61 protein-coding genes are annotated in these 54,957 nt (G+C 49.3%); 27 read left to right on the forward strand and 34 right to left on the reverse strand.

What is annotated here, in order from left to right; translation table 11 throughout:
- Positions 1–46: 46 nt before the first annotated feature.
- The 3 genes from efp to HMPREF2560_RS06630 are packed head-to-tail and all read right to left on the reverse strand — an operon-like array spanning position 47 to position 2,117.
- On the reverse strand, positions 47–607 hold the full coding sequence (efp, locus tag HMPREF2560_RS06620; RefSeq protein ID WP_070608205.1) for an elongation factor P: 561 nt from the start codon (positions 605–607) through the stop codon (positions 47–49).
- A 42-nt stretch (positions 608–649) separates the two neighbouring features.
- Positions 650–1,807: an elongation factor P maturation arginine rhamnosyltransferase EarP gene (gene earP / locus HMPREF2560_RS06625; protein ID WP_070608206.1), complete on the reverse strand. Its 1,158-nt coding sequence runs from the start codon at positions 1,805–1,807 to the stop codon at positions 650–652.
- Positions 1,808–1,838: 31 nt separating this feature from the next.
- The gene (locus HMPREF2560_RS06630; RefSeq protein WP_070608207.1) at positions 1,839–2,117 is read right to left on the reverse strand and encodes a hypothetical protein; all 279 of its coding nucleotides are present in this window, start codon (positions 2,115–2,117) and stop codon (positions 1,839–1,841) included.
- Positions 2,118–2,219: 102 nt separating this feature from the next.
- Here HMPREF2560_RS06630 and nadE point away from each other — a divergent pair, with 102 nt between their 5' ends.
- Positions 2,220–3,008 (forward strand): NAD(+) synthase, encoded by a 789-nt coding sequence (gene nadE / locus HMPREF2560_RS06635; RefSeq protein ID WP_070608208.1) that lies wholly within the window; start codon positions 2,220–2,222, stop codon positions 3,006–3,008.
- Positions 3,009–3,076: 68 nt separating this feature from the next.
- On the opposite strand, the gene HMPREF2560_RS06640 is transcribed toward nadE, so the two are convergent.
- Entirely contained in the window at positions 3,077–3,277 is a 201-nt protein-coding gene (locus HMPREF2560_RS06640; RefSeq protein WP_070587794.1) for a protein MIGRI, read from the reverse strand.
- Between the two features lie 116 nt (positions 3,278–3,393).
- Between HMPREF2560_RS06640 and HMPREF2560_RS06645 the strand changes: the two genes are divergently transcribed.
- Positions 3,394–4,533 (forward strand): homoserine O-succinyltransferase MetX, encoded by a 1,140-nt coding sequence (locus HMPREF2560_RS06645; RefSeq protein ID WP_070829567.1) that lies wholly within the window; start codon positions 3,394–3,396, stop codon positions 4,531–4,533.
- Positions 4,530–5,111 (forward strand): methionine biosynthesis protein MetW, encoded by a 582-nt coding sequence (gene metW / locus HMPREF2560_RS06650; protein ID WP_049329691.1) that lies wholly within the window; start codon positions 4,530–4,532, stop codon positions 5,109–5,111. The genes HMPREF2560_RS06645 and metW overlap by 4 nt, the downstream gene beginning before the upstream one ends.
- A gap of 94 nt (positions 5,112–5,205) precedes the next feature.
- Here metW and HMPREF2560_RS06655 read toward each other — a convergent pair whose 3' ends face one another.
- Together HMPREF2560_RS06655 and HMPREF2560_RS06660 are read right to left on the reverse strand one after the other, a co-directional pair.
- A complete protein-coding gene (locus HMPREF2560_RS06655; protein WP_070829569.1) occupies positions 5,206–5,670 on the reverse strand; it encodes a low molecular weight protein-tyrosine-phosphatase in 465 nt (154 codons plus the stop codon).
- An 86-nt stretch (positions 5,671–5,756) separates the two neighbouring features.
- Positions 5,757–6,857 (reverse strand): conjugal transfer protein, encoded by a 1,101-nt coding sequence (locus HMPREF2560_RS06660; RefSeq protein ID WP_070608210.1) that lies wholly within the window; start codon positions 6,855–6,857, stop codon positions 5,757–5,759.
- Positions 6,858–7,062: 205 nt separating this feature from the next.
- Here HMPREF2560_RS06660 and gloA point away from each other — a divergent pair, with 205 nt between their 5' ends.
- On the forward strand, positions 7,063–7,476 hold the full coding sequence (gloA, locus tag HMPREF2560_RS06665; RefSeq protein ID WP_003685011.1) for a lactoylglutathione lyase: 414 nt from the start codon (positions 7,063–7,065) through the stop codon (positions 7,474–7,476).
- Between the two features lie 52 nt (positions 7,477–7,528).
- Here the strand turns inward: gloA and HMPREF2560_RS06670 are convergent, their stop codons facing one another.
- The gene (locus HMPREF2560_RS06670) at positions 7,529–8,278 is read right to left on the reverse strand and encodes a lysophospholipid acyltransferase family protein (RefSeq protein WP_070608211.1); all 750 of its coding nucleotides are present in this window, start codon (positions 8,276–8,278) and stop codon (positions 7,529–7,531) included.
- A gap of 59 nt (positions 8,279–8,337) precedes the next feature.
- Positions 8,338–9,093 carry a GNAT family N-acetyltransferase gene (locus HMPREF2560_RS06675; RefSeq protein ID WP_070608212.1) on the reverse strand — a complete coding sequence of 252 codons (756 nt, stop codon included), beginning with the start codon at positions 9,091–9,093 and terminating at the stop codon, positions 8,338–8,340.
- Between the two features lie 177 nt (positions 9,094–9,270).
- On the opposite strand from HMPREF2560_RS06675, the gene HMPREF2560_RS06680 reads away from it, so the two are divergent.
- From HMPREF2560_RS06680 to HMPREF2560_RS06690, 3 genes are all read left to right on the forward strand, one after another.
- Positions 9,271–10,203, forward strand: a complete 933-nt coding sequence (locus HMPREF2560_RS06680) for an AEC family transporter (protein WP_070608213.1) — start codon at positions 9,271–9,273, stop codon at positions 10,201–10,203.
- A 182-nt stretch (positions 10,204–10,385) separates the two neighbouring features.
- Complete coding sequence (gene dnrN / locus HMPREF2560_RS06685) at positions 10,386–10,859, forward strand: iron-sulfur cluster repair protein DnrN (protein ID WP_070608214.1); 474 nt, start codon at positions 10,386–10,388, stop codon at positions 10,857–10,859.
- Between the two features lie 157 nt (positions 10,860–11,016).
- Positions 11,017–11,742: a DUF8095 domain-containing protein gene (locus HMPREF2560_RS06690; protein WP_070608215.1), complete on the forward strand. Its 726-nt coding sequence runs from the start codon at positions 11,017–11,019 to the stop codon at positions 11,740–11,742.
- 42 nt (positions 11,743–11,784) lie between these two features.
- Here HMPREF2560_RS06690 and HMPREF2560_RS06695 read toward each other — a convergent pair whose 3' ends face one another.
- The gene (locus HMPREF2560_RS06695) at positions 11,785–12,750 is read right to left on the reverse strand and encodes a tRNA dihydrouridine synthase (RefSeq protein ID WP_070608216.1); all 966 of its coding nucleotides are present in this window, start codon (positions 12,748–12,750) and stop codon (positions 11,785–11,787) included.
- A gap of 83 nt (positions 12,751–12,833) precedes the next feature.
- Here HMPREF2560_RS06695 and HMPREF2560_RS06700 point away from each other — a divergent pair, with 83 nt between their 5' ends.
- Positions 12,834–14,408, forward strand: a complete 1,575-nt coding sequence (locus HMPREF2560_RS06700; protein WP_070608217.1) for a glycosyltransferase family 2 protein — start codon at positions 12,834–12,836, stop codon at positions 14,406–14,408.
- Positions 14,409–14,633: 225 nt separating this feature from the next.
- A complete protein-coding gene (locus HMPREF2560_RS06705) occupies positions 14,634–15,962 on the forward strand; it encodes an anaerobic C4-dicarboxylate transporter family protein (protein WP_070608218.1) in 1,329 nt (442 codons plus the stop codon).
- Between the two features lie 70 nt (positions 15,963–16,032).
- Here HMPREF2560_RS06705 and HMPREF2560_RS06710 read toward each other — a convergent pair whose 3' ends face one another.
- On the reverse strand, positions 16,033–16,458 hold the full coding sequence (locus tag HMPREF2560_RS06710) for a DUF4124 domain-containing protein (RefSeq protein WP_070608219.1): 426 nt from the start codon (positions 16,456–16,458) through the stop codon (positions 16,033–16,035).
- Between the two features lie 189 nt (positions 16,459–16,647).
- Between HMPREF2560_RS06710 and guaB the strand changes: the two genes are divergently transcribed.
- Positions 16,648–18,111 carry an IMP dehydrogenase gene (gene guaB, locus HMPREF2560_RS06715; protein ID WP_049333375.1) on the forward strand — a complete coding sequence of 488 codons (1,464 nt, stop codon included), beginning with the start codon at positions 16,648–16,650 and terminating at the stop codon, positions 18,109–18,111.
- Positions 18,112–18,405: 294 nt separating this feature from the next.
- A complete protein-coding gene (gene waaF, locus HMPREF2560_RS06720; RefSeq protein WP_070873794.1) occupies positions 18,406–19,425 on the forward strand; it encodes a lipopolysaccharide heptosyltransferase II in 1,020 nt (339 codons plus the stop codon).
- Positions 19,426–19,568: 143 nt separating this feature from the next.
- On the opposite strand, the gene HMPREF2560_RS06725 is transcribed toward waaF, so the two are convergent.
- The 3 genes from HMPREF2560_RS06725 to rlmJ form a co-directional block, all read right to left on the reverse strand.
- A complete protein-coding gene (locus tag HMPREF2560_RS06725; RefSeq protein ID WP_070826165.1) occupies positions 19,569–20,543 on the reverse strand; it encodes a class 1 fructose-bisphosphatase in 975 nt (324 codons plus the stop codon).
- A gap of 67 nt (positions 20,544–20,610) precedes the next feature.
- Positions 20,611–20,964 (reverse strand): hypothetical protein, encoded by a 354-nt coding sequence (locus tag HMPREF2560_RS06730; RefSeq protein WP_070826166.1) that lies wholly within the window; start codon positions 20,962–20,964, stop codon positions 20,611–20,613.
- A gap of 130 nt (positions 20,965–21,094) precedes the next feature.
- Positions 21,095–21,940 (reverse strand): 23S rRNA (adenine(2030)-N(6))-methyltransferase RlmJ, encoded by an 846-nt coding sequence (gene rlmJ / locus HMPREF2560_RS06735; RefSeq protein WP_070608223.1) that lies wholly within the window; start codon positions 21,938–21,940, stop codon positions 21,095–21,097.
- Positions 21,941–22,065: 125 nt separating this feature from the next.
- On the opposite strand from rlmJ, the gene HMPREF2560_RS06740 reads away from it, so the two are divergent.
- Complete coding sequence (locus HMPREF2560_RS06740) at positions 22,066–22,680, forward strand: riboflavin synthase (RefSeq protein ID WP_003683409.1); 615 nt, start codon at positions 22,066–22,068, stop codon at positions 22,678–22,680.
- A gap of 17 nt (positions 22,681–22,697) precedes the next feature.
- Positions 22,698–23,564: an ATP-binding protein gene (locus tag HMPREF2560_RS06745; protein WP_036472369.1), complete on the forward strand. Its 867-nt coding sequence runs from the start codon at positions 22,698–22,700 to the stop codon at positions 23,562–23,564.
- A gap of 65 nt (positions 23,565–23,629) precedes the next feature.
- Here HMPREF2560_RS06745 and HMPREF2560_RS06750 read toward each other — a convergent pair whose 3' ends face one another.
- Complete coding sequence (locus HMPREF2560_RS06750; RefSeq protein ID WP_070608224.1) at positions 23,630–24,058, reverse strand: Spy/CpxP family protein refolding chaperone; 429 nt, start codon at positions 24,056–24,058, stop codon at positions 23,630–23,632.
- 277 nt (positions 24,059–24,335) lie between these two features.
- Here HMPREF2560_RS06750 and rpe point away from each other — a divergent pair, with 277 nt between their 5' ends.
- Positions 24,336–25,016, forward strand: coding sequence for a ribulose-phosphate 3-epimerase (rpe, locus tag HMPREF2560_RS06755; RefSeq protein WP_070608225.1), 681 nt, complete (start codon positions 24,336–24,338; stop codon positions 25,014–25,016).
- Positions 25,017–25,121: 105 nt separating this feature from the next.
- Here rpe and HMPREF2560_RS06760 read toward each other — a convergent pair whose 3' ends face one another.
- Complete coding sequence (locus tag HMPREF2560_RS06760) at positions 25,122–26,504, reverse strand: phosphomannomutase/phosphoglucomutase (protein WP_070608226.1); 1,383 nt, start codon at positions 26,502–26,504, stop codon at positions 25,122–25,124.
- A gap of 121 nt (positions 26,505–26,625) precedes the next feature.
- Positions 26,626–27,465: a KPN_02809 family neutral zinc metallopeptidase gene (locus tag HMPREF2560_RS06765; RefSeq protein ID WP_070608227.1), complete on the reverse strand. Its 840-nt coding sequence runs from the start codon at positions 27,463–27,465 to the stop codon at positions 26,626–26,628.
- A 186-nt stretch (positions 27,466–27,651) separates the two neighbouring features.
- Here HMPREF2560_RS06765 and HMPREF2560_RS06770 point away from each other — a divergent pair, with 186 nt between their 5' ends.
- Positions 27,652–28,149: a YbhB/YbcL family Raf kinase inhibitor-like protein gene (locus tag HMPREF2560_RS06770; protein ID WP_002232090.1), complete on the forward strand. Its 498-nt coding sequence runs from the start codon at positions 27,652–27,654 to the stop codon at positions 28,147–28,149.
- A 76-nt stretch (positions 28,150–28,225) separates the two neighbouring features.
- Here the strand turns inward: HMPREF2560_RS06770 and HMPREF2560_RS06775 are convergent, their stop codons facing one another.
- From HMPREF2560_RS06775 to HMPREF2560_RS06785, 3 genes are all read right to left on the reverse strand, one after another.
- A complete protein-coding gene (locus HMPREF2560_RS06775; protein ID WP_004519830.1) occupies positions 28,226–28,735 on the reverse strand; it encodes a peptidylprolyl isomerase in 510 nt (169 codons plus the stop codon).
- Between the two features lie 118 nt (positions 28,736–28,853).
- Positions 28,854–30,269, reverse strand: coding sequence for an SLC13 family permease (locus HMPREF2560_RS06780; protein ID WP_070608228.1), 1,416 nt, complete (start codon positions 30,267–30,269; stop codon positions 28,854–28,856).
- 265 nt (positions 30,270–30,534) lie between these two features.
- Positions 30,535–31,707 carry a sugar transporter gene (locus HMPREF2560_RS06785; RefSeq protein ID WP_070608229.1) on the reverse strand — a complete coding sequence of 391 codons (1,173 nt, stop codon included), beginning with the start codon at positions 31,705–31,707 and terminating at the stop codon, positions 30,535–30,537.
- Positions 31,708–31,851: 144 nt separating this feature from the next.
- Here HMPREF2560_RS06785 and HMPREF2560_RS06790 point away from each other — a divergent pair, with 144 nt between their 5' ends.
- From HMPREF2560_RS06790 to HMPREF2560_RS06815, 6 genes are all read left to right on the forward strand, one after another.
- On the forward strand, positions 31,852–32,061 hold the full coding sequence (locus tag HMPREF2560_RS06790; RefSeq protein WP_049344680.1) for a heavy-metal-associated domain-containing protein: 210 nt from the start codon (positions 31,852–31,854) through the stop codon (positions 32,059–32,061).
- A gap of 150 nt (positions 32,062–32,211) precedes the next feature.
- Entirely contained in the window at positions 32,212–34,374 is a 2,163-nt protein-coding gene (locus HMPREF2560_RS06795) for a heavy metal translocating P-type ATPase (RefSeq protein ID WP_070608230.1), read from the forward strand.
- A gap of 74 nt (positions 34,375–34,448) precedes the next feature.
- On the forward strand, positions 34,449–34,808 hold the full coding sequence (locus tag HMPREF2560_RS06800; RefSeq protein ID WP_063068181.1) for a hypothetical protein: 360 nt from the start codon (positions 34,449–34,451) through the stop codon (positions 34,806–34,808).
- A gap of 131 nt (positions 34,809–34,939) precedes the next feature.
- Positions 34,940–35,197: a hypothetical protein gene (locus HMPREF2560_RS06805; RefSeq protein WP_070608231.1), complete on the forward strand. Its 258-nt coding sequence runs from the start codon at positions 34,940–34,942 to the stop codon at positions 35,195–35,197.
- A gap of 123 nt (positions 35,198–35,320) precedes the next feature.
- Complete coding sequence (locus HMPREF2560_RS06810; RefSeq protein WP_070608232.1) at positions 35,321–35,887, forward strand: SGNH/GDSL hydrolase family protein; 567 nt, start codon at positions 35,321–35,323, stop codon at positions 35,885–35,887.
- 119 nt (positions 35,888–36,006) lie between these two features.
- Entirely contained in the window at positions 36,007–36,321 is a 315-nt protein-coding gene (locus HMPREF2560_RS06815; RefSeq protein WP_063068178.1) for a CsbD family protein, read from the forward strand.
- 64 nt (positions 36,322–36,385) lie between these two features.
- Here HMPREF2560_RS06815 and trpD read toward each other — a convergent pair whose 3' ends face one another.
- Positions 36,386–37,414, reverse strand: a complete 1,029-nt coding sequence (gene trpD / locus HMPREF2560_RS06820) for an anthranilate phosphoribosyltransferase (protein ID WP_070608233.1) — start codon at positions 37,412–37,414, stop codon at positions 36,386–36,388.
- Between the two features lie 88 nt (positions 37,415–37,502).
- Positions 37,503–38,093 carry an aminodeoxychorismate/anthranilate synthase component II gene (locus tag HMPREF2560_RS06825; RefSeq protein WP_070608234.1) on the reverse strand — a complete coding sequence of 197 codons (591 nt, stop codon included), beginning with the start codon at positions 38,091–38,093 and terminating at the stop codon, positions 37,503–37,505.
- Between the two features lie 175 nt (positions 38,094–38,268).
- Here HMPREF2560_RS06825 and HMPREF2560_RS06830 point away from each other — a divergent pair, with 175 nt between their 5' ends.
- The 3 genes from HMPREF2560_RS06830 to kdsA all read left to right on the forward strand — a co-directional run bounded on the left by HMPREF2560_RS06830 (position 38,269) and on the right by kdsA (position 41,189).
- A complete protein-coding gene (locus HMPREF2560_RS06830) occupies positions 38,269–39,810 on the forward strand; it encodes a YdgA family protein (protein ID WP_070608235.1) in 1,542 nt (513 codons plus the stop codon).
- Between the two features lie 78 nt (positions 39,811–39,888).
- A complete protein-coding gene (gene panD / locus HMPREF2560_RS06835) occupies positions 39,889–40,272 on the forward strand; it encodes an aspartate 1-decarboxylase (protein ID WP_003678944.1) in 384 nt (127 codons plus the stop codon).
- Positions 40,273–40,346: 74 nt separating this feature from the next.
- Positions 40,347–41,189 carry a 3-deoxy-8-phosphooctulonate synthase gene (gene kdsA / locus HMPREF2560_RS06840; protein ID WP_036472435.1) on the forward strand — a complete coding sequence of 281 codons (843 nt, stop codon included), beginning with the start codon at positions 40,347–40,349 and terminating at the stop codon, positions 41,187–41,189.
- A 57-nt stretch (positions 41,190–41,246) separates the two neighbouring features.
- On the opposite strand, the gene mutL is transcribed toward kdsA, so the two are convergent.
- The 6 genes from mutL to HMPREF2560_RS06870 form a co-directional block, all read right to left on the reverse strand.
- Complete coding sequence (gene mutL, locus HMPREF2560_RS06845) at positions 41,247–43,223, reverse strand: DNA mismatch repair endonuclease MutL (protein WP_070608236.1); 1,977 nt, start codon at positions 43,221–43,223, stop codon at positions 41,247–41,249.
- Between the two features lie 36 nt (positions 43,224–43,259).
- Positions 43,260–43,742 (reverse strand): GNAT family N-acetyltransferase, encoded by a 483-nt coding sequence (locus tag HMPREF2560_RS06850; RefSeq protein ID WP_003683615.1) that lies wholly within the window; start codon positions 43,740–43,742, stop codon positions 43,260–43,262.
- A 72-nt stretch (positions 43,743–43,814) separates the two neighbouring features.
- The gene (locus HMPREF2560_RS06855; RefSeq protein ID WP_070608237.1) at positions 43,815–44,951 is read right to left on the reverse strand and encodes a 5-(carboxyamino)imidazole ribonucleotide synthase; all 1,137 of its coding nucleotides are present in this window, start codon (positions 44,949–44,951) and stop codon (positions 43,815–43,817) included.
- A gap of 2 nt (positions 44,952–44,953) precedes the next feature.
- The gene (locus HMPREF2560_RS06860) at positions 44,954–45,712 is read right to left on the reverse strand and encodes an abortive infection system antitoxin AbiGi family protein (RefSeq protein WP_070608238.1); all 759 of its coding nucleotides are present in this window, start codon (positions 45,710–45,712) and stop codon (positions 44,954–44,956) included.
- Positions 45,713–45,750: 38 nt separating this feature from the next.
- On the reverse strand, positions 45,751–47,226 hold the full coding sequence (gene trpE / locus HMPREF2560_RS06865) for an anthranilate synthase component I (protein WP_070608239.1): 1,476 nt from the start codon (positions 47,224–47,226) through the stop codon (positions 45,751–45,753).
- Between the two features lie 135 nt (positions 47,227–47,361).
- The gene (locus HMPREF2560_RS06870) at positions 47,362–47,739 is read right to left on the reverse strand and encodes a hypothetical protein (protein WP_070608240.1); all 378 of its coding nucleotides are present in this window, start codon (positions 47,737–47,739) and stop codon (positions 47,362–47,364) included.
- Between the two features lie 136 nt (positions 47,740–47,875).
- On the opposite strand from HMPREF2560_RS06870, the gene HMPREF2560_RS06875 reads away from it, so the two are divergent.
- Positions 47,876–48,496 carry a Smr/MutS family protein gene (locus HMPREF2560_RS06875; protein ID WP_070608241.1) on the forward strand — a complete coding sequence of 207 codons (621 nt, stop codon included), beginning with the start codon at positions 47,876–47,878 and terminating at the stop codon, positions 48,494–48,496.
- Between the two features lie 51 nt (positions 48,497–48,547).
- Here the strand turns inward: HMPREF2560_RS06875 and HMPREF2560_RS06880 are convergent, their stop codons facing one another.
- The 6 genes from HMPREF2560_RS06880 to dnaB all read right to left on the reverse strand — a co-directional run bounded on the left by HMPREF2560_RS06880 (position 48,548) and on the right by dnaB (position 53,413).
- Complete coding sequence (locus HMPREF2560_RS06880) at positions 48,548–49,036, reverse strand: PilX family type IV pilin (protein WP_070608242.1); 489 nt, start codon at positions 49,034–49,036, stop codon at positions 48,548–48,550.
- Between the two features lie 4 nt (positions 49,037–49,040).
- On the reverse strand, positions 49,041–49,586 hold the full coding sequence (locus HMPREF2560_RS06885; protein ID WP_070608243.1) for a pilus assembly PilX family protein: 546 nt from the start codon (positions 49,584–49,586) through the stop codon (positions 49,041–49,043).
- On the reverse strand, positions 49,565–50,500 hold the full coding sequence (locus HMPREF2560_RS06890) for a PilW family protein (protein WP_070608244.1): 936 nt from the start codon (positions 50,498–50,500) through the stop codon (positions 49,565–49,567). Before HMPREF2560_RS06890 ends, HMPREF2560_RS06885 begins: the two co-directional genes overlap by 22 nt.
- Positions 50,501–50,502: 2 nt before the next feature.
- Positions 50,503–51,168: a type IV pilus modification protein PilV gene (gene pilV / locus HMPREF2560_RS06895; protein WP_210385472.1), complete on the reverse strand. Its 666-nt coding sequence runs from the start codon at positions 51,166–51,168 to the stop codon at positions 50,503–50,505.
- Between the two features lie 15 nt (positions 51,169–51,183).
- Positions 51,184–51,849, reverse strand: a complete 666-nt coding sequence (locus HMPREF2560_RS06900; protein ID WP_070608360.1) for a GspH/FimT family pseudopilin — start codon at positions 51,847–51,849, stop codon at positions 51,184–51,186.
- A 157-nt stretch (positions 51,850–52,006) separates the two neighbouring features.
- The gene (gene dnaB / locus HMPREF2560_RS06905; RefSeq protein WP_070873795.1) at positions 52,007–53,413 is read right to left on the reverse strand and encodes a replicative DNA helicase; all 1,407 of its coding nucleotides are present in this window, start codon (positions 53,411–53,413) and stop codon (positions 52,007–52,009) included.
- A gap of 154 nt (positions 53,414–53,567) precedes the next feature.
- Between dnaB and HMPREF2560_RS06910 the strand changes: the two genes are divergently transcribed.
- Together HMPREF2560_RS06910 and HMPREF2560_RS06915 are read left to right on the forward strand one after the other, a co-directional pair.
- Positions 53,568–54,149, forward strand: coding sequence for a superoxide dismutase (locus HMPREF2560_RS06910; protein ID WP_070608247.1), 582 nt, complete (start codon positions 53,568–53,570; stop codon positions 54,147–54,149).
- A gap of 30 nt (positions 54,150–54,179) precedes the next feature.
- The gene (locus tag HMPREF2560_RS06915) at positions 54,180–54,461 is read left to right on the forward strand and encodes a histidine phosphatase family protein (protein ID WP_283116597.1); all 282 of its coding nucleotides are present in this window, start codon (positions 54,180–54,182) and stop codon (positions 54,459–54,461) included.
- 55 nt (positions 54,462–54,516) lie between these two features.
- On the opposite strand, the gene HMPREF2560_RS06920 is transcribed toward HMPREF2560_RS06915, so the two are convergent.
- Positions 54,517–54,957 (reverse strand): NAD(P)H-dependent oxidoreductase (locus HMPREF2560_RS06920; protein WP_070734797.1); only part of this gene is annotated, 441 nt, incomplete at its 5' end.

Genomic DNA, 54,957 nt, shown 5'->3' on the forward strand with positions numbered 1-54,957 from the left:
AAAGGCCGTCTGAATATTCAGACGGCCTTTTTGTGTTACGGGCTGATTAAGCACGTTTGCGGAATTCGCCGGTACGGGTATCGATTTCGACTTTGTCGCCGTTTTCGATGTAAGACATCACTTGGATTTCAGTGCCGCCGACCAGACGCGCGGTTTTCATCACTTTACCGGAGGTATCGCCTTTAACGGCAGGCTCGGTGTATTCAACTTCGCGAACGATGATGGTAGGCAATTCTACGGAGATTGGGTTGCCTTCGTAGAAAGTGACTTCACATACGTCTTCCATGCCGTCAACGATGAATTTCAACGCGTCGCCGATGTTGTCGGCTTCGATTTCGTATTGGTTGAATTCTTCGTCCATGAAGACGTACATTGGGTCGGCAAAGTAGCTGTAAGTACAGTTTTTGCGGGCCAAGATTACGACGTCGAATTTGTCGTCGGCTTTGTAAATGCTTTCAGAAGCGGCACCGGTCAGCAGGTTTTTCAGTTTCATGCTGACTTTGGCGGAAGAGCGGCCGCCTTTGATGTATTCGGTTTTTTGAACGACCATAGGATCGTTGCCGACCATGAATACGTTGCCGGCGCGCAGTTCTTGTGCTGTTTTCATTGTAGTTTTCCAATCAAATCGGTTGTAATAAAACGCGCTATTTTAGCGTATTTTTTTGTGCTTTGAAATAAAGGCGGCAAGTTTTTCGATGGCACTTTTTTGGGTAAAAAGTCCGTCCCGCCATTTTGCCGCGCTTTGCCGCCATTCGTTTTGGTGTGCCGTCAGGGTTTGCCATGCTTGCAGGCGCTGGTTGTCGCTGAGTGCTTTACCGTTGTTGAGTTCGTCGGAAAGGAGACAGTGTGCCGTGGCGACAACATCCGGATAAACCTGATGCGCTTTGTCCCAAAACGCGTGCAGTTTGTTGAGATGGATATTTTCTTCTTGCGGATAGATGTACCAAAAGAAAGGCTTTCCGGCGAGCTGAGCGCGAACAAAGCTGTCTTCACCGCGTATGACGGCGCCGTCGGCAAGGTTGAGCAGTTTGTCGAAATCCTGTTGGGGGACAAAAGGGATTTTGATCAGGGTAATGTGTTCGCTCTGATACATATCGCCGTCTTCAAGCAGGGCATTTTGCGGCACTAGGCCGCTGTTTTTCAGGCTGGCGATAATTTGTGTACCTGCAAGCAGCAGGGTAATGGGTTGGCCGGCCTGTTGCCACATGGTCAGCCATTTTGCCCAAATATCGCTTTGATAGCCGAAAAGCAGCCATTCGGGCGTGTTTTTTGTGGAAAGTTTGAGTTGTCGGCGCAAGGCTTCCGTATCAAAGCGGGCAGATTCGGCGTAATCGCGTTCGCGCAGCAGGCCGCCGCTTTTTTCGCTGAAACCCATAAACCAAAAATATTTCTGTATGCCGCCGGCTTGGGGTGAGGGCATTAAGTGCAACCTCTCGTTGCTGTCTTCCGCGCTGAGGTATTCCCAGTTGAGCCAAAGCGGTTGGTGTCGGCGGATGATGGATTGAACGTTGTCGGGCAGTTCGCAGGCGAAGGTTTCGATGACGATGTCGGGGGTAGGGGCTGTATCGGTATCTTCGGCATGGTCGGCTTGCCAAGCGTGAATGCTGATGCCTTGATGGATATTGGGAATCGAGGCTAAGTCAGGGCAGAGTGCCTGAAGGGATGGGAAATCGTCTGTCCATAAATGCACTTGCCAGCCGAGTTCCCGTTGCAAAACACGCGCCAGCCGCCATGAAACGCCGATGTCGCCGAAGTTGTCGATGACGTTGCAGAAAATCCAGCAGGTATAAGGTGGGGTGGTGTTCATGGAAAAATATGCCCAAGGCCGTCTGAAAACATCAGAATGCGCCGAAATAGTGGAACAAATAAACAATCAGCAAAACAATCGGGATAAACATCCAAATGCTTTGCCGTTTCAATTCAGGCTCTTGTTTGAGGTGGTGTTTGATGACGTCAAAGAGGACGAATTTAAATAGGAACGTGGCTTCGCAGGCAAGGATGATGCCGTTGATGAGGTGTTGCGTTTTGTCTTCGGGCGGGTTGAGGGCAAACCATAAAAGGGTGGTGAGCGGAATCAGGCAGACAACGAGCCAGCGCAGAAGGATGGGTTTGGACATGGTGTGTGTGCAAGAAATAAAAAGGGCATTATACCCTGTCGTCTTTCAGACAAGTGCAAATCAGGCTATCATTCGTTTTATTTGAAGCGAACATTTATCCCTATGCAAACCCAAGCCATCATCCGCCATATTGTTCAATGGCTCAAAGATTACGCCGAGCAGGCGCATGCCAAAGGTTTTGTCGTCGGCGTATCCGGCGGCATCGATTCTGCCGTGGTTTCCACCCTTGCAGCGCAAACCGGTTTGTCGGTTTTGTTGTTGGAAATGCCGATTCGTCAGAAATCCGACCAAGTCAACCGCGCGCAAGAACACATGGGCCGTCTGAAACAGCGTTATCCCAATGTAAAAGCGCAAAGTGTCGATTTGACCCAAACTTTTGATACTTTTGCCGATACCGTTGATGTCAGCGAAACCGAATTTCCCAACAAACAGCTGGCACTTGCCAATGCACGCAGCCGCCTGCGCATGACGACGCTTTATTATTACGGCCAGCTGCATGGTTTGCTGGTGGCGGGGACAGGCAACAAAATTGAAGATTTCGGCGTCGGTTTTTTCACCAAATACGGCGACGGCGGCGTGGACATCAGCCCGATTGCCGATTTGACCAAAACTCAAGTGTACGCGTTGGCAGCCGAGTTGGACGTATCGGAAGACATTCAAAAAGCTGTACCGACAGACGGCCTTTGGGATACCGAGCGTACCGATGAAGAGCAAATGGGCGCATCTTATCCCGAACTCGAATGGGCGATGAGCGTGTACGGCAGCCACAAGCCTGAAGATTTTGAAGGCAGACAGCGCGAAGTTTTGGCAATCTATACACGATTGCACAAAGCCATGCAGCACAAAGTCAATCCGATTCCGGTTTGCAAGATTCCGGAAGAATTGTTTTAAGTTTGAATATCAAAAGGCCGTCTGAAAACGCTGGATTAAGGTTTTCAGACGGCCTTTTATATTTTATTTCAATAAGAATTGGGAATATGCTTGAAAAACAGCATCATCAAATACCAAAACAGCGTAGCCGTCGCCGCGCCCAGTAATACCCACGCGCTGATTTTGGCGATTTCCCGAATGGTGCGCTTTTGTTTGCGGCTGAACAGACGGTTCACAATCAATGCCGCGATGGCGCAAAAGAAAAAAAATCGTAAAAGCCTGCCTATCATTCTACATCCTCTCAAAAATATTGCCTTTAATTAAGGCAGGCCGTCTGAAGCCTCATGCACAAAACACAAACGAAACGTTATAATACCCCTTTTGCCGCTTCACTTGGAAATTACAAATGACAACAAATGCCTCAGTGGGCATTGTAACGCCCCAGAAAATCCCGTTTGACACACCGCTTGCTCTGGAAAACGGCAAAACCTTACCCCGTTTCGACCTGATGATTGAAACCTACGGCACACTCAATGCCGACAAAAGCAATGCCGTCCTGATCTGCCACGCCCTGTCAGGCAATCATCACGTTGCCGGCAAGCACAGTGCGGAGGATAAATACGCCGGCTGGTGGGACAATATGGTTGGCCCCGGCAAACCCATCGATACCGAACGCTTTTTCGTTGTCGGTTTGAATAACTTGGGCGGCTGCGACGGCAGTACCGGCCCTTTGTCCGAAAACCCTGAAACCGGCCACGAATATGGCGCGGATTTTCCGGTGGTAACCGTCAAAGACTGGGTGAAGTCCCAATCCATGCTTGCCGATTATCTCGGCATTCAAAAATGGGCGGCCATTGTCGGCGGCAGTTTGGGCGGTATGCAGGCATTGCAATGGACGATTTCTTTGCCTAAACGCGTTGCCCACGCGCTCGTTATCGCTTCCGCGCCTAAACTCTCCACTCAAAACATCGCGTTTAACGATGTTGCCCGTCAAGCCATTTTGACCGATCCCGATTTTCATGAGGGAAATTACCGCAGCCATCATACCGTTCCTTCACGCGGTTTGCGTATTGCGCGCATGATGGGACACATCACCTATCTTGCTGAAGACGGCTTGGGTAAAAAATTCGGCCGCGATTTAAAATCAGACGGCTATCAGTATGGTTACGGCGTTGAATTTGAAGTGGAATCTTATCTTCGCTATCAAGGCGACAAGTTTGTCGGCCGTTTTGATGCCAATACTTATCTGCTGATGACCAAGGCACTCGACTACTTCGACCCGGCCGCCGATTACGGCCACAACCTCACACGCGCCGTAGAGAATGTGCAGGCCAAATTTTTTGTCGCCAGCTTTAGTACCGACTGGCGCTTCTCGCCGCAACGTTCGCATGAATTGGTCAAGGCGTTAATCGCCGCGCAAAAATCCGTGCAATACATTGAAGTCAAATCCAATCACGGCCACGATGCCTTCTTGATGGAAGACGAAGCCTATATCCGTGCGGTTGCTGCTTACATGAACAACGTTTACAAGGACTGCCAAAAATGAATCTGCGCGACGATTTGCAACTCATTTACGATTGGATACCCGAAGGCAGCCGCGTACTCGATTTAGGCTGCGGTGACGGCGAGCTGTTGGCCGCGTTGGTGGAACATAAAAATTGCACCGGCTACGGTGTTGAAATCGATACCGACAGCGTGATTGCCGCCATATCCCGCGGTGTGAACGTCATTCAGGCCGATTTGGAAGAAGGTTTGGTGGCTTTTGGCGATCAAAGTTTTGATGTGATTGTCTTGAGCCAAACCATTCAGGCGATGCAGAACACGGAAAAAATCTTGCGCTGCCTGATGCGCGTAGCTAAACAGGCGATTGTCAGCTTCCCTAACTTCGGCTATTGGCGCAACCGCTTCCAAATTGCCATTGGCGGCCATATGCCGGTTTCCGAGCGGATGCCGTATCATTGGTACGATACGCCCAATATCCATTGGTGTACCCTCAAAGACTTTGATTTGCTGTGTGCCAAAAACAAAATCCGCGTGCTTGAGCGTGCGGTCATGACGGGCAACCGACAGGTCAAACATCTGCCGAATTTATTAGGCAGTCTGGCGTTTTATCGCGTAGGTTGATTGCGGTCATAGATAAAGGTCGTCTGAACAGGTAATCACGAAAGCATGGCTTTTGAGATACTTGTTCAGACGGCCTTTTATTGTTCAAGCCGATTTAAGCCTGTTTCAGTTTTTCCAACAAGGCCAAACTGCCGGCATCGACCAGACGGTAGGTTTCGTCAAAGTCGCCTGTGTACCACGGATCGGGAACGTGGTTGTAACCTGAATCGGGGATAAGGTCGGTCAGTTTGAAGATTTTACCGGGGTGGAAGCCGAGCTGCTTTTCGGTTTCTCTGAGGTTGTTGTCGTCCATCACGATGATGTAGTCGAAATGATCGGCATCGCTGGGTTTGATTTTGCTGCTGGTAAAGCCTGACGGGTCGATGCCGTGTTGCTTGAGCGTGCGGCGCGTGCCTTCGTGCATGTTTTCGCCGTCGTGCCAGCCTGATGTGCCTGCGCTGGCTGTAATGACGGCATTGCCCATGCCTGCTTCGCGTGCACGGTGGCGCAGGACGTATTCGGCCATGGGGGAGCGGCAGATGTTGCCGAGGCAGACGAAAAGGATTTTGTGGGTTTTCATGTTTGTGAAAATGAGCGGTAAGGTTTGAAAATCAATGCAACACGCTAAACCGTTTTCAGACGGCCTTGGCGTGTTGCATTTTCAATTTAGTTTACATTGCTGAAGAAAGGATTATGACCTTCCAGTTTCAACGCTTGGGCATAAGTAGGGATGTTCTCGTTTTCGCCCAATGGGTTGTGCAGCAGGTAGAGGTGCTCGATTCGGCATTCGGCCATCAGGTCGAGGAAGTTTTGCTGAACGATGGCGATATTGTCGGTTGAGGCCAGCTCCCAAGTGAAGGTCTGCGGAACGATTTCAAACGCGCTGTCGGTCGCGTTGAAGCTAAACTGGAGCTTGCCGTCCGCCTTGGCTGCGGCAACAACGCCGACGCGCGGGCTTTGCATACGGATGGCGCGGATGGCGTTGGTGGCAAAAACGTCCATGGCCATGCGTTGGCGGGTGTGGCTGCCGTCGGTAAGCGCGTCAAGCGGCGTATTGGGCGAGAGCGGGTTGGTAAAGAGGGTAACGCCGTCAAGGGCGAGATGCTCTTGCCAAACCTGCATCAATGGCAGGCCTGCCTGTTGCAGGTTGAGGCCCAAGGCCGTCTGAATGTCTTTATTGCCGTAGCCCAGCGCGTAAACAACATGGACGGATTGACCTTCGGGCAGCGTCAATGGTTTGTATTCGAATTTTTGCAGGAATGCGCCTGCCGCTTCATCATTTTGCTTGGCTTGGAACCAGTCGCCCGGGGTAACGCTGCTCAAGTCGGTAGATTGGACGAGGTAGGGCAGCCATTGCGTGTTTTGCGTAAGGGCGCGCAGATTAGGGTAGTTTTGCAGGCAGGCGAAGAGGGCTTCGGTAGGCAGCGTGAGCGGCAGGGTTTGTTCTTTTTTGCAACCGGCGACCAAAACGACAGGCAGGGCAAACCATTGGGCTTCGTTATCGTTTTCTGCCTTCAAGACTTCGCCCACGCTTTGAATCAGGCTGGTGTAAGTGCCGACGTCAGGGGCCATGGTCATTGCCAATGAAAGGTTGATGTAATGGTTTTGGCTGAGCATGGTGCGGATTTCGGTTTGCAGTTGGCCGGCCGAAAGCTTGCGTGATGCGGAGGAGGAGTTGTGCGCCAGCTGATAGGCATTGAGCAGAAGGTAGTTTTTGATAGGGCTCTGCGGATAAGGGCGGGTATCTGGAAGAACAAAGGTTTTCATGACGGTTTGAAGTGTTGTGTTGTAAGTGTGGCGATTATAGCAATTTAGTCAGTCGGTGTGCTTGTTAATACATGAAATTCAAATGGCGATAGAGGATACGCTTCATTTCTACACGGTGTATGTATCGGCATTTTCTAAGATGAGGGGGCAAATGCCCGATGTGTTATAATCCATGACCAAACATAATTCAGAAAGGAACAAAATCATGCGCTTGCTTCATACTATGCTGCGTGTCGGCAATCTCGAACGCTCTTTGGATTTCTATCAAAACGTATTGAATATGCAACTGCTGCGCCGCCGCGATTATCCTGAAGGCCGTTTTACTTTGGCTTTTGTTGGTTATGGTGATGAGGCGGACCATACTGTTTTGGAACTGACCCACAACTGGGATACCGAGTCTTATGACTTGGGCGATGCTTACGGCCATATCGCGATTGAAGTCGATGATGCTTATGCGGCGTGTGAGCGTGTCAAAGAAATGGGCGGTAAAGTGGTACGCGAAGCCGGTCCGATGAAACACGGCACGACTGTGATTGCGTTTGTTGAAGATCCAGATGGCTACAAAATTGAATTTATTCAAAAGAAAAGCGGTAGCGATTCGGTGCAATATTCATCTTAAGACATAAGATAATGGAAAAGGCCGTCTGAACATTCAGACGGCCTTTTTTTGATCAGCCCAACTGTTTTTGCTTTTCGCTCAACAGGGCGTGTACGTGAAGCGCGGTAGCATAGCGGTCTTCTCCCGCTTCAATCGGATCGAGGAAATGCAGCTCGACCATGCTGGAAGGTTGGCTGATGACCATGCAGATGGATTGCCAGAGGCTGATGTCGCCGTAGTAGGCAGTGTGCGGATTGGGGCTGCTGCCGTCCGGATTCGGATAGCGGCAGAGTGCCGGAATAATCGGTACGCCTGCATCATAGGCCGTCTGAAAAAAGCTGGGTTTGAACGGCAGGATTTCACGGCCTTCGGTACTGGTGCCTTCGGGGAAAATGGCGACGGTATCGCCGTTTTTCAGTGCTTCGGTCACACCTACAATTTTGGCGGAATTGCCTTTGATGCCGCGGTTGCGCGAGACGTAAACCGTTTGCGCTTTCGTGGCGAGATAACCGACCACCGGCCATTTGGCTACATCGTCTTTAGCCACAAAACGGCCGGGGAATGCGCCGTTGACCGCCATAATGTCCAACCATGAAATATGGTTGCTGATAATCAGCTGACCGCGATCTTCTTGCGGCGGCGTGCCGAAAGTTTGCAGTTTCATGCCGCAGGAAGCGAGCACGCGCAGCGACCATAATTGGATTGCGCGCAGTTTGCGTTTGCTGCTGTAAAAGGGAAACAGAAAAAACATTTCGGCCATGCCGTACAAAAGGCAGCCGGCAATACAGAGAAGACGGAAGATAAAACGGATTTTGGCAGTCATTGTGTGTGTTTTTTTTATAAAGATTAGGCAGGCCGTCTGAAGTTTCAGACGGCCTTTTATTATGAATCGGTTTTAGGGGCAAAACGCTGCAAGTAGCGGTCGGAAAGGTGGCTGATGTCCATCATGATCAGAACATCCGCGCAGTTGAATGCTTCATCGACGCAAGGCTCGCCGCAGAACCACGCGCCTGCTTTGAGATAGCCTTTGATCAGTGCAGGTACAGGCGGATTTTCAGACGGCGTGATGCTGTCCCATTTGAGCGGGTTGAGCGGTTTGACACACCATTGTGCCGGAGCGAGGTATTTGTCTTTCAAAGCATGATACAGGCCCGCCGCATCGTTGCCGCCGTCGCGCATTTCGATACTGCCGCAACCAATCATAAAGCGCAGGTTTTCGTCTTTCATGAATTTGACCAAACCGGTCCACAACAGCATGACCAAACCGCCGTTGCGGTAGTCCGGGTGGGTGCAGGCACGGCCAAGTTCTACGGTTTGCGGCAGGATGTCTTTCAAAGGCTCAAGGTCGAATTCATGCTCGCTGTACCAGCCGCCGACTTTTTTTGCGGTTTCTTCTGTAATCAGGCGGTAGCAGCCGATTACCTCGCCGGTTGCATCGTCGAAGGCGAGCAGGTGGTGGCAATGTTCATCATAAGGATCGACATCGCGGCCGTCATCGCTTTCGATTTCCGCACCCAATTCTTGGGCAAAAACCTGATAGCGCAATCTTTGGGCGGCTTCGATTTCAGCTTGGGTTTCTGCAAGGCGTACGCTCAGGCCGATTTTGGGGCCCGTTTGATTGAAACGGCTAGGGGACATGATGTTTCCTGTTTGAAGAAAATGGCTGATTATAGCGGATATATGGACAGATTTATATTGATTTGCTTTGCGGTAGGGCAAATTATGTCGGGTTGTTGGAAAAAGGCTTCAGGCCGTCTGAATTTGGCATGCCAAGCAGTACAAGCGTAAAATCAACGTTTTTGCCGCTTTTTTATTATGGAAACCTCTTTCCTGCTTGCCGGAAAAATTACCGAGCTGACGCTGATTGTTTTGATGGGCGTGGCTTTGGTGAAAGCCGGGCTGTTGAAATCGGAAAACAGCTACACGCTCTCCGTTATCGCGCTTTACTTGATCAGCCCGTCTGTCATGATTCATGCCTTTCAGATGGACAATACGCCGCAGATTATCGAAGGGCTGAAGCTTTCCGTCACGCTGGCGGTGTTTTTCCATGTGGTATTGATTGTTTTAGGCAGGGTGTTTAAACACTTGTTCAAACTCGATGCGCTCGAACACGCGGCAACGGTGTACAGCAATTCGGGCAACCTGATTATCCCTTTGGTGATGTCGGTCTTTGGTGCGGAATGGGTGATTTACACCAGCGGTTTTATCATGGTGCAGACGTTTTTATTTTGGACGCATCTGCGCCTGTTGATTTGCGGCCGAGGCAATGTGGCTTGGAAAACCATTTTTACCAATATCAACATCTTATCCATGCTGGTCGGGCTGCTGATGTTTGCCTTTCAAATCAAGCTGCCGCATATTGTCGATAATACTTTGGCGACGGTGGGCGGCATGATTGGCCCGGTTGCTATGTTGGTGGCGGGCATGCTTTTGGCTTCTCTGCCGTTGCGCTCGATTATGTGGACGCCAAGGCTTTATCTTGTTGCTTTTTTAAGGCTGATTTTGATTCCGGTATTATTGCTTTTTGCCGTCAAAGTCTGCGGTTTTGCCCATCATGATGCGCATGCGGATACGGTTGTTTTGATCAGCTTTTTGGCAACGACTTCGCCTGCCGCCGCGACAGTTACTCAAATGGCGGTTGTTTACGGCAAAAATGCCCAAAAAGCCAGCGCGATTTATGGGCTGACAACCTTGCTTTGTGTGGTAACCATGCCGGTAATGATTGCGTTATATCGTTGGATTATTTAAGAAAAGGGCAGGCCGTCTGAAACTTTGACTTTATGTTTCAGACGGCCTGTTTGGTATTTTAATTTTGAAAATAACTTTTATTATCAATTAATTAAGCAGTTAAAAAACTATACAAAGCCGTTTGCAGCGTGTATCCTTATATCTAACATTCATCCAATATAAATCTTTAAAGGAACACAGCCATGACCGACTTTACCCTTTGGGAAACCGCGCCTTTCAATTCTACGATTGACCATATCCTGCAACGTTATCACAACGTTCATCGTGCCCAGTTTGAAGAGTTGGTTCCGCTGGCGCAAAAAGTGGCGCAGGTTCATGCAGATACTTTCCCTGCCGAAGTGCCTGATTTGTTGGCCTATATGCAAAACGAGCTGTTGATGCACATGATGAAAGAGGAGCGCATGTTGTTCCCGATGATTAATCAGGGTGTGGGTCGCGGCGCGGCCATGCCCATCAGCGTGATGATGCATGAACACGAAGACCACGATCAGGCCATCGCGCGTTTGGAAGAATTGACCAATAATTTTGAGCTTCCCGAAGGCGCTTGCGGCAGCTGGACCCGTTTGTACGCATTGGCCAAAGAGATGGTGGACGATTTGAAAGACCACATCCACTTGGAAAATGAGATTTTGTTCCCCCGCGTTTTAGCTTCTTAAGAATTGATGTTAATCAAGGCCGTCTGAATGTTCAGACGGCCTGTTCTTTAATCCCTTGCTAAGTTAGTACAATAGTTCTAAAATTTTAATAAAGAAACAAAAATAAGCAGTAAAGGCACACATCCGTTTTTTTGTTTACTTGAGAAGGAGTTTATGAATGAAACATTCTAAAGTTTTACTATTGGGTATTCTGTTTGCTGCTGTGACTGCATACGCCCAAACGACGGACGGTAGCTGGAGTGCTCTGCAGGATACGAAAACAGGTGTGCAGTCGCGACCTTATTATGAATTTGGCAATGTGGTTCAGAAGATTTCTTTTAAGAAAACCGGTAATCCGGAAAATGGTTTGAAAAAGCCTGTCTTGACGGTGTATCGCCAAGGCAAGCTGTTGGGCGAAGCATATAATTTGGAAGCCTATCATGGCACCCCCTTGTTGCCAACCCTGTTTTTGGTAAACGGCAAGTCATTAAATATCAATGACGGCAACGATAGAAAACAATTGGCTTCTGCGAAGAGAATCGATTTTTACGATTTCGGGCGTAGCCGGATCGGCCATGCAGTCTTTACCGCGCCTAACGGCATCTGTCAGGATATGAAACACGGCAAAGGCGTTTCCTACAAGCTGGTTACCAACTATATTGATTTTCCGGATTATCCTGCGCCTGAAAATATCTTGATTATTACTGCGCAAGGCAAATATGAGCAAGACGGCTTCATGTTGGATTCTACCGAGTCAAGGGTGACCAGTGCCAATAAAGAATTTGCCAGAAAATATGGTGAAGCCCTGAAATCTAAGAATGGCCCTGAGACCAGACAGGTAAACATGGCTAATGCAGCCAGTGCGGAAAAAGGCAGACTGTTGGCTGATTATGTATGTAGGTGATGAAATCAAAGGCCGTCTGAAATTCAGACGGCCTTTTTTTAATCATGAATGCATCTCTTGTTCAAACGACAGCAGAATCTGTTTCACTTCATCCACTTCTTTGACAGCGCGGATACGGTCGAACAATACCTGCGCCTGTTCAAACTCTTTTTTCATCATGCCCAGCCACTGTTTCAAACGGGCAACCGGATATTTGTTGTTGGCTTCTTTGGCAAGGCACAAGTCGAAGAATTGGACTATCCATGAGGAGACTTCGGCAAAGTCGGTGTCTTTCACTGTTTCGCCGTTTTCATATTGTTTGATTTGCCGAGCCAAGTCGGGACGGATAACCGCGCCGCGCCCGAGCATCACGCTGTCGCAGCCGCTGACGGTTTTAATATCGAGATAGTCTTGAAGGCTGAACACATCGCCGTTGGCGGTAACAGGAATACTGGCCGCATCGCGGATTTTGCGCACCCATTCCCAATGTGCCGGCGGTTCGTAGCCTTCGACTTTGGTGCGTGCATGGACGGTTAACGCGCATGCGCCGCCGTTTTCAATAGCGGAAGCGCATTCCAATGCCAGACTTTTGTCTTCATAACCGAGCCGCATCTTGGCAGTTAGCGGAATGTGTTGTGGCAGGCGTTGGCGCAGGGTGTGGACGATGTGGTAAATCAAGTCCGGCTCTTTGAGCAAGACCGCACCGCCTTTGTGTTTATTGACCGTCGGCGCGGGGCAGCCGAAGTTGAGGTCGATTTTGTCCGCACCGAAACGCACGGCTTCCAAAGCATTGACGGCCATGTTTTCCGCATCGCTGCCTAAAAGCTGGACAGTACAGGGCGTGCCGGCCGGCGTGCGGTTGGCATGGGCGATTTCGGGAACATATTTAAGCCAAGTGGCGCGTGAGTGGACTGTGTGCGTAATGCGGATAAATTCGCTGACGCATTCGTCAAATCCGCCAATACGCGTCAACAGGTCGCGCATCACATCGTCCACCAGCCCCTGCATGGGGGCAAGAATAAGCTGCATGAGTCAGGCCGTCTGAAAAAAGGAGGACATATTGTAGCGGTATATCGGTTAAAATACAGCTTCCTTTTTCAGACGGCCTTTTTATGATGCACACAATTCCGGCAACCGCCGCCATGTTGGTAAAAAATTCAGAACGTTATCTTTCAGAAGTTTTGAGTGCGCTGAAAGACTTTGACGAAGTCCTGCTATTGGACAACGGCTCGACCGACCGTACTTTTGAAATTGCCAAGGGCTTTCCGAATGTCAGCTATTACAAGCATGACTTTATCGGATTTGGCCCGATGAAAAATCTGGCGGCCAGACTGGCGCAAAACGATTGGATTTTCAGCATAGACAGCGATGAAGTGGCGGATGAGGCTTTAATCGAATCCATTCGTGCGGCCGTTTTGGAAAATGAGAAGGAACATATCTTTTCGCTTTCCCGCCTGAACCATTACCACGGCAGACTGATTAAGGGCTGCGGCTGGTATCCGGATATTATTCCGCGCCTTTATCATCGCAGATTTACCCGTTTTTCCGACCGTCAGGTGCATGAGTCTTTGGTGTTGCCACAGGAAGCCAAGGTTAAACAACTTGATGGCCGTCTGAAACATTATTCTTTTGAAAACGCCGAAGGGCTGATTCAAAAAATGCAGCAGTACAGTTCGCTGTATGCGGAAGAAAACCGCTTTAAGAAAGACAGTTCGCCGTTTAAGGCTTTGCTACATGGCGGCGTATCGTTTGTGAAAAATTACCTGCTCAAACGCGGTTTTGCCTATGGGGCGGACGGGCTGACGATTTCGGTGTCCAACGCGCAAGGTTCGTATTACAAATATGTCAAACTTTACGAGCGCAACCGCACGATAACCGTCTCCCTCATCATCACTACCTACAATCGTCCCGATGCTCTGGAGCTGGTGTTGAAATCGGCTTTATCGCAAACCCGTCTGCCGGATGAGATTATTGTCGCGGATGACGGCTCAAGGCAGGAAACCGCCGAAGTGGTTGATTTTATCCGCCGCAGAACAAGCATTCCTGTCAAGCATTCATGGCAGCCGGATAGAGGCTTTCGTGCCGCCGAATCGCGCAACCGTGCGTTGGCGCAGGCGAAAGGCGATTATATTGTGTTGATTGACGGCGATATGGTCTTGGATCCGTCTTTTATCGCCGATCATTTGAAGATTGCCCGCAAAGGCCGTCTGATACAGGGTTCCCGCGTGATTTTGACTGAGGATAAAACGCAGGATATTTTGGACGAAGGCGATTTGCCTGCTTTGTCCGTGTTCAGCTCGGGAATAGAAAAACGGCTATCCGCCCTGCGCTGCCGTTGTTTGGCCAAACTGGCAGGCCGAAAAGGCAACCGCAAACACAAAGGCATCAAAACCTGCAATATGGGCTTTTTCCGCAGCGATGCGCTGGCCGTCAACGGGTTTGACAATAGCTTTGTCGGTTGGGGCAGGGAAGACAGCGAATTTGTTGCCCGTTGCTATCATAATGGGATGAAACGCCATAATTTGAAATTTGCCGGTATTGCGTACCACCTCTGGCACAATGAGGCGGAACGCGATTCCTTGCCGCAAAATGATGCCTTGTTGGAGGCAACCTTGTCGGAACGCAAAATCCGCTGTGTCCATGGCGTATCTGATTTTATAAAAGATGAAGAAGTAGCCGGAAAATAGCCTTATCATTTCATCTGAATCATAGAGGCCGTCTGAAAATCTTCAGACGGCCTTTTTTTGTGCTTTTAATGAGTCTATTGGTTAAATGAGAATATTATTTATTTGATGTAGATCAGTATGTATAATTAGGTAAAGTATGGTTAGGGAAGAGGGTTTGCTCTATAATCCAACCGTTTGTAATTTTATTTCGGCGAAGGCCGGATTTTGGGAGTTGTGATGTCAACTATGTTTTTTATCCAGTTTGCCGTTGTGCTGCTGTGTATCCTGATTGGCGCGCAGGTTGGCGGTATTGGTTTGGGCGTGCTCGGCGGTATCGGCTTGGCCGTATTGTCTTTTGGTTTCCATCTTCAGCCGACCAGCCCGCCGATTGATGTGATGCTGATGATTATGGCGGTAGTGTCTGCCGCGGCGGCCATGCAGGCCAGCGGCGGTTTGGACTATATGATTAAGATTGCCACGCGCGTGCTGCACCGCAATCCGAAATACATCACTTTTATCGCGCCGGCGGTAACATACACCTTTACCGTGTTGGCAGGTACAGGCCATGTGGCTTACTCGGTCTTGCCCGTGATTGCCGAAGTCAGCCGTCGCAATGGCATCCGTCCTTCCCGTCCTTTGACAATGGCGGTTATCGCTTCCCAATTTGCGATTGTCGCCAGCCCGATTGCCGCTGCCGTTGTTGCCTGCGTCTCCATGCTTGAGCCGCAGCACATCACGATGGCGGACGTGTTGAAAGTCACCGTTCCGTCCACGATTTTGGGTATCGGTTTGGCTTGCGTGTTCGTAAACAAACTAGGCAAAGAGTTGAAAGACGATCCGCATTATCAGGCTTTGTTGAAAGACCCGAACTATGTGAAAGAATACATCGATGTGGAGGAGCAAAAAACCGATGTCACCATTTCGCCGAAAGCCAAATTGTCGGTCGGTATTTTCTTGACTGCGGCATTGCTGGTGGTTGTGATGGGTGCGCTGCCTGAGTTGCGTCCGGCTTTTGAACACGATGGTGCGATCAAGCCTATGGGCATGGCACATACGATTGAAATCGTGATGCTGTCTGCTTCTGCGCTGATTATTTTGGCGTGTAAACCCAATGGCGATGCGATTACCCGAGGTTCGGTATTCCATGCCGGTATGCGTGCCGTGATTGCAGTGTTTGGTGTTGCTTGGTTGGGCGATACCTTGATGAACGGCCACTTGGCAGAAGTGGAATCGACCGTCAGTCATTTGGTTGAATCTGCACCATGGACCTTTGCCTTTGCCTTGTTTATCTTGTCGGTATTGGTCAACAGCCAAGGCGCGACAGTGGCAACGCTGTTCCCAATCGCTATCAAACTGGGTATTCCTGCGCCCATCATCATCGGCACATTTGTCGCGGTAAACGGCTATTTCTTCATTCCGAACTACGGCCCGATTATCGCTTCCATCGACTTTGACGTAACCGGTTCAACCAGAATCGGCAAATTTATCTTCAACCACAGCTTCATGATTCCGGGCTTGTTGAGCATGGCATTTAGTCTGGCGTTCGGTTTGTTGTTGGTTCAACTGTATTATTGATGGACTGAACGATGAAGGCCGTCTGAAATTTAATTTCAGACGGCCTTTTTTGATATTGTTATTTGAGAGCTTAATTGCAGTATTTATTGACGTCGTTTTGGTATTGTTTAATCAGGCTGTCGCGATTGGCCAAGCGTGCGCTTTCGGCGACTTGGCGGTTGATTTTGGCGATTTTGCAGTTTTCCAGCTTATTTTGGCGGTTTTGCTCTTCGATTTTTTTATTGCGTTCTTCAATTTGTTTGTTTTGTTCCGCAACCTGTTCGTTGGGTTGCTCAGCAACCGGCTCAGATGCCGCCGAAGCAGGTGCAACGGCAGGTTTGACATTGTGCGTGCGGATGTTGACCACGCCGGAACGCTTCGGTTGCAGGCGGTTTGGCGTATCGGAATAGCTGTTGCCCGATGCGCCTTTCCAAGTGTACACCTCGGCCGCGCCGGTCAGGGCGGCGGAAGAGAGAAGGGCTGTTATCAGACAGGTTTTGAGTACGGAAGATTTCATGGGTTTCCCTTATGTAAATGATGTTCTCATGCGGCTTATTTTACTTGAAACTGCAATGCGTTGGCATATTTTTGTACGCTAAATCAAATCATGTAAAAAAATAACGTTAAAACGTGTATTGCCAATGTTAGCATCAAGCCGGTGTGATATAATGCCGTGCATCTTGCACAAACTGAAAGACCGAGCATCATGCGTATTGTAGAAAAAGCCTATACTTTCGACGACGTTTTGTTGGTTCCAGCGCACTCAAACGTGCTGCCTCGAGATGTCAAACTTCAAACCAAACTCACCCGCGATATCACGCTCAACCTCCCTCTACTTTCTGCTGCAATGGATACCGTTACCGAAGCGCGTCTGGCCATTTCTATGGCTCAAGAAGGCGGCATCGGCATCATCCATAAAAACATGACGCCGGAGTTGCAAGCGCGTGCCGTTTCCAAAGTGAAGCGCCATGAGAGCGGCGTGGTGAAAGATCCCGTTACCGTTGCGCCGACCGCATTGATCCGCGAAGTCTTGGAAATGCGCGCACAACGCAAACGCAAAATGTCCGGTCTGCCTGTTGTGGAAAACGGCAAAGTAGTCGGTATCGTGACCAACCGCGACCTGCGTTTTGAAAACCGTGTCGATCTGCCGGTTTCTGCCATCATGACCCCCCGCGACCGTTTGGTTACCGTTCCTGAAGGTACCAGCATCGATGAGGCCCGCGAAATCATGCATGCGCACAAAGTTGAGCGTGTTTTGGTATTGAACGACCAAGATGAACTCAAAGGTCTGATTACAGTTAAAGATATTCTGAAAACAACCGAATTCCCTAATGCCAACAAAGATGCCGAAGGCCGTCTGCGCGTCGGTGCCGCGGTGGGTACCGGCGGCGATACCGAAGAGCGCGTCAAAGCATTAGTAGAAGCAGGCGTGGACGTGATTGTGGTTGATACTGCCCACGGTCATAGCCAAGGCGTTATCGATCGCGTGCGCTGGGTAAAAGACACCTATCCGCACATCCAAGTCATCGGCGGCAACATCGCTACTGCTAAAGCTGCTTTGGATTTGGTGGCTGCAGGTGCGGATGCCGTTAAAGTCGGTATCGGCCCGGGCTCGATTTGTACGACCCGTATCGTGGCAGGCGTAGGCGTGCCTCAGCTGACTGCGATTCACAATGTTTCCGAAGCCCTGAAAGGTACAGGTGTTCCCCTGATTGCCGACGGCGGTATCCGCTTCTCCGGCGATATTGCCAAAGCACTTGCTGCCGGCGCATACAGCGTCATGCTCGGCGGTATGTTTGCCGGTACGGAAGAAGCACCGGGCGAAATCGAACTCTACCAAGGCCGCTCTTACAAGTCTTACCGCGGCATGGGTTCGTTGGGTGCGATGAGCCAAGGCTCTGCCGACCGCTACTTCCAAGACAAAACCGACAGTACAGACAAATATGTTCCTGAAGGCATCGAAGGCCGCGTTCCTTACAAAGGCCCGATTGTGAACATCATCCACCAGCTGACCGGCGGCCTGCGCTCCAGCATGGGTTATTTGGGTTGCGCCAATATTGCTGAAATGCACGAGAAAGCAGAATTTGTGGAAATCACTTCTGCCGGCATGAGCGAATCCCACGTTCACGACGTACAAATCACTAAAGAAGCGCCTAACTACCATCGTTAAACCAGTATAAAAAGGTCGTCTGAAAATATTTCAGACGGCCTTTCTGTTTTTATAAGGTTTTAAAAATGAAGCAAATATTGCTTGCCGCTGTTTGGTCTGGTGTTTCAGGTTGGGTATTTGCAGAACTTGCCGGATAAATTGGGAAGACAAACGATTCACGCGCTCAAGCCAGAGCGCATCTGTTGAAATAATATGTATCAACTAGTACGTTCTGATCTAGGCGATTAAACCGAGTTTCAGACGGCCTTTTAAAAATCGTATTACAATAAGCCAAAATTAAAAACACATTCCATTATGTCCAAAAAAATCCTGATTATTACCCCAAGCTGGATTGGCGACTGCGTCATGACCCAACCGCTTTATCGCCGTTTGCATGAGCTGCATCCCGGCTGCACCATTGATGCTTTTGCGCCCAAATGGTCGATGGCCGTATTTGAGCGTATGCCTGAAATCAACCGTGTGATGGAAAATCCGTTTGGACATGGTGCGTTGGAATTGAAAAAACGCTGGCGTATCGGGCGCGAATTGGGAAAAGAAGGCTATGATCAAGTGATTGTTTTGCCCGGTTCGCTCAAATCCGCCATCATTGCCTTGGCTACGGGTATTAAGCAGCGTACGGGCTACGTCGGCGAGTCGCGCTATTTTTTGCTGAACGATATCCGTAAGTTGGATAAGGCAGCATTGCCTCTGATGGTTGACCGCTATACTGCGCTGGCGCATCCGACCCAAGCGGATTTTAACGGGCATTCCGATAATCCCTGTTTCACGATTGATTCCGAAAGCCGTCAAGCCGCTTTGGCAAAACATGGTTTGACGACGGATAAACCGATTTTGGCATTTTGTCCCGGTGCGGAATATGGCCCGGCCAAGCGTTGGCCTGCGCGTCATTTTGCCGAACTCGGCCGCCGATATTTGGCCGAGGGTTGGCAGGTTTGGCTGTTTGGTTCGCAAAAAGATTTTGATATTGCAGATGAAATCAACCGACTTTCAGACGGCCTGTGTACCAATCTTTGCGGCAAAACTAATCTTCCGGAGGCGATTGATCTGTTGTCTTGCGCCGATACGGTCGTGTGCAACGACAGCGGTCTGATGCACCTTGCGGCCGCGCTTGATCGGAAATTGATTGCGGTTTACGGCTCATCCAGCCCTGACCATACGCCGCCTCTAAGCCAAAAGGCAAAAATCATCAGTTTGAATTTGGATTGCTCGCCTTGTTTCAAGCGAGAATGTCCGTTGGGGCATACGGATTGTTTGAACAAGCTGACGCCGGATATGGTGCAAAAAGCGGCGGAAGAGCTGGCTCGTTCGGCGTAATCCAATAAAGATTAGACGGAAAACAGTAAAGGACAGATTTGAGTCTGTCCTTTTAATCTTTCGTTTCTTTTATTTTTTAACCAAAGGCCGTCTGAAAATCATATTTCAGACGGCCTTTTTTGGTTTGAAATCAATACATCTGATTATTTTTGATGCAGATTGTAAACGTATTCGACTTCTTCGCGGCTGCCCATGAATACGGCAACACGTTGGTGCAGGCCGGTAGGTTGGATGTTGAGCATGGCTTCGATGGCGTTGTTTGATGCGCCGCCGGCTTGTTCCATAATCAGGCTCATCGGGTTGGCTTCGTACATCAGGCGCAGTTTGCCCGGTTTGGATGGGTCGCGTTTGTCTTGCGGATACATGAATACGCCGCCGCGCATCAGGATGCGGTGAATTTCGGCAACCATGCTGGCTACCCAGCGCATATTGTAGTTTTTGCCGCGTACGCCGGTTTCGCCTGCCAGCAATTCGTCAATGTATTGTTGAACAGGGGCGAACCAATGTCTTTGGTTGGACATATTGATGGCGAATTCTTTAGTAGATTCGGGAACGCGCGGATTTTCTTTGGTCAGCAGGAATTGGTTGGCATCGTCCAGAGTGAAGACGAATACGCCGTGACCGACAGTCAGTACCAGTTGGGTTTGCGGACCGTATAAAACATAACCTGCGGCCACTTGGTCGCGGCCTTTTTGCAGGAAGGATTCGGTAGTCAATGCGCCTTCAGGTTTCGCCAAGATGGAGAAGATGGTGCCGACGGAGATGTTGACGTCGATATTGGAAGAGCCGTCCAGCGGATCAAACAATACCAAATAGCCGCCGTTTTCGTGTGTGGCGACATAGGTGTCTTCTTCTTCGCTGGCAAGGCCTGCGATGTTGGCATTGGTTTTTAAAACATCAATCATGATGTTGTTGGCGATGACGTCAAGTTTCTTTTGGTCTTCGCCTTGGATGTTGCCGGTACCTGCCATGCCCAAAACGCCGGAAAGCGCGCCGAGGCGGACTTTGGCGTTAATGTACAAACAAGCGGAGGCTACGGATTCCAATACGCTGGCCAGCTCTTGCGGCAGTTTGTGTTCGGGCAGGTGTTGGGCTAAGAATTGGTTCAGTGTCTTCATGGTTTCACTCTTTTCCTAAGTTTGAATCGGGCATTTTTCAATTTCAGGCCGTCTGAAAACGGCGTGTTCATTTGGTTTTGCTCTCGGCCATGCCTAAAACTTCTTTAGTGCAGGCGATGCTGGTGTCTTTGATGCGTTTTTTCAGCTCGTCGCTCATGGAGTCGCTGCCGCCCAAAAGCGAGGTTGCTTCTTCAGGATTGATTTGGTCGACTGTTTTTTCGCCGATACAGCGGCAGATTTTTTCAGTGGTCGCGGAATCAAACGGGCTTTTTCCTGCGGCTTTTTCTACGCAGGCTTTGGTTGCCGAGCGGACAAATTCGGTGCGGAAACTTTGGGTAAATTCTTCTTTAAATTCGTTTTTTGCTGATTCGCTGCACGCGCAGAGCAGGAGTGTGCAGGCTAGGGGTGTGCGTATATTCATGAGTGGACGGTCGTTAATTGTTATGTTGTGAATTGTAGTGGAAAAAGGCTTAAGTATAAAGGGTTAAGGCCGTCTGAACGGGTATGGCGGCAAAATCGAAGCGCTTGGGTATGCGTTCAGACGGCAGCGTTTATTTCGTTTTGCTTTCCAATACATAATGCGCGCCTGCATCTTGCGCCAAAATTTTGGAAAGTTCGGGCAGATTGTTTTGTAACTGTTCGGCAAGCATATAGGGCGGGTTGATGACGAACATACCGCTGCCGTGCATACCGAAACCGTCGCTGCGCGGCGTATGGACATGAAGCTCGGCATGGAGATAATTGTCGGGAGCGATTTTTTTGAGTTCGTCCGGCAATTTGCGGCTTTCTTCGCGGCTCAGGCAGGGATACCAAACCATGTAGCAGCCGGTTTCAAAGCGTTTCAAGGTATCTTTCAAGACTTGGCCGACGCGGCGGTAGTCTTGTTTTTCTTCGTAGGGCGGATCAATCAAGACGGCGGCGCGGCGAGGCGGAGGAGGTAAGAGTGAAATCAAGCCTTGATAACCGTCCGCTTGGCTGACCTGCACTTTACGCGCAGGACGGACTTCGCGCATATTGTTTTGTAAATGGACAAAATCGGCAGGGTGCAGCTCAAAGAGGCGCATTTTATCGCTGTCGCGCGTGAGCGCCTGTGCCAGCCAAGGCGAGCCGCAGTAAAGGTTGTCTTGCGGCAGTATTTGTTTCAGACGGCCTACAAATTCGGCCAATTCGGCAGGCAGCTTGTCAGCTTGTTCCAAGAGCGCAATGCCTTGTTTGTATTCGCCGACTTTTTGCGCTTCATCGCTGCTCAAATCATACAAACCGGCACCGCTGTGCGTATCGATATACCAATAGGGCTTGTCTTTGTGGTTGAAATATTCGAGGACGAGGAAGAGGGTAAAGTGCTTGAGCATATCGGCATGGTTGCCGGCATGGAAGGCGTGGCGGTAGCTGAGCATGATCGGGCTGCGGAAATAAAAATCCGATTATACCCCAAACCATCGCCATCACCGCTTTCAGACGGCCTTTGTGCCTGGAAAATGCTACAATATCCGCCTTATCGTACCATCGGAAAGAAGACATCATGTTTACAGGCATCGTACAAGGCATGGGCAAAATTACAGATATCGCCCAACCTTCGCCCGACTTTCGTACCCACACAGTTGAGTTGCCCCCCGAAATCGCCGACAATCTGCAAACCGGCGCCTCTGTCGCCAACAATGGTTGCTGCCTGACCATTACCCGAATTGACGGCAACAAAGTCAGCTTTGATTTGATGGACGAGACCTTACGTAAAACCAATCTCGGCAGCTTGAAAGTCGGCGACAGTGTCAATTTGGAACGCGCGGCACGGTTTGGCGACGAAATCGGCGGCCATGTGATGAGCGGCCATGTGATGGCGGTTACCCGAATTTCCCGAATTGAATCAAGCGAGTTCAACCGTACAGTTTGGTTTGAGCTGCCGGAAAACCTCAAGCCCTACATCCTGACCAAAGGCTTTGTCGGTTTGGACGGTTGCAGCCTGACCATAGGCGAAGTCAGCGACAGCGAATTTTGTGTACACCTGATTCCGGAGACTTTGGAGCGTACCCTGTTTGGCAGTCGCAAAGAAGGCGACCTCATCAATATTGAAATCGATCCGCAAACCCAAGCCGTTGTCGATACCGTGATGCGTGTATTGGCTCAAAAGGCCGTCTGAAAAAAAAGAAAGCCAAAATGAAATTATCCAATTTTTTGAAAAAAGCGAATTCCGTTTTAAACCGTCTGGATTTAATCCTGCCTGACGAAGCCGGTAAAACCGACTGGCGCGCTTTGGCCTACCGTTGGCACAGTGTGGGCAAAAAAGGTATTTTGGAAAGCCTGCCGCGTCCGCATACGTTTCCTTTGAGCAGATTGGCGGCAGTCGGTTCGCAAACCGACCGGCTGAAACGCAATACCGAGCAATTTTTGGCAGGTCGTCCGGCAAATAATGTCTTGATGACCGGCGCGCGCGGTACGGGGAAATCCTCCTTGGTTAAAGCGTTGTTGCACGAATACGCTGAGCGTGGCCTGCGACTGATTGAAGTGGACAAAAGCGATTTGATCAGTCTGCCGGCTTTGTTGACGTTGTTGTCCGAGCGCCCTGAGAAGTTTATCGTTTTCTGCGATGATTTGTCGTTTGAAACCGGCGATGAGACCTATAAAGCCTTGAAAACTGCTTTAGACGGTGGACTGTCGCAACGTTGCACCAATGTTTTGGTTTATGCCACTTCCAACCGTCGTCATTTAATTCCCGAATACATGGATGAAAACGGCGGTACTACGGGCACTCGCGGCGAAATCCATCAGAAAGAGGCCGTCGAGGAAAAAATCTCCCTTTCCGACCGCTTCGGCTTATGGCTGAGTTTTTATCCTTTCGATCAAAACGATTATCTGACCGCTGTTGCCAACTGGTTGGACGATTTCAATGTGCCTTTTGACGATACGGCGCGCCAAGCCGCATTGCAATGGGCGCAAATGCGCGGCAGCCGTTCAGGCCGCTCGGCATGGCAGTTTGCCTGCGACTGGGCAGGCCGGTTGCCGGAAGAAAGAGTGTTGGATTAAGGCTGAAAAAGCAAAGGCCGTCTGAATATGGTTTCAGACGGCCTTTTTGTATTTTTATTTATCCATCAGCGCAAGCATGAAGACAACCATTGCTGGCGTTGGCGCGGATTGAGCAGATGGTAGAGGCGGTATTGGATTTCCATTTCATCCACCGCATAGTCCATGCTGGAGAGGTAGCGGTTTTCAACATAATCGCGGGCGGCGTTTGAGTCAAATGAGTCGCCGGAGAGGATTTTGATGATGGTTTGACGGCGATTGCGGTCGGAGCGTACGGTTTTACGGTAGGCTTTATCGTTGATTTGTTTGAAGTCGGTACGCAGGCGGCGCAGGGCGGCGTGTTGGTCGGCGGATAAATTGAGCTGTCGGATGTCGCAATTCGGGTGGAAGTCGTCCAAAGTAGCCAGAAACGGACCGGCATGTGCAGGCAGACTGGAACAGAGTAGGGCGAGTGCTAAGAAAATAAAAGTCGGATAGCGGGAAAGTGCAACAAACACGGTGTTTTCCTAATGTTTCATCAGGTTTGGAAATATAACCGATAAGCGTGTGAAAGGCAGTATCAATGCAGTTAACTTTTGTTAATGATGTTAGATTTTTTTGCACATGTATGTAATCTAATAATTTATTTTCAAAGCCTTACTATGTGATTATAAGTTTCATTAATGTATATGAAATGTAAATTCATAAAAATGACGGTAGAGACGTTGTCGGCGGCATACAACATAGGGTTAAAAATGCGATAATGACAAAGGAACACACTTTAGGAGAATAAACATGACTGACTACCGTATTGCCCCCAGTATTTTGTCTGCTGATTTTGCCCGTTTGGGCGAAGAGGTTGCCGAAGTTATCCGTGCCGGTGCGGATTTGATTCATTTTGACGTGATGGACAATCATTATGTGCCGAATCTGACTTTCGGCCCTATGGTTTGCGCGGCTTTGAAACCGTATGCAACCGTGCCGGTCGATGTGCATTTGATGGTTGAGCCGGTGGACGATTTGATTCATGCGTTTGCCAAAGCCGGTGCCAATATCATTACCTTTCATCCGGAAGCCAGCCGCCATGTCGACCGCAGCTTGGGTTTGATTAAAGAATACGGCTGTCAGGCAGGCTTGGTATTGAATCCTGCTACGCCGGTCAATATTCTGGAAAACGTTTTGGACAAACTGGATATGGTGTTACTGATGTCGGTTAACCCGGGCTTCGGCGGACAAAGCTTTATCCCGAATACGCTGGTGAAAATCCGCAAAGTGCGCGAGATGTTGGACGAGTATGAACGGCAAAGCAGCCGCCATATCGCATTGGAAGTCGATGGTGGCGTGAAGACAGACAATATTGCTGAAATTGCAGCGGCGGGTGCGGATACGTTTGTGGCCGGTTCGGCGATTTTTGGCAAACCGGATTACAAAGCCGTTATCGATGAAATGCGTCAACAGTTGGCGCAAGTCGGATAACTAAGCCGGGATATTCTTGGTTTCCAAACTTTGGAATCATCAATGTTTAATATAAAAGGCCGTCTGAAATGATTTTCAGACGGCCTTTTGCTTTAGCCTAAACCCTTACAGCGGCCATTTTAATGCAGGATTGCTTTCAATGACTGCTTTGAATTGGTTTTGAATACGCTCAATCGCTTCTTGTGTATCCGCTTCAAAACGCAATACCAAAATCGGCGTGGTATTGGAAGCACGCATCAGGCCGAAGCCGTCAGGGAATTCAACGCGCAAGCCGTCGATGGTGATGATTTCGGTCGCACCTTCAAACTTGGCATTGGCAGCCAGCTCTTCAATCACTTTGTGGCCGTTGCTGCCTTCCGGCAGGTCGATGTTGAGTTCCGGAGTGGAAATGCTTTGCGGTAGCTTGTTCAACACTTCGGACGGATTGTCGAAGGCAGACAGGATTTCCAAGAGGCGTGCGCCGGCATACATACCATCGTCGAAGCCGAACCAGCGTTCTTTAAAGAAAACGTGGCCGCTCATTTCGCCGGCAACCAGTGCGCCGGTTTTTTTCATGGTGGATTTGATGAAGCTGTGGCCGGTTTTTTCCATCACAGGTTCGCCACCGTGTTCTTTAATCCAAGGCGCGAGCAGACGGGTGGATTTGACGTCGAAAATCACTTTGGCTTGGGGATTGCGGCTCAACACGTCTTGCGCGAAAAGCATCAGTTGGCGGTCCGGATAGATGATGTTGCCGTCTTTGGTGACCACGCCCAAGCGGTCGGCATCGCCGTCAAATGCCAAGCCGATTTCGGCATCGCTGTTTTTAAGCTCGACAATGAGGTCTTGCAGGTTTTTCGGTTTGGAAGGATCAGGGTGGTGGTTAGGGAAATTGCCGTCCACTTCGCAGAAAAGTTCGGTCACTTCATTGCTCAAACCTTTGTAGAGTTTGCCTGCAAATGCGCCGCCGACACCGTTGCCCGCGTCGATGACGATTTTCATCGGGCGTTTGAGCTTGATGTGGCCGACGATGTTGTTGTGGTATTCGCCGGAGATGTCTTTTTCGGTTACGCTGCCTTGTTTGTCGGCGGAAACAAAACCGTCTTTTTCAACAATAGCTAAAAGTTCTTGAATGGCTTCGCCTGCGAGCGTGTCTCCGCCGAGCATCATTTTGAAACCATTGTAATCGGGCGGATTGTGGCTGCCGGTAATCATCACGCCGCTGCCGCCGCATTCGTTGATGGCTGCGAAGTAGAGCATAGGGGTGGCAACCATGCCGACGTTGAGGACGTCGATGCCGCTGTCTGTAAAACCGCGTTGAATTTGTGTCATCAGGCCGGGGCCGTTCAAACGGCCGTCGCGACCGAGTGCGATGCGGGTAATGCCTTTTTCGGAGGCTTTGGTGGCAATGGCTTTGCCAATTAAGTAGGCAGCTTCGTCGGTCAGGGTTTTACCGACGATGCCTCGGATGTCGTAGGCTTTGAAAATGTCGCGGGCGATATTTGCCATGTGGATTTCCTTTGAATTTAAGGGAAAATAATAGGCGTTATTTTAACACGGCTAAAAGGCCGTCTGAAGAATTCAGACGGCCTTTTGTCGTTACATCAAAGAACAGTGTTGTTTGGACGAATCAATTGTTGAAAGTGTTGCACTGGTTGATATCGCCGCTTTCCAAGCCGCGCTTGAGCCAAGTCATGCGTTCTTCGGACGAGCCATGGGTAAAGCTGTCGGGAACGACATAGCCCTGAGCCTGTTTCTGCAAGCGGTCGTCGCCGACGGATTCAGCAGCCAGCATGGCTTTTTGAATGTCTTCGGCTTTGAAGATGTTGTTGTTGACGGCGTAGTGTCCCCAAATACCGGCGAAACAGTCGGCCTGCAATTCGAGTTTGACGGAAAGGGCATTGGCCTCTTTCTTGCCGACTTGTTGTTGCATTTTGTGAACTTTAGGCAGAATGCCGAGCAGGTTTTGAACGTGATGGCCGACTTCATGGGCAATAACATAGGCAAACGCGGCATCGCTGGCGGATTCGAGCTTGGTGCGCATGTCTTCGTAGAAGCTCAAATCCAAATAAACTTTTTGGTCGCCCGGGCAGTAAAACGGCCCCATGGCTGATTGGCCCGTACCGCAGGCGGTGGACGTACCGCCTTCATACAACACCATGGTTGTCGGTGTATAGCGTTGGCCGTGTTGTTGGAAATATTTGCTCCATGCTTTTTCCGTCTCGGCAAGGACGACACGGGACAGTTCGTTTAATTCGGCTTCTTGTTGGCTGTCGAGTCGGGAAGCTTGCTGGGTAGGAATGCCCATCGAAGATGAGCCGCCAACCAAACCGCTCAAATCCACGCCGTAATATGCGCCGACCAAAACCACGATAATGCCGAGTATGCCCGGTGTTTTGCCGCCACCGCCGCCGCGGCTTCCGCGGCGATCTTCGACGTTTTGGCTTTGTTCACGACCTTTCCAATCCATAATGCGTATCCTGTGTAGTTTTCATGCGGCGGATTATACTATGGAATGTCAAATGTGTTTGATCGAGTTGTGAATATTGCTTGAGGCCGTCTGAAAATGCGACATCGGGAAAGTGAAAACGGCAGTATCTTTCAGACGGCCTTGGGGTTTGTTAGAATGAACAAACCTACTATTGGGAGATATAAGATGAAAGTCAGCAGTAAAGCTATTGTCAACGGCGAATTTGAAGACAAATACGGCAAGCGCGGCAGCCAGTTCAGCCCGAGCGGTATGCCTTCTTATTCGATTCCTTTTGAGATTGAAGATGCGCCTGAAGGAACAAAATCGTTTGCCGTGGTGTTGGAAGACAAAGATGCCATTTCGGCATCGGGTTTCGTATGGACGCATTGGTTGATTTCGGATTTGAAACGTACTTCCGTGGCAGAAAATGAAAGTATTTCTGCAACAGATTTCACACAGGGTGCGAACACTTGGGCAAGCGCGTTGGGTAAATTTGAAATCGAAGAGGCTTCTTTTTACGGCGGTATGGCACCACCGAACAACCGCCATCGTTATGAACTGATTGTGTACGCGCTGGATACCGTTTTGGATTTGCCGCGGGGTTTCCGCTTTAATGAGCTGCATTTTGCCATGCAGGGCCATGTGTTGGATTCGGCATGCGTGGTCGGTACTTATGATGTGTGACGGTATGCATCATTATTGAAAAACATCCTGTCCGTTTTTAATTCGGACAGGCTGTTTTTATGGGAAATCAAATCAATTAAACCACTTCGGCTTTAGTGATGATGACAGGTTCGCTCGGTACGTCGTCGTGGTAGCCGTGACGTTTGGTAGAAACGCCTTCGATGGCATCGACAACGTCAAAACCGTCAACGACTTTACCGAATACGGCATAGCCCCAGTCTTGAACGACGGTTTTGCCGTACAACTCTTTAGAACGGAAGTTCAGGAAAGCGTTGTCGGCAGTGTTGATGAAGAATTGCGCGCTGGCAGAGTGCGGATCGGAAGTACGCGCCATGGCGATGGTGTATTTTTCGTTAGGCAAACCGTTGGACGCTTCGTTTTGAATCGGATCGCGGGTTTCTTTTTCGTTCATGTTTTCATCCATGCCGCCGCCTTGAATCATGAAGCCTTTGATGACGCGGTGGAAGATTACGCCGTCGTAGAAGCCGTCTTTAACGTATTGCTCGAAGTTTTTAGCAGTAACGGGGGCTTTGTCGAAATCGAGTTCGATTTTGATGTCGCCTTTGTTGGTGTGCAGGATAATCATGGGTTTCCTTTCGTTAGAATCCAGTTTTGAATAACTCGTTAAATTGTGTCTGAACGACAAACTTCAAGGCCGTCTGAAAAATATTCTTTCAGACGGCCTTGTTGTTTAGGTCGATGGTTTACATCAGTACAGCATAAGCCCACAGAGCAACCAATACCACGCAGAGGATGTTCAGCAATAAGCCGACATTCATCATTTCGCGTTGCTTGATTAAGCCTGTACCGAACACAATCGCGTTAGGCGGTGTGGCAACCGGCAACATGAAGGCACAAGATGCGCCGACACCGATGACGAATACCAAGACTTGTTCAGGCAGACCCATTTGCGCGGCAATGCTGGCGAAAATAGGCACAAGCAGGGCGGCGGAGGCGGTGTTACTGGTGAACTCGGTCAGGAAGATGATGAAGGTCGCAACCACGAAAATCACCAGCAATGCAGGAGAATGGGAGAACGTAGAAGCAACTTGCTGACCCAGTGCTTCAGATGCGCCGGAAGATTGCAACAACGCGCTCAAGCTGATACCGCCACCGAAGAGCATCAATACACCCCAGTCGGTATTGCGGGCAACTTCTTTCCATTGCGCCACGCCGAATACGACGACGGCAACGGCGGCAATCAGGGCGATAACGGTATCGGGGTTGGAAATATCAAATGCGGCTTTGATTTTGGAGCTGAATACCCAAGCGATGGCGGCTGCCAAGAAAATCAACAACGCGATAACGCGGTGCAAAGTCCAAGGGATAGATTCGGCTTTAACTTCCACGCGCTCGTTCAAATTAGGCTTGAGGATGACGTACATGGAGAACAGCATCAACGGCAGAATCAATAGCATCATCGGCAGGCCGAGCTTCATCCAGCCGACGAAGTCCAAGTTCAGCGCTTTGGCGGCAATCATGTTCGGCGGAGAACCGACCACGGTACCCAAGCCGCCGATACTGGCGCAGTAGGCGATACCGAGCAGGACGAAAACGTAGGTTTTGCGTTCTTTTTCTTGATCGAGGTGGCTCATCATACCCATGGCCAAAGGCAGCATCATGGCGGCGGTTGCGGTGTTGCTGATCCACATAGACAGGAAGGCGGTAACGGCAAACAGCATCAGCACGGCAACTTTCATATTGCCGCGGGACAGGCGCAACAGGCTGACGGCGATTTTACGGTCGAGACGTTGCATGTGCAGTGCGGTGGCAAGTGCGAAGCCGCCGAAGAAGATGTAAATCGTCGGATCGGCAAAGCCCGCCATCGCCTTTTTGATGTCCATGTCGGGGAAGCCGAGTACGACGGCGAGAATCGGCACCATCAATGCGGTTACCGTAATGTGGACGGCTTCGGTAAACCAAAGCGCGGCAACGAAAATCAACAGCGCGATGCCTTTGTTGGCGTCGGGGCTGTAGGGAAGGATGTAATAAATGCCGAAGCAGACAACAGCAGAGATAATGGTCGTCAGCAGTCCTTTAAAATCGGTAATCGGCTTCTGCGCACTGAGAAGCTCGACGTTCTCAGGATGCTGAGTCTTATCCTTGGCGTTTAAGTCCATGATGTATTCCTCTGAAACATGATTGGTTTTTCTTTTCAGCCGTACGTTCAGACGGCCTAATAGACGACAGTATATTTGTAATTTAATGTAGTGTAAACAAATTGTAAATTATTTTTTAAAAATGAAATGAAAACCGGATAAGCAGCAAGAAAACTGCTTATCCGGCGGAATGAAGACCCATCGTGGGTTAATAAGCATCAGGACAAATCGGTAAAACTGCCAAAATTACGGCCGGGTCAGTAATACCATCCTGATTTATATGGATTTAAACATTTTGCGTCAGATTGTCTTGTTCTTTAAACAACAAACCGCAAACGGCCAAACCTGCCGCCGCCAGCAAGGCTCCGGCAATGCCGATATTGGAAAGGCCGAACCAGACGGTTACATAATGTCCCAAAAGCGCACCGCCGCCGATGCCGACATTGTACAAACCTGAATAAATCGAGTTGGCCACATCTGTTGCATCCGAGGCGAATGCCAAGACCTTCGATACCATGCCCAAGCTGACGATGACGATGGCCACGCCCCAAATAAACACCAGCACGTACACCGCATAAGGGAAAGAGGCAAACGGCAGAAGCAGCAGAGCGGAGAGCAGGATGACCGCCACCGCGCCAAGCATAAACAGGCGTTGCGATTTGGCAAACCATTTGCCAAACAGATAAGAAGCGGCGAAGCCTGCCAAACCGTATAGGCTCAAAACGATGGTGACCTGTTCAGCCTTAAATCCGCCAACTTGCAATACAAAAGGCTCGATATAGCTGTATGCCGTGAAATGTGCCGTAATAATCAATACCGTCATGGTATAGAGCAGCATCAGGTTGCGGCGTTTGAACAAACTCGGCAGGCTGCTTAAAGAGCCGGTATTTTGGCTGGGTAAAGCAGGCAGGTTTTTGGCCAACACCAGCATTACGCCGGCAGCGCAAACCCCGATCAGTAGGAAGCTGAGCTGCCAGCCGAAGTATTGCCCGACCACGCGCCCCAGCGGAATACCCAAAACCATCGCTAAAACCGTACCCGTACTGAGCAAGCCCAAAGCTTGATTGGTTTTGCCGGCGGGGGCAAGCCGTACCGCCAAAGAAGCCGTAATCGACCAAAAGACCGCGTGTGTCAGCGCAATCCCGATACGGCTGACCAAGAGGATGTTGAAGTTCCAAGAAAAGAACGACAGCGCGTGAAACAGCGCAAACAGTGCAAACAGCATCAGCAATAATTTGCGCCGTTCGATGTTTTTCGTCATCAGCATCAGCGGCAGCGATAGGAGCGCAACAATCCACGCATACACCGTAATCATCATGCCCACTTCCGTTGCCGCTTTGCCAAAGCTCTGACCGATGTCGCTCAAAAGCGCAATCGGAATGTATTCGGTGGTATTGAAAATAAACGCCCCCACCGCCAGCGCGCATACGCTAACCCATTGTTTGAATGTTGAAGTCATTATTATGTCCGTTTGATGAAGCAAAAGGCGTTATTGTACGCCTATCTGCATTTTTCAGACGGACTTAATGAAGAATTTGCAAGCCGTTGGCGTAAGGAGTAAAGTGTTTGGCAATTATCTTTGTCTGAACGAAAGGAAATACAAATGCAAACAGTTACCCTCAACATCGACGGCATGACCTGCGGCGGCTGCGTGAAAAGCGTAACCCGTCTTTTGGAAGGCGTAGAAGGCGTGGAAAAAGCAGAAGTCAGCTTGGAAAACAAAAATGCAGTGATTACTTTTGATGAAAGCAAGACAGATGCCGACGCGCTGATTGATGCCGTAGAAGACGGCGGCTACGATGTTGCTTTGTAACCGATAAGCGTATTTTTGAATAAAGGCCGTCTGAAACGCTTCAGACGGCCTTTGTCTCTTGATAACTTACTTTTTGCCATTATGTCGTTTTCGTTTGATAATATATAAACACGAAAAACACCCGCCAAACAATCAATAGGAGGCTTTGCCATGCAACAAAAAGTCCGTTTCCAAATCGAAGGCATGACCTGTCAGGCCTGCGCTTCGCGTATTGAAAAAGTGTTGAACAAAAAAGATTTTGTCGAATCGGCGGGGGTGAACTTCGCCAGCGAGGAGGCGCAGGTTACGTTTGACGACAGCAAAACCTCCGCAGCCGACATTGCCAAAATCATTGAGAAAACCGGTTACGGCGCGAAGGAAAAAATGGAAGACGCGCTGCCGCAGCCCGAAGAAACAGCGCATGTAAGCTGGAGGCTGTGGCTTTTGCTGGCCATCAATATCCCGTTCCTAATCGGCATGGCAGGCATGATGATTGGGCGGCACGATTGGATGATTCCGCCTGTATGGCAATTTGTACTGGCAAGTATTGTGCAGCTTTGGCTGGCAATCCCGTTTTACAAAAGCGCGTGGGCGAGCATTAAAGGCGGACTGGCGAATATGGACGTGTTGGTTACCATTGGTACGGTGTCGATTTACCTGTATTCCGTCTATATGCTGTTTTTCAGCCCGCACGCGGCGCACGGCATGGCACACGTGTATTTTGAAGTAGGCGTGATGGTGATCGGTTTTGTGTCGCTGGGCAAATTTTTGGAACACCGCACTAAAAAATCCAGCCTGAACAGCTTGGGCTTGCTGCTCAAACTCACGCCGACTCAAGTCAATGTACAACGCAACGGCGAATGGCAACAGCTTCCCATCGACCAAGTGCAAATCGGCGACCTAATCCGCGCCAACCACGGCGAACGCATTGCCGCCGACGGCATCATTGAAAGCGGCTGCGGTTGGGCGGATGAGAGTCATCTTACCGGCGAATCCAATCCTGAAGAGAAAAAGGCAGGCGGCAAAGTGTTGGCAGGCGCGCTGATGACCGAAGGCAGCGTGGTGTACCGCGCCACGCAGCTCGGCAGCCAAACCCTGCTCGGCGACATGATGAACGCGCTATCCGAAGCGCAAGGCAGCAAGGCACCGATTGCGCGTGTGGCGGATAAGGCGGCGGCGGTGTTCGTGCCAACTGTCGTGGGCATTGCACTTTTGACTTTTATTGTTACTTGGCTGGTGAAAGGCGATTGGACGATTGCACTAATGCACGCCGTTGCTGTTTTGGTGATTGCCTGTCCGTGCGCACTCGGTTTGGCAACCCCTGCCGCGATTATGGTCGGCATGGGTAAAGCAGTGAAACACGGCATTTGGTTTAAAGACGCGGCGGCGATGGAAGAAGCTGCCCACGTCGATGCCGTCGTGTTGGACAAAACCGGCACGCTGACCGAAGGCAAGCCGCAGGTTGCCGCCGTTTATTGCGTTCCCGACAGCGGCTTTGACGAAGACGCTTTGTACCGCATCGCCGCCGCCGTCGAACAAAACGCCGCTCATCCGCTTGCCCGCGCCATCGTTTCCGCCGCCCAAGCGCGCGGTTTGGACATTCCCGCCGCACAAAACGCGCAAACCGTTGTCGGCGCAGGCATTACCGCCGAAGTGGAAGGCGTGGGTTTGGTGAAAGCAGGCAAAGCCGAATTTGCCGAATTGACCTTGCCGAAGTTTTCAGACGGCGTTTGGGACATTGCAAGCATTGTTGCAGTCTCAGTCGATAACAAACCTATCGGCGCATTCGCACTTGCAGACGCGTTGAAAGCCGATACCGCCGAAGCCGTAGGCCGTCTGAAAAAACACAATATCGATGTCTATATTATGAGCGGCGACAACCAAGGCACGGTCGAATATGTCGCCAAACAACTGGGCATCGCACACGCCTTTGGTAATATGAGTCCGCGCGATAAAGCCGCCGAAGTGCAGAAACTCAAAGCCGCCGGCAAAACCGTGGCGATGGTCGGCGACGGCATCAACGACGCGCCCGCGCTCGCTGCCGCCAACGTCAGCTTTGCGATGAAAGGCGGTGCGGATGTTGCCGAACACACTGCGTCCGCCACGCTGATGCAGCATTCGGTCAACCAGCTCGCCGATGCCCTGCTGGTGTCGCAGGCGACTTTGAAAAACATCAAACAAAACCTGTTTTTCGCCTTCTTCTACAATATCTTGGGTATTCCGCTCGCCGCACTCGGCTTTTTAAATCCCGTCATCGCAGGCGCGGCAATGGCGGCAAGCTCGGTGTCGGTATTGGGTAATGCCTTGCGCCTGAAACGGGTGAATATTGAGTGAAACGTGGCAAAGGCCCTCTAAAAACCATACGCCCAGTTTCATTTTTCAGGTAGCCTCAAACTAGGAATCAAACGATGAAAAGCTATACGCTCGATATTCCCCACTTTGAATACCCTGAATCATTTGAAAAAATCGTCGAACTGAATTTAGTCGATTTCGATATTTGGCATCTGCTCGATAGCGATTGGGCCGCCAAGCTATACCAAGGCATGCAAACGCGTTATCCCAATAGAAAACTGATTCCCTTCGCCAAACGCAGCGATTGCGATGACACTGCCTGCTTCGAAATCGGCAAAGGCGGCACAGTCCAGCTTATCCACGACTTTGCTGACCCCGGCTGGGAGCAGCGTCAAGAATTCCCCGATTGCTGGGCATGGCTCGCCCAAGCGGTAAACGATATGATCGAACACAATCGGGAAGACGATATCCTGTAAACATCAGGCATGTTGGTTTTAGCCAAGGAAATGCAACGTTGAGCGTCACGCTGAGGCCGTCTGAAGACTGTTTTTCAGACGGCCTTTAATCCATATTTTCTGATTTTGAGATCCAAGCGGGAGTATGTCGTATGGACATGATGTTGTTTACCAATATTGTATTGATTGTTTTATGTATTTTTACCATGTTGCTGGTGTGGTCGCGCAACTGGAAACGCAAGCAGGCGTATTTTGAGAAAATCAAAAGCAATCCGGAAAACCTCAAATGGGTTGGGCAAAATCTGACCGGTCAGGAATGGAAGGATTTGAAAGACGTGAGCGATCGTTTTGGGCTGCCCATGTTGCAGGCCAAGCAATTAATTGATTTTTATAAAAACAGTCAGTGTTAATTTATGATTTAACGATAGAATTTGACTGAAGTTAAGGCCGTCTGAAATAGCACTCTTATAATAATATTAAGTGATATTTCAGACGGCCTTGCTGTTTGTTCAAATAAAGGGAGGAGAACAAAAATGACTGTTTACTTAATCGGCGACTCCGTGCGGCTTGCTTCGGAGCCTTACACGCGCGCCGCTTTGCCTGAGGTGGATATTGTTTCTCCATCGGAAAACTGCCGTTCGTCGCATGATGTGTTAGAGCATATCGGGCAAGGGACAGAGGGCGCGACTGTGGGAGACATTATCCACATCAACTGCGGTTTGCACGATATCCGCCACAATCAAGGCTGTAATGAGCCGGTGGCCGATATAGAAACCTATCGCAATAACCTGACCCAAATTTTCGATTATCTGAAACAGACAGGTGCAAAAATTATTTGGGCGAGCAGTACGCCCTTTTTGGAAAGCGTACACAATATCCTCAAACCCTCGCGCCGCTATCTGGCTGATTTGAAGGCCTATAACCGTGTGGCGGAGGATTTGGCAAGGCAATATGGTTTTGCTGTCAATGATTTATACAGCTTGATGTTTGAGCAGGACTTGACTGATGTGATGCTGTGTGACGGGCTTCATTTCAATGAGTTCGGCAGTAAGATGATAGGCAAGGCAGTAGCCGAAGCGATATTGAAACAGATGGATTGACCTGATTTAACTCGTTTTATCATGTTTTGTCTTTCAGACGGCCTTTAAAGTTGAAACGAAGCCCCCGACATAAGGTAATGCAGCACTAATCTTATCAACATTAATCCAGGAGTATAACCATGAGCGGCGAATTAGATAAAATCAGCGGTAAAGTAAAAGAAGTGGCTGGCGATGTATCCAGCAATGCTAAACTTGAAGCTGAAGGCTTGGTTCAACAAGGCGTTGGCAAAGTAAAAGAAGCAGCATCAGATATTGAAAGCAAAGCCAGTGACGCTTTAGAAGAAGGTAAAGCAAAAGGTTCGCAATTGTTTGAAGAAGCTAAAGAAAAAGCAACTGCTTTAGCCGATGAAGCCAAAGAGAAAGTAGCACACTTGGCTGAAGAAGCCAAAGAAAAAGCTGAAGGCTTGATTAATGATATTAAAAGCAAATTTTAATATTTAAAGAATAAAAGGCCGTCTGAAAGATTTTTCAGACGGCCTTTGTTTATGGTTTTAAAGCTTAGGCAAACTGTTTGCCAAATTTGATAAATTCGTCTTTTTTGGCTTTGGCCTTGCCGGAGTCGATGGCTTCTTGAGCGGCTTTGACGCCATCTGCCAGCGAAGCGACCACGTTTCCTGCGTAGAGCGCAGCGGCGGCATTAAGGACAACGATATCGCGTGCGGCACCGGCTTTGCCGTCCAGCACTTCGTTCATTTTTTGCAGGGATTCTTGCGCATTTTCGACTTTGATTTCGTCTAAATTGCGGCGGACTTCCATGCCGAAATCGGCCGGGCTGATGTCGTATTCGGTAATTTTTCCGTCTTTCAGTTCGGCAACGCGGGTTTTGCCGGTCAGCGTGATTTCATCCAAACCGCCTTCGCCGCACACGACCAAAACATGTTTGGAACCAAGCTGTTGCAATACGCGGGAAAGAATGCCGCACAAGTCGATGTGGAACACGCCCAAGAGTTGGTTTGCCGCGCCGGCCGGATTGGTCAACGGGCCCAAGATATTGAAGATGCTGCGGAATCCGAGCGAACGGCGGACAGGGGCAACATAGCGCATGGCGCTGTGATGGTTGGGCGCGAACATAAAGCCGATGCCGGTTTGCTGAATGCTTTGGGCAACCTGTTCGGGGTTGAGATTGAGGTTGGCGCCCATTTGTTCCATGACATCGGCAGCGCCGCTGGATGAAGAAACGGAGCGACCGCCGTGTTTGGCAACTTGCGCGCCTGCCGCAGCCGCGACAAACATAGAAGTCGTGGAAATATTGAAAGTTTTGGCACCATCGCCGCCCGTGCCGACAATATCGACCAAGTCATCGGCGTTTTCCAGCGGCACTTTAGTGGCAAATTCACGCATCACGCTGGCTGCGGCGGTAATCTCGGAAACGGTTTCAACTTTAATCCGCAGGCCGGTCAGGATGGCGGCGATTTGCTCGGGCGGAACTTGGCCGCTCATGATTTGGCGCATGAGGTCGGTCATTTCATCGTAGAAAAGTTCGTTATTGCTGATGAGGCGTTCAATCGCTTGTTGAGGGGTAATCATGATTTTTCCTTTGTTCGTGTCCGATGTGATTCAGGCCGTCTGAAAATGCGGTTTGAACACTGTCAAACACCTTTCAGACGGCCTTTCATTAAGATTTTTGCGGACGATAGTCTTTAAATTCTTCCAGGAAGTTTTTCAGCATATCGTGGCCGTGTTCGGTCAGCAGGGCTTCGGGGTGGAACTGTACGCCTTCGACGGCATATTCTTTGTGGCGTACGCCCATGATTTCGCCGTCTTCCGTCCATGCGGTAATTTCGAGGCAGTCGGGCAGGGTGGCTCGATCGATGGCCAGGCTGTGGTAGCGTGTGCAGTTGACCGGATTGGGCAGGTCTTTAAACATGCCTGTGCCGTGATGGAAAACGGGGGAGACTTTGCCGTGCATCATCGTTTGCGCGCGCACGACATTGCCGCCGAACGCTTCGCCCATGGTTTGATGGCCGAGGCACACGCCCATGACGGGCAGCCTGCTGGCAAAGTGCTGCATGGCTGCAACAGAAATGCCTGCTTCTTTAGGAGAACAAGGGCCCGGACCGATGACCAGATATTGAGGTTTTAGGGCTTCGATTTCTTCGATGGTGATTTCATCGTTGCAGCGAACCAAAACTTCCTGCCCCAATTCGGCAAAGTATTGGACGATGTTGTAGGTGAAGCTGTCGTAGTTATCAATGAATAAAAGCATTTGCAAACCTTTAATGACATCTTGGCAGACAGGGTAAGGCCTGCCAAAAGTGTAAAAATCGTTTATGTTTGCATAATATCACAATCTTTACCTAAAGGCCGTCTGAAACGGCGGATAAGACAAAACAGCTAAAAAATGCTATGCTTTACGCTTTGAACCTAATCTGTTTGAAGTGATGAAAAAGTATCTTATCCCGACTGCCGCCGTTGTTGTCGCCGCTGCGCTCGGCACGCCTTATTATCTTGGTGTCAAAGCGGAAGAAAGCCTGACCGAGCAACAAAAGCTGTTGCAGGAATCCGGTTTCCTGACCGTTGAGTCCCACCAATACGATCGCGGCTGGTTCAGTTCAACCGAGACGACCGTCATCCGCCTCAAACCGACCCTGTTTCAAAATACGCAGAAATACCTGCCGGACAATTTGAAAACCGTCCTGCAAGAGCCGATTACGGTCATCAACCACGTGACACACGGCCCGTTTGCCGGCGGTTTCGGTACGCGTGCACACGTGGAAACCGAGTTCCAATACCATCCGGAAACCAAAAAAGTTTTGGACCGCTTCTTCGGCCAGCAAACGCCGTTGACCATGACCAATACGGTTTACCTTTCCGGCGACGGTAAACTCAGTCTCAATATCCCCGCCTTCGACTATGAAGAGCTTTCCGGTATCAAGCTCAACTGGAAAGGCTTTGGCGGCAATACCGATTACAGCCAAGGCTTTAAAAGCTATCGCCACGATTACCTTGCGCCGTCTTTACAAGTCAAATTGGCCGATAAAGGCGATGTGTCTTTGGAAAACCTGCGCTTCCAATCTGAAACGGAAGACGGCCTGACCAAGCTTTCTTTGGGTAAGAGCAGCATTACGCTGGATAAATTCCTGCTGCAATGGAAAGAAAACATCGATTACAACGTTAAGTTGAACGAACTGGTCAACCTTGTGACCAACCTGCAAATCGGTGCATTTATCAATCCGACCGGCACGATTGCTCCATCTAAAATCGAAGTCAGCAAACTGCGTTTCGATACTCAGACCGGCGAAGTTGATAAATTCATCAACAGTGAAGGCCGCTTCCAATTTGAAAGCCTGACTTATGGCGAAGACAAATACGGCCCTCTGGACATCAATGTCGCTGCCGAGCATTTGGATGCGGCATCACTTTTGGCATTGAAAAACAAAATTGCCGAAGTGTCCGTGAAGAAAATGAGCGAAGAAGAAATTCAGGCTTCCTTGATTCAGACGGCCAAAAACGAGGCTTCGGGCCTGTTTACCAATAATCCGGTTTTAAACGTCAAAACCTTCAAATTCACCATGCCTCATGGCGATGTCGATGTCAGCGGCAAACTCGCGTTTAAAGGTTTGGCAGCCAAAGACCTCAACAATTTGGGCGATATGCTGAAGAAAACCGAAGCCGACTTCAACATGAGCGTACCGCAAAAATTGTTGGAACAACTCGCCGTCAACCAAGCAAGCAGCCTGTTTAGCGTCAATGCCGAAGATGAAGCCGCAGGCCGTGCCAGCATCGACGATATCAACGAGACCTTGCGCCTGATGGTGGACAGCACCATTAAAAGCATGGCAAGCGAAAAATATTTGACCTTAGAAAACGATAATGTCAAAACCCATATGACTCTGCAAAACAGCAAGTTGAAATTAAACGGAAAAGTTCTTCAAAGCGACCCGGAACCCGAGTTCGACGAATCAGACTTTCCCAATAACTAATCCTCAATCACACAAACAGCGGTTTTAACTTCTCTGAAGTTAAAACCGCAAATCAACCCACAATCAAAAAGGAAACCCATGTTCCGTACCATGCTCGGCGGCAAAATCCACCGTGCCACCGTTACCGAAGCCGACCTCAACTACGTCGGCAGCATTACCGTTGACCAAGACCTGCTGGATGCGGCAGGTATTTGCGTGAACGAAAAAGTCGCTATCGTCAACAATAACAACGGCGAACGTCTTGAAACCTACACTATCCCCGGTGAACGCGGCAGCGGTGTCGTTTGTCTCAATGGCGCGGCCGCGCGTTTGGTTCAAAAAGGAGACATCGTGATTATCATGTCTTACGTCATGTTGTCCGAACCCGAAATTGCAGCGCATGAGCCAAAAGTCGTCCTCGTCGATGAGAACAATAAAATCCGCGACGTGATTTCTTATGAGCCGCCGCACACCGTGTTGTAATATTCAAACAAAGGCCGTCTGAAACGTTTCAGACGGCCTGTTTCCCAAATTCAACTTATCTGAAAGGCTTTGCCGTGAATATCCAAATCAACAACATCACCGTCAGCAACGATGCGCCCTTTACCCTTTTCGGCGGCATCAATGTCCTTGAAGACCTCGACTCTACGCTGAAAGCCTGTGAGCAATACGTTAAAGTAACCGATAAACTCGGCATCCCGTATGTGTTCAAAGCCTCTTTCGACAAGGCAAACCGCTCTTCCATTCACTCTTTCCGCGGTGTGGGTTTGGACGAAGGCATGAAGATTTTTCAAGCGGTGAAACGCGAGTTTAACGTTCCCGTAATTACTGACGTTCACGAGCCTTACCAATGCCAACCGGTTGCCGAAGTCTGCGATGTCATTCAGCTGCCTGCCTTCTTGGCACGCCAAACCGATTTGGTGGTGGCTATGGCGAAAACCGGCAATGTCATCAACATCAAAAAGCCGCAATTCCTCAGCCCGTCTCAAATGAAAAACATCGTCGAGAAATTCCAAGAAGCAGGCAACGAGCAAATCATTTTGTGCGAACGCGGCGCAAACTTCGGCTACGACAACTTGGTGGTCGATATGCTCGGCTTTGGCGTGATGAAAAAAACGTGTAACAACCTGCCCGTTATTTTTGACGTAACCCATTCCCTGCAAACGCGCGAATCCGGCGCTGCTGCGTCAGGCGGCCGTCGCGCCCAAGTATTGGACTTGGCGCTTGCCGGTATGGCAACCCGATTGGCCGGTTTGTTCCTTGAATCTCATGCCAATCCCGACCAAGCCAAATGCGATGGCCCAAGCGCATTGCCGCTTGCCCAATTGGAAGATTTCCTGACCCGTGTTAAAGCAATCGATGAAACCGTGAAATCGTTTGCGCCTATGGATATTCGTTAAGAGCAAATAAGTTAAAAGGCCGTCTGAAAGCATTTTCAGACGGCCTTTTTATTAGTGTTACTGTCCGCGTAAAAACAACGCATCCAATTCTTTTAATGTCAGTTTGACCCAAGTCGGACGACCGTGATTACACTGGTTGCTGCGCGGCGTGTTTTCCATATCGCGCAGGAGCGCATTCATTTCCGGCAGGGTAAGCTGACGGCCGGCGCGGACGGAGCCGTGGCAGGACATGGTGGCGAGGATGTGGTTTTCGTGTTCTTCGATGGTTTGGCTGCTGCCGACTTGGGCGAGTTCTCCCAAAACATCTTTGGCCAGTGAAACGACGTCGGCTTTGCCGAGCATGGAGGGGACGGCACGGACGGCAAGGGTATTGCCGCCCATGTCGGACAATTCCAGCCCGAAGCCTGCCAGCGTTTCGGCATGATCGGCAAGGGCGGCGCATTCTTCGTGGGACGCGGCAAAGGTTACGGGAATAAGCAGACGCTGGCTTTGCAGGTTGCCGTTTTCCTGACGTTGGTGTTTCATTTTCTCGTAGTTAACGCGTTCGGCGGCGGCGTGCATATCTATGAGCAACAGGCTGTCTTCTGCTTGGGCAAGGATGTAGATGCCAAGTAATTGGGCAATGGCAAAGCCGAGCGGCGGCAGTTCGGATTGGGATGGAAGGCCGTCTGAAAACGGCGTATCTGTTTTTTGGGTAGGCATTTCAGACGGCATGTTGCTGAAACGTGCCTGCTCGAATTGACTCAACTCAAGGTCGATGTCGTCGGTTTTTTTGTAAAGCTCGGCGTAAGTATTCATGGCCGCGCGGCTTTCGCGCAGAGACAGGCTGCGTTGTTGCGGCGCACGCGCGGCTTGGTAAGGCATGGGCGCGGTTTTGCCTGATGAATCAAAGGCATTGTGTGTATTGGATTTGTTGCCTGCCGGGTAGTTGGATGCGCTATCAAATAGATTTTCGCTGTTGTTTTCAGACGGCATTGGTGCAGGTGTAATGCCGGTAATGTCATGCAACACTTCGCCTGCGTTGCTGACGCTTTCAGTCAAGTCGGCGCGCGTGTCGGCAAGAGCTTTGTTGAGCGTGTGGAATACAAGTTGGTGTACTTGCTGGCTGTCGCGGAAGCGGATTTCGGTTTTGGTCGGGTGGACGTTGACATCCACGGCTTCGGGCGGCAGGTCGAGAAAGAGGACGAAAGCAGGCGTCAGCGCGTTGTGCAATACGTCTCGGTATGCCTGCTTGACGGCATGAAGCATGACTTTGTCGCGCACGAAGCGATGGTTGACGAAGCAGTATTGTTTGTCGGTTTTACCTTTGGCAAAGGTCGGCTTGGCAATCGCGCCATAGAGCCGCAATGCGCCATTGCCGCTGTCAATTTCCAATGAGGCCGTCTGAAAATCATCGCCGACAATGGCGGCAATACGTTCATGCAGGCTTTGTGCAGGAAGTTTGAACACTTGTTTGCCGTCGCGTTTGAGTGAGAAGGCAATGTGCGGATGCGCCAGCGCAAGACGTTCGAGCATGGTGGCGCAGTGGGCGTATTCGGTGTTTTCGGATTTGAGGAACTTGCGCCGCGCAGGAGTATTGAAGAAGAGTTCGGCAGCTTCGATGGTGGTGCCGACGGGGTGGGCGGCGGCGGTGGGGCTGCTGAGTTTGCCGTCTTCGGCTTTGACTTGGGTTGCGTGCGAACTGTCTTCTTGACGGCTGGTCAGGGTCAGGCGGCTGACTGAGGCGATACTGGCTAAACCTTCGCCACGAAAGCCCATACTGGCAACGTGTTCCAAATCGTTTAAGGTTTTGATTTTGCTGGTGGCGTGGCGGTGGAGCGCAAGCTCGATGTCGTCTGAGTGGATGCCGCTGCCGTTGTCGCTGACGCGAATCAGGCGGATACCGCCGCCGGCCAGCTCGATATCAATCGCTGTCGCGCCTGCGTCGATACTGTTTTCAACGATTTCTTTCAGAGCGTTGGCAGGGCGTTCAACCACTTCGCCGGCGGCGATTTGGTTGACAAGATGGTCGGGCAGTGCGGCAATTCGGGACATCGGTTTCTTTCAAAAAAGCAACGGCGGAAGGGAAAATTACAGGTATTTGCGCATCAATTCGCATTCGACGCGGACGGTTTTGTTCAGCTGCAACACGGCAGTACCGAGCGATTCATAACGATTGAGGCGATAGAAAGGCACGGAATTGAGCGAGGCATACAGTTTGAGAAAGCTGAGGCCTGCATTTCGTGCCATTTCTTCGGCGCGGCTGAGCAGGGCCGTACCCAAGCCGAGATTGTGGAAGAGCGGATGGACGTATAAAGCGTCCAGTTGCGCTTCTTTGAAATCGACTTGGAAGAAGCCTTGAATCAGCCCTTTGTATTCGACCACCCACAAGGCTTTGTTTTTATCGGAGATGGTTTCCAAATAGCTGTTGATGTCGAGCAGACTTTCCCATGTGTGCATAATAGTTTCATCATAACAGCGAATGCAGGCGTATTGAACGGCATGCAGATGGGCGTTGTGTATAGCTTGGCAGTCTTTTTCGGTTGCCGGACGGAGGATGGTCAGAAGGCTCATGGCGGATGGTCGGAAAAATTGATTTCAGACGGCCTTTTGCAATCAAAGGCCGTCTGAAAAAAGTGGGTAAGGTTACAGGCTTTGATGTAAGGTTTGTGCGGTTTGGAACGCGTTGTCCGCATCGTTGGCCAAGACGGTAAAGTGGCCCATTTTTCGGCCTTGGCGCGCGGCTTTTTTACCGTAAAGATGCAGATGTGCATTCGGGTTGCTTTGCAGCGGCAGCCATTCTGGTTCGCCGCCGTCTTCCTTCCAAACGTCGCCCAAAATATTCGCCATACAGCATGAAGAAAGCAGCTTGGTATCGGCGGGCGGCAGATTGCACATAATGCGTACCTGCTGCTGGAACTGGTCTGCGGCGCAGGCATCCAGCGTATGATGGCCGGAATTGTGCGGGCGCGGGGCGATTTCGTTGACGACCAATTCATGCGTGTCGCCGACGACGAACATTTCTACCGCCAATACGCCAACATAGTCCAATTCGTCCGCCAATCGTTGCGCCATCTGCCGCGCCTGTTGCTGCACGTCGGCACTCAGCCGCGCGGGGACGATGGAATAGGCAAGAATGCCGTTTTCGTGGATGTTTTCGGCGGGGTCGAAGGTTTGCACGTTTTCATCGTTCAGACGACATACGATCACGGAAATTTCGCCGCGCAAATCCACCATTTTTTCTAAAACGCAATCCACACCGCCGTGTTCGGTAAACGCGGCTTTGAGTTCGTCCACCGTTTTGACGCGGATTTGACCTTTGCCGTCGTAGCCCAATGTAGCCGTTTTCAAGATGCCAGGCAAAAATTGCGCGCTTTCTTCGCTGATGTCGTCTGAACGACAAACCACTTGATACGGCGCGGTTTGCAATCCCGCTTTGCGTATCCACGCTTTTTCCTGAATACGGTTTTGCGCGATGGCAACGCAGTCGCCGCAGGGGGAAACGTTGGTATGCTTTGCCAGAAAGCGCATCGCGTCGGCATTGACGTTTTCAAATTCAGTGGTCACTGCCGCGCATTTTGCCAACTCGTCCAAAGCGGCTTGGTCGTCAAACGGCGCGCACAAATGGCGGTCGGCAAATTCCGCCGCCGGCGCGTTCGGATCGGGGTCGAGTACGGTTACTTTGTAGCCCATGGTTTTGGCGGCAACGGTAAACATTCTGCCTAATTGGCCGCCACCGAGGATGCCGAGCATGGAAGGAGGGAGGATGAGAGAATCATGCATTGCTATAAATCTTTGTATATTGTTTCTAGTGAAATTATTTTTGATATCAGTAAATAAACTTCGTTATAATCATATTTTTTAAGATATACGGCTTGAATTTTTCTGGCAATTCCCGGTATATCTGAATCTTTTGGTACAAAAATATATTTAATATCCTTAGGTTCAAACATCAAAGAAGCAAATTCTTTAGTTTTTTTATTTTCTTCATCTATTTCTACTGAAGAGTAATCTAAAATTAGTTTCCTAATATTCTCATTATTTGGAACATATCTCCATTCAGATTCCTCATCAAACTTTTTTTCTATTTCCTTTTCCTTAACTTCCATCTTCCCTGAAACAGGTTTAATATATTTTAGCAAATCATAAAATATATCATAAATAGGATATCCTATATTCTCGACAATTTCTGAAAATCCATCTTTTTTTTCTAAAGATTCTATATATTTTAAAATTTTTTTAAATTTTTCTAATAAATCAGTTTTATCTAATACATACCAAATAGGCGACAACTCATGCTCAATAGCCCATTCTTTTGTCATTCCAATACCAAATTCCCCATAAAATTCAGTATGTTCTGAAATTTTTGATAATGGAATATCACAAAAACATACCATAGGATATGCACAAAATTCAAAGTTTTTATTTTTAGCCCAGCCGATATCCTCTCGGCAATACCTAGGCCAAAACCCATTCTCTAGGATATCAAATAAATAATCTTCCCTAGGAGTAAAATGGAATAATGTGTCTGCTTTTATAGTCATACTAATACCTAAATATAAAATTAATATAAAGACTGATTTTACCTATCTAACCCTTCCTGTACCATCTGCGCCGCCCTGACCACTGCTCGGGCCTTATTCTGCGTTTCCTGCCATTCGGAAGTCGGGTCGGAGTCGGCGACGATGCCTGCGCCGCTTTGGACGTATAGGGTATTGTTTTTCACTACGGCGGTGCGGATGGCAATCGCCAAATCCATGTCGTTGTTGAAACCCCATACGCCGACGGCGCCGCCGTAGATGCCGCGTTTGCTCGGTTCGACTTCTTCGATGATTTCCATGGCACGGACTTTGGGTGCGCCGGAAAGTGTGCCGGCGGGGAATGTGGCGGCGAGGATGTCCATGTTGGTGACGCCCTCTTTCAGACGACCTTCGACGTTGGAAACGATGTGCATCACATGGGAGTATTTTTCAATCACCATTTTGTCGGTTACTTTGACTTCGCCCGTTTTGCTGATGCGGCCGACGTCGTTGCGCCCTAAATCGATGAGCATGACGTGTTCGGCGATTTCTTTGGCGTCACTTAACAAGTCCTGCTCGTTGGCAAGGTCTTCGGCGGGGGTTTTACCGCGCAGGCGCGTACCAGCGATGGGGCGGACGATGACATCGTCGCGTTCGCGGCGGACAAGGATTTCGGGCGAGGAACCGACGATGTGGAAATCGCCGAAATCGTAGTAAAAGAGGTAAGGCGAAGGGTTGAGCGTGCGCAGAGCGCGGTAGAGGGCGAGCGGGCTGTCGGTGAATTCCATGCTCATGCGCTGGCTGGGGACGACCTGCATACAGTCGCCTGCGAAGATGTAGTCTTTGATTTTATCGACGCAGGTTTTGAACGGCTCTTCACCGAACTCGCTGACGGCTTCGGTGTGTTTGCTGCCGAGCGAAAGCGGGATGGCGCAGCTTTGGCGCAACTGGGTGCGGATGTCTTCGAGGCGTTCGCGGGCGCGTTCGTAGCCGTCGGGCTGCAAGGGATCAGCGTAAACAATGAGGTGGATTTTGCCGCTTAAATTGTCGATAACCGCCAACTCTTGCGACAGCATCAGCAAGATGTCGGGCGTGCCGAGCGGATCGGCTTTGGCGGTGTTTTTGAGGCGGTGGGCGAAGTGTTCGAAATTGTAGATGGTTTCGTAACCGAAGTAGCCGACCAGTCCGCCGGTAAAGCGCGGCAGGCTTGGGATTTCGGGCGTTTTGAAACGGTTGTGGAAGGCTTCGATAAAGGGCAGCGGATTGCCGTCGTGTTGTTCAACGATTTCGCCGTTTTGGTAAACATCGACGTGTTTGCCACTGACTTTGAGATAGTGGCTGCAAGGCAGGCCGATAAAGGAATAACGGCCGAAACGTTCGCCGCCGACAACGGATTCGAGCAGGTAGGTGAAAGGCTTGTTGGCGAGTTTGAGGTAGATTGAGAGCGGTGTGTCCAAGTCGGCAAGCAGCTCTTGAACGAGTGGAATGCGGTTGTAACCTTGTGCGGCTTGGGCTTGGTATTCTTGTTTGCTGATCATCTTGATAAGTCTTTCAGACGGCCTGTTTTAGGGTGTTAAATCGTGTGAAGAGTATAGCATTTTATTGGGATTGTTGACAGTCTGAGCGTTATGTCAGATATGGAAAACGCCGTCTGAAAAAGACGGCGCAAGGTATCAGGCAATGGTGTTGGAGATTTTGTTTTTCCGGCTTCGTTTCCACTTGAAGAGATAAGCGGCAACAACGGGAATCAGGGCGATAATGGATTTGAATGTCCAGCCTGAATACCATGTGCCTTCGGGAACATCGCTTGCAAGCCAAGTGAAGTACGGCCACCAGCAGGCAACCAGGCTGCCGAGGAACAGCGGCCAAATATGACGGCTTAAGTTACGTTGCCATAAAAGGAAACAGATGGCTGCCCAAACGAAAGTCAGTACGGTAATCAGGAGAATGGTGTAGGCATCTGAAATCAGGATAGCGGCAAAGTAGTAGCTGAGTGCGACCCATAATAGGGCAAGTATCAAGACGATGATTTCTTCCGGGCGTTTAAACATGATTTCTCTCTTTCGTAAGACTGGCAATGCGTTAATACTATACCCTAAACAAGAAGCGATGATAAGAGTCTTTCAGACGGCCTTGTAGCCGGGTTTGCTATAATGAGTGCAATCAATTTTTTGGAAAGGACAAACCATGACGGCAAACTTTCAAGAAACGCTGAAGGTTTTGGGTAAACAGGCGAAAAAGGAAGCCGCGGAGCGGGAAGCTGAAGCGAAGGCTAAAAAGCAGGTAGAGGATGTGGATTTCAGCAAGGCGGTTGGTAAGGTTACGCCGTTAAAAAATGCTGGCAACTATTATGAACAGCCTCGTGATAAATCACCTATCAAGCCGCGACCTAAAGAAATGGCGACTTTGGAGCAGGAAGATTATTTTTATGTGGGCAGCGGCGGCTGGGAAGAACCGCCGGCTTCATTCAGTAAAAACGGGCAGGGTAAAAATGATTTGATGCGTTTGCGAAACGGCCATTATCCTGTTGTGGCTGATGTGGATTTGCACGGCTATACGCAGGAAGAAGCGCAGCAGGTATTGAACGAATTTATTGAGTTTACGAAAAAACGTGGCGTTTGCGGCGAGATTGTCCACGGCAGCGGCTTGGGTTCCGCAGGCTATAAACCGGTTTTAAAAAATATGACGCGCCGCTGGTTGATGCAGCATCCTGATGTGTTGGCTTATGTTGAGCCTCGACAAGGCAATGATGGCGCAGTCAGGATCTTGTTGAAACGCCAACGCCGAGACGATGATTGGAAACAGTAAAATAAAAAAGCAGTGTCGATAAAATGACACTGCTTTTTTATGTTTGTCAGATTAAGAAGATTTCTTTTTGGAAACCGATTCGCAACCTTTGCCATTGGTCATTGTAGTTTTGGAATCTTTGGCAGAGTCAATATCAGTGCATTTGTAAGCATTGCCTAAACTATCCATCCAAACGGAAAGGGTATAGCCTGTTTTGATGGGAATGGCTTTCAAACGATAGGCTCGGCTTGTACTGGTATCAATCATTTCGGCAGAGTATTTATATTTGTCTGCCAAATCTTTATGGCCTTTGTATGAGGAAATAAAGTTATCCAACTGAGTTTTAATCTCATCAGTTTTCCACTTTGGATTTTTAACCATCTGGTTTTTAAAAGCAGAATTGATGGCGACTAACTCGGCATGCGCTTGTGATTGGTAGCCGCGTTCAATGTAGCGGTTGTAAGACGGAATGGCAATGACACTCAGGATGGCTAAGATGGCGACGGCAATAATCATCTCAACCAGCGTAAAGCCTAGTTGTTTGGTAGAGGTTTTATTCATTATATTATTCGCTGGCAACGTAAGATTGAAGAACGACTTGGGTATTGGCATTCTTACCCCATGCTTTGGCAGTAACGCGGTAGGTAATTCGACCCTCAGTAGATTTGCCTAAATATTCGATGATGTAGCGTGGATTATTTACGATGCCGCTTTTTTTATCTAAAGGATATTCCGTACCATTGGTGTCAATACACAGGTTTTTGTCGCATTTGCGCTTCCAAGCATCTACGGTTGGGTTGCCTTCTTCAGTAAAATCGCCATTGGATTTGACGTTTGGCGTGGAACATAAACCTTTTTCACATTTTGCGGTAAAAGTAGTTTTTTTACCTTCAATATCAAAAATTTGATTTTCACCTTCACGCAGTGCCGCTTCGGCGAGGGTGGTTGCCAGTTTGCGGTCGGCATCATTGGTGCTGATACGCTGTTCAGTATTGTAGGACTGGGTAGCTGTGACCACGAGCAGGGCGATGACGACCATCATCATTAAAACGATAAACAAAGCATAGCCCTGCTGCCGGTCGGGTTTAATTAGAGTGATCGGTCGGCGCATACGTTTCCTCCGCGGATGGTGGCATTAATATTATAGATATCGACTTTATTGTCTTGTTCTTTTGATGGGTCAATACTGCCGTTATTCAGTACGATTTGGATAGAGGCCGGAGACTTAGCCTCAGCTGAGATATCCAATGCGTTTTTGTAATCAAATGATTTTGTATTCAATCCGCTGGCAGATGCATTTTCAGAATCAGGACATTCTGCATAGATATAGTGGATATCCATGGTTGTAATGCCTTTAATCAACAGCTGCGGATTATTCCATGAGCCATCATTTGATAATTGGAAACGGAACAAACCGCTCTCTTCGCCAAGCGTGCCAACGGCGTAAGCAATCATTTCATGCTTCATGATGGCGATACTGCCGTCTTGATCAGAGTTGGTAATTTTTAAAGCCGATTTTGCCGCAGCTAAATCTTTAATTACTGTGTGAGGTTTGGCAATGCCGGAGCAGCTGCTGGCAATAGCAGTTTTTGCAGTAGGGTTTGCTTTGTCGATTCCATATTGAAACAGCAGGGCTTTGCCGGTTTGAGCAAAACCTGCATAGCCTAATTTATTGATTTCTTTAATCGGTAACAGATTATTCACACCAGCCGTTTTCAATGTGTATTCATCTGAGCTTTTGTCTTCTGTTACTGCAGAGGCAGGGAAATTAGACATATTGAAGCAGCCGAAATTGCCTGCCATACGCGCATCGCGGACAATCATATTGGCGGCGTTGCGCAAATCTTGTTGGATACCGATACGGGTGTTGGCAGATTTGTTCAATCCGCGTGCAGTAAAGTAGGTGGAGCTGACAGCCATTAAGACAATCATGCTGAGCAGGCTGGCAACCAAAAATTCAAGGATGCTGAAGCCTCGAATAGCGGTTTTATTGGGAATATGGTTGAGTAAGCGTTTATTGTTCATTGTTAGTCTCTTACGCGTGATTGATAGGTATAGACAACGTGATGCCCCGATGTATTGAGATTTTTTGCGGTATTTTCTTCTTCGACATCTTGCAACCATAAAACTTTCACGATGGTTGTGTCGCCTTTGCCATCGCATTTTGCATTGAACCCTTTTTCGTAAGTCGGCTCTGTACCGGAAGAATCTTTGCAGATGGTCGAGAAAACTTGGGCTTCAGGAAGGGCTTTGGCTAAATCGGCTTTAAACTGGGCAATTTGAGCTTGCGCAAGTTGCGCTTTTGTCATTTTGTCTTTAAATTCATTGGTTTGTTTTGATTCTTTCAGTTGTTCAGAGCCGGATGTGATGTAAGTATCATAGGATTTTTTATAACGGGAGGTTTTGTCGCCTGCAGTATCGGTTTCTTCAGAGAGCGTCGGATTGATAAGCATGCCTTCAATCAGATTTTGCGTAATTTGGGCGACGGTGGTTTGATTTTCAGACTCGCGCACGTTGGATACAGTACGCAGTTGGACAGCCAGAAGGGCCAGCACACCGATGGCAAGGACAAACATGGCAATCAAAACTTCAATCAGGGTCATGCCTGATTGAAGTTTTGGGGTAAAGCTTGATGAGCTCGTTTTCAGACGGCCTTTAAATGATCTGAGATGAGTAGGATTAGTAATGTTCATAAGATACCGTTGTTATTATTTGGAAGTGTATTCGCACATTTTGCGATCATCGTTTTTAGCACAGATTTCGACATGCCCATTACCATTGATTAAAAGTACGGTAGCACGGGCTTTCTTGGTTTCAGCATCGGCGGCAGATTTATCCGTCAGGCTGATTTTGATGTGGCCGTCTGAAAATTGATAATTCTTTCCATCGATTGAATGGCCAAATGTACCATTAGGCAAGAATCTCCACCAGACTTCTGTTGAAGTTGAAGCAGAAAGAGCAGAACGGTCATTGCCGATAGGGATATAGTTGAAGCTGTATGCTACTTTTTCGGTATCTCCATTAAGAATAATGGAGCGGATGGATAAATCGACTGTATCGTTTTTATAGTTGGAATCTCCGTTTTTATCGGCGTAGGCCAACATACCATTACCGGCATATTTGGAATCGCAACCATTATTAGGCGAGCCATCGGATTTGATTTTGACCGGGCAGATGTAAACGGGAAGATTGAGACGGACGGCCTCATTTCGCGCGAAGCGCAGCAGATTGGCAATTTGCTCTGCTTGCGACGCCGCACGTCTGGAGGCAATCCATTGATTCATATTGGGAAGTGCGATGACGGCCATTACTGCTGCAATAGTAATGACGATCAGCAACTCAATTAGGGTGAAGCCTTTTTGTGTCTGATACATGAGTGATTTTTTGGTAGTAATGTGTTGGGTAACTGACGTTTTCTCTTTTGCATTTGCCTGTGGCAATGCTTTTGCTTTTATTAGATTTATTTTAAACGATTTTGTAATGCGTGACTAATGAAATATGAAATTCGGTTAGTTTTTCAGACAATCTGTCTCAATCTTCCATCAACATGGATTCTGGAACATAGGCAGCATTATCAAATTTGGTAAATTGGCCCATCCAAGTGAGGAATACTTTTCCGACGGGACCGTTACGGTGTTTGCCGATAATACATTCCGCCAAGCCTTTTGCGGGTGATTCTGAGTTGTAGTATTCATCACGATACATAAACATAATTAAGTCGGCATCTTGTTCGATTGCGCCGGATTCACGCAAGTCGGACATCATCGGCCGTTTGTCGGTACGTTGTTCAACAGTACGGCTCAACTGCGACAGGGCAATGACGGGAACTTGCAATTCTTTGGCCAATGCTTTGAGTGAGCGGGAAATTTCGCCAAGCTCGGAAGCGCGGTTGTCAGAACGGCCGGAGCCTGACATCAATTGCAGGTAGTCGATGACGATCAAACCCAATTTGCCGTTGAACTGGCGCGCAAGACGACGGGCGCGGGCGCGCAGTTCTAGCGCGGTCAAGCCCGGCGTTTCATCGATATACATGGGTGCATCGGAGAGTTTGACGACCGCTTCGTTCAGACGGCCCCAGTGTTCGTCTTGCAATCTGCCGGTTTTTAAGACGCTTTGATCCAAACGTCCTACCGAACCCAGCATACGCATGACCAGCTGTGCACCGCCCATCTCCATGGAGAATACGGCGACAGGTAATTTGTTTTCTACGGCAACGTGTTCCGCAATATTGATCGAAAAGGCAGTTTTACCCATGGAAGGACGGCCTGCGACGATAATCAAATCGCCCGGTTGGAGACCTGATGTTTTTTTGTCAAGGTCGATAAAACCTGTCGATATGCCGGTTACTTCATCAGGATTGTCTCGCGAATAAAGCATATCGATGCGTTCGACCACTTCTTTCAAAAGGTCGGGCATCTCAAGGAAGCCTTGTTTGGATTTGGCGGTAATTTCGGCGATTTGGAATACTTTGTTTTCTGCCTCGTCCAAAAGCTGGCCTGCATCGCGCCCTTGCGGATTGTATGCGTTACGCGCAATTTCCGTGCCGACTTTGGCAAGCTGGCGCATGATGGAACGTTCGCGCACGATTTCGGCGTAGCGGCGGATATTGGCAGCAGATGGCGTGTTTTGCGCCAGTGTAATCAGATAGTTGAATCCGCCTGCAGCTTCCAATTCTTCATTGCGTTCCAAATTTTCTTGGACGGTAATGACGTCGGCAGGACGGCTTTCATTAATCAGGTTGGCAATAGCACGAAAAATCAGGCGATGTTCGTGACGGTAGAAATCCTCGCCGGAAACGACATCGGCAATACGGTCCCAAGCAGAATTTTCCAGCATCAGGCCGCCTAAGACGGATTGCTCCGCTTCTGTGGAATGTGGCGGCAGTGACAATGCGCTGATTTCACGGTCTTCAGACGGCATATCGGAATAATTGCTCATGACGGGCATCTCTGGCTGGAAAATTGCAATCCACTATTATAGCGCAGTGTAAGTTCAATTGGTTTGTTTAGGCTAAAGCAGGTAAAATAGCAATGTTGTCGATTTGACAACACACACTACCAAAATATAAATATCAATAATTAGGAGCATAAAAATGGAACACAAGCTACCACAATTGCCTTATGAACTGGATGCGTTGTCCCCTCATCTGACCAAAGAAACTTTGGAGTTCCACTACGGCAAACACCATCAAACTTACATCACCAATTTGAACAATCAAATCAAAGGCACTGAGTTTGAAGAAATGCCTTTGGAAGAAATCGTGAAAAAATCTTCCGGCGGTATGTTCAACAACGCTGCCCAAACTTGGAACCACACTTTCTACTGGCTGGGCTTTACACCTAAAGGCCAAGGCAAACCTGCCGGCGAATTGGCTGCGGCCATCGATGCCAAATGGGGCAGCTTCGAGAAATTCCAAGAAGCGTTCAATGCTTGCGCGGCCAGTACTTTTGGCTCAGGTTGGGCATGGTTGGTAAAAACGCCTGCCGGTGAATTGGATTTGGTTTCTACTTCCAATGCAGGTACTCCGCTGACTACTGAAAACACTCCGCTGTTGACTTGCGACGTATGGGAACACGCCTATTACATCGACTACCGCAACAGCCGTCCTAACTACCTGAAAGGTTTCTGGGAAATCGTTAACTGGGATGAAGTTGCCAAACGCTTTGTCGCATAAAACGATATGAATGAAAAGGCCGTCTGAAAAATTTTCAGACGGCCTGAAACCTTTGAACAATTAGCAGTACGTGCAATGGCCGCCCTTTACGACATCATTAAGGTACATCAATCGGGCGCTAATATTTTAGTGGTATCGCATGGTCATACCTTGCGGCTTTTATTGTCCTTACTAGGCGGAGCGACTTGGGAAAACCATCGTGATGAGGGTAAATCCGTGTCATTGTTGCATACTTCAATCAGTATTGTGAAATACGATAGTGAAAGCGGTTTTCATATTGAGCAGCTTAACGATGTGGCTCATTTACAATGATCACACCCATTCATCAATAATAAAAAAGTGGGCATTTTACCCACCTTTTTTGCCATTAGCCGAATACTTTTTTCAAGTGTGCTTGGTAGTCTGCTAAGTATTGTTCCACTTGTGGATTTTTGATCACATCGTTACATAAGAATGTCGGCAGACGGGTCAAACCGATGAATTCATTGAGTTTGTAGAAGTGCATATACAACGCATCCACGCCTTTGCCTTCGAAAAAATCGCCTTCTCGGGTGAAGGCCTCAATCGGCGCATTCCAAGTAAGCGAGAGCATGTGTTTTTTGCCTTGCAACAAACCACCTGTGCCATAGCCTTCGCTTGGATTAACACGATGGCGACCATCACTGTGGTAAAGCTTGCCGTGTCCGGCGGTTAATACTTCATCTATGTATTTTTTCACTGTCCAAGGCTCGTGCATCCACCAGCCCGGCATCTGCCAAATCACTGCATCCATCCATAAGAATTTTTCGATTTCTGCTTCAACATCGTA

Source organism: Neisseria sp. HMSC078H04 (genome assembly GCF_001838135.1).
In the GTDB taxonomy this organism is placed as follows: Bacteria; Pseudomonadota; Gammaproteobacteria; order Burkholderiales; family Neisseriaceae; genus Neisseria.

Bases quoted from the DNA above. Each gene is read 5' to 3' on its own strand.
- efp (WP_070608205.1), bottom strand. From the start codon at position 607: ATGAAAACAGCACAAGAACTGCGCGCCGGCAACGTATTCATGGTCGGC.
- earP (WP_070608206.1), bottom strand. From the start codon at position 1,807: ATGAACACCACCCCACCTTATACCTGCTGGATTTTCTGCAACGTCATC.
- HMPREF2560_RS06630 (WP_070608207.1), bottom strand. From the start codon at position 2,117: ATGTCCAAACCCATCCTTCTGCGCTGGCTCGTTGTCTGCCTGATTCCG.
- nadE (WP_070608208.1), top strand. From the start codon at position 2,220: ATGCAAACCCAAGCCATCATCCGCCATATTGTTCAATGGCTCAAAGAT.
- HMPREF2560_RS06640 (WP_070587794.1), bottom strand. From the start codon at position 3,277: ATGATAGGCAGGCTTTTACGATTTTTTTTCTTTTGCGCCATCGCGGCA.
- HMPREF2560_RS06645 (WP_070829567.1), top strand. From the start codon at position 3,394: ATGACAACAAATGCCTCAGTGGGCATTGTAACGCCCCAGAAAATCCCG.
- metW (WP_049329691.1), top strand. From the start codon at position 4,530: ATGAATCTGCGCGACGATTTGCAACTCATTTACGATTGGATACCCGAA.
- HMPREF2560_RS06655 (WP_070829569.1), bottom strand. From the start codon at position 5,670: ATGAAAACCCACAAAATCCTTTTCGTCTGCCTCGGCAACATCTGCCGC.
- HMPREF2560_RS06660 (WP_070608210.1), bottom strand. From the start codon at position 6,857: ATGAAAACCTTTGTTCTTCCAGATACCCGCCCTTATCCGCAGAGCCCT.
- gloA (WP_003685011.1), top strand. From the start codon at position 7,063: ATGCGCTTGCTTCATACTATGCTGCGTGTCGGCAATCTCGAACGCTCT.
- HMPREF2560_RS06670 (WP_070608211.1), bottom strand. From the start codon at position 8,278: ATGACTGCCAAAATCCGTTTTATCTTCCGTCTTCTCTGTATTGCCGGC.
- HMPREF2560_RS06675 (WP_070608212.1), bottom strand. From the start codon at position 9,093: ATGTCCCCTAGCCGTTTCAATCAAACGGGCCCCAAAATCGGCCTGAGC.
- HMPREF2560_RS06680 (WP_070608213.1), top strand. From the start codon at position 9,271: ATGGAAACCTCTTTCCTGCTTGCCGGAAAAATTACCGAGCTGACGCTG.
- dnrN (WP_070608214.1), top strand. From the start codon at position 10,386: ATGACCGACTTTACCCTTTGGGAAACCGCGCCTTTCAATTCTACGATT.
- HMPREF2560_RS06690 (WP_070608215.1), top strand. From the start codon at position 11,017: ATGAAACATTCTAAAGTTTTACTATTGGGTATTCTGTTTGCTGCTGTG.
- HMPREF2560_RS06695 (WP_070608216.1), bottom strand. From the start codon at position 12,750: ATGCAGCTTATTCTTGCCCCCATGCAGGGGCTGGTGGACGATGTGATG.
- HMPREF2560_RS06700 (WP_070608217.1), top strand. From the start codon at position 12,834: ATGATGCACACAATTCCGGCAACCGCCGCCATGTTGGTAAAAAATTCA.
- HMPREF2560_RS06705 (WP_070608218.1), top strand. From the start codon at position 14,634: ATGTTTTTTATCCAGTTTGCCGTTGTGCTGCTGTGTATCCTGATTGGC.
- HMPREF2560_RS06710 (WP_070608219.1), bottom strand. From the start codon at position 16,458: ATGAAATCTTCCGTACTCAAAACCTGTCTGATAACAGCCCTTCTCTCT.
- guaB (WP_049333375.1), top strand. From the start codon at position 16,648: ATGCGTATTGTAGAAAAAGCCTATACTTTCGACGACGTTTTGTTGGTT.
- waaF (WP_070873794.1), top strand. From the start codon at position 18,406: ATGTCCAAAAAAATCCTGATTATTACCCCAAGCTGGATTGGCGACTGC.
- HMPREF2560_RS06725 (WP_070826165.1), bottom strand. From the start codon at position 20,543: ATGAAGACACTGAACCAATTCTTAGCCCAACACCTGCCCGAACACAAA.
- HMPREF2560_RS06730 (WP_070826166.1), bottom strand. From the start codon at position 20,964: ATGAATATACGCACACCCCTAGCCTGCACACTCCTGCTCTGCGCGTGC.
- rlmJ (WP_070608223.1), bottom strand. From the start codon at position 21,940: ATGCTCAGCTACCGCCACGCCTTCCATGCCGGCAACCATGCCGATATG.
- HMPREF2560_RS06740 (WP_003683409.1), top strand. From the start codon at position 22,066: ATGTTTACAGGCATCGTACAAGGCATGGGCAAAATTACAGATATCGCC.
- HMPREF2560_RS06745 (WP_036472369.1), top strand. From the start codon at position 22,698: ATGAAATTATCCAATTTTTTGAAAAAAGCGAATTCCGTTTTAAACCGT.
- rpe (WP_070608225.1), top strand. From the start codon at position 24,336: ATGACTGACTACCGTATTGCCCCCAGTATTTTGTCTGCTGATTTTGCC.
- HMPREF2560_RS06760 (WP_070608226.1), bottom strand. From the start codon at position 26,504: ATGGCAAATATCGCCCGCGACATTTTCAAAGCCTACGACATCCGAGGC.
- HMPREF2560_RS06765 (WP_070608227.1), bottom strand. From the start codon at position 27,465: ATGGATTGGAAAGGTCGTGAACAAAGCCAAAACGTCGAAGATCGCCGC.
- HMPREF2560_RS06770 (WP_002232090.1), top strand. From the start codon at position 27,652: ATGAAAGTCAGCAGTAAAGCTATTGTCAACGGCGAATTTGAAGACAAA.
- HMPREF2560_RS06775 (WP_004519830.1), bottom strand. From the start codon at position 28,735: ATGATTATCCTGCACACCAACAAAGGCGACATCAAAATCGAACTCGAT.
- HMPREF2560_RS06780 (WP_070608228.1), bottom strand. From the start codon at position 30,269: ATGGACTTAAACGCCAAGGATAAGACTCAGCATCCTGAGAACGTCGAG.
- HMPREF2560_RS06785 (WP_070608229.1), bottom strand. From the start codon at position 31,707: ATGACTTCAACATTCAAACAATGGGTTAGCGTATGCGCGCTGGCGGTG.
- HMPREF2560_RS06790 (WP_049344680.1), top strand. From the start codon at position 31,852: ATGCAAACAGTTACCCTCAACATCGACGGCATGACCTGCGGCGGCTGC.
- HMPREF2560_RS06795 (WP_070608230.1), top strand. From the start codon at position 32,212: ATGCAACAAAAAGTCCGTTTCCAAATCGAAGGCATGACCTGTCAGGCC.
- HMPREF2560_RS06800 (WP_063068181.1), top strand. From the start codon at position 34,449: ATGAAAAGCTATACGCTCGATATTCCCCACTTTGAATACCCTGAATCA.
- HMPREF2560_RS06805 (WP_070608231.1), top strand. From the start codon at position 34,940: ATGGACATGATGTTGTTTACCAATATTGTATTGATTGTTTTATGTATT.
- HMPREF2560_RS06810 (WP_070608232.1), top strand. From the start codon at position 35,321: ATGACTGTTTACTTAATCGGCGACTCCGTGCGGCTTGCTTCGGAGCCT.
- HMPREF2560_RS06815 (WP_063068178.1), top strand. From the start codon at position 36,007: ATGAGCGGCGAATTAGATAAAATCAGCGGTAAAGTAAAAGAAGTGGCT.
- trpD (WP_070608233.1), bottom strand. From the start codon at position 37,414: ATGATTACCCCTCAACAAGCGATTGAACGCCTCATCAGCAATAACGAA.
- HMPREF2560_RS06825 (WP_070608234.1), bottom strand. From the start codon at position 38,093: ATGCTTTTATTCATTGATAACTACGACAGCTTCACCTACAACATCGTC.
- HMPREF2560_RS06830 (WP_070608235.1), top strand. From the start codon at position 38,269: ATGAAAAAGTATCTTATCCCGACTGCCGCCGTTGTTGTCGCCGCTGCG.
- panD (WP_003678944.1), top strand. From the start codon at position 39,889: ATGTTCCGTACCATGCTCGGCGGCAAAATCCACCGTGCCACCGTTACC.
- mutL (WP_070608236.1), bottom strand. From the start codon at position 43,223: ATGTCCCGAATTGCCGCACTGCCCGACCATCTTGTCAACCAAATCGCC.
- HMPREF2560_RS06850 (WP_003683615.1), bottom strand. From the start codon at position 43,742: ATGAGCCTTCTGACCATCCTCCGTCCGGCAACCGAAAAAGACTGCCAA.
- HMPREF2560_RS06855 (WP_070608237.1), bottom strand. From the start codon at position 44,951: ATGCATGATTCTCTCATCCTCCCTCCTTCCATGCTCGGCATCCTCGGT.
- HMPREF2560_RS06860 (WP_070608238.1), bottom strand. From the start codon at position 45,712: ATGACTATAAAAGCAGACACATTATTCCATTTTACTCCTAGGGAAGAT.
- trpE (WP_070608239.1), bottom strand. From the start codon at position 47,226: ATGATCAGCAAACAAGAATACCAAGCCCAAGCCGCACAAGGTTACAAC.
- HMPREF2560_RS06870 (WP_070608240.1), bottom strand. From the start codon at position 47,739: ATGTTTAAACGCCCGGAAGAAATCATCGTCTTGATACTTGCCCTATTA.
- HMPREF2560_RS06875 (WP_070608241.1), top strand. From the start codon at position 47,876: ATGACGGCAAACTTTCAAGAAACGCTGAAGGTTTTGGGTAAACAGGCG.
- HMPREF2560_RS06880 (WP_070608242.1), bottom strand. From the start codon at position 49,036: ATGAATAAAACCTCTACCAAACAACTAGGCTTTACGCTGGTTGAGATG.
- HMPREF2560_RS06885 (WP_070608243.1), bottom strand. From the start codon at position 49,586: ATGCGCCGACCGATCACTCTAATTAAACCCGACCGGCAGCAGGGCTAT.
- HMPREF2560_RS06890 (WP_070608244.1), bottom strand. From the start codon at position 50,500: ATGAACAATAAACGCTTACTCAACCATATTCCCAATAAAACCGCTATT.
- pilV (WP_210385472.1), bottom strand. From the start codon at position 51,168: ATGAACATTACTAATCCTACTCATCTCAGATCATTTAAAGGCCGTCTG.
- HMPREF2560_RS06900 (WP_070608360.1), bottom strand. From the start codon at position 51,849: ATGTATCAGACACAAAAAGGCTTCACCCTAATTGAGTTGCTGATCGTC.
- dnaB (WP_070873795.1), bottom strand. From the start codon at position 53,413: ATGAGCAATTATTCCGATATGCCGTCTGAAGACCGTGAAATCAGCGCA.
- HMPREF2560_RS06910 (WP_070608247.1), top strand. From the start codon at position 53,568: ATGGAACACAAGCTACCACAATTGCCTTATGAACTGGATGCGTTGTCC.